Origin of the sequence: Georgenia sp. EYE_87, from assembly GCF_023148685.1 — a bacterium.
Taxonomy (GTDB): Bacteria; Actinomycetota; Actinomycetes; order Actinomycetales; family Actinomycetaceae; genus Georgenia.
The window spans coordinates 1-56,900 of the sequence record NZ_JAHXNL010000016.1 but is presented as its reverse complement, the minus strand read 5'-3'; the positions used below and the strand labels follow the sequence as shown (position 1 = coordinate 56,900).

The 56,900-nt window shown below is 74.2% G+C and carries 50 protein-coding genes (1 of these 50 running past the window's edge); 31 read left to right on the top strand and 19 right to left on the bottom strand.

What is annotated here, in order from left to right; translation table 11 throughout:
• Positions 1–744 carry the final stretch of a ribonuclease J gene (locus KZX45_RS17570; RefSeq protein ID WP_308221762.1) on the top strand. 942 nt of this gene lie to the left of the window's left edge, so only the last 744 of its 1,686 coding nucleotides appear in the window; its start codon lies beyond the left edge, outside the window; its stop codon occupies positions 742–744.
• Between the two features lie 324 nt (positions 745–1,068).
• On the top strand, positions 1,069–3,627 hold the full coding sequence (locus tag KZX45_RS17565; protein WP_248259054.1) for a DNA translocase FtsK: 2,559 nt from the start codon (positions 1,069–1,071) through the stop codon (positions 3,625–3,627).
• On the opposite strand, the gene KZX45_RS17560 is transcribed toward KZX45_RS17565, so the two are convergent.
• Positions 3,614–4,951 (bottom strand): CapA family protein, encoded by a 1,338-nt coding sequence (locus KZX45_RS17560; RefSeq protein ID WP_248259053.1) that lies wholly within the window; start codon positions 4,949–4,951, stop codon positions 3,614–3,616. The two genes, KZX45_RS17565 and KZX45_RS17560, sit on opposite strands and share 14 nt — an antisense overlap.
• Positions 4,952–5,063: 112 nt before the next feature.
• Here KZX45_RS17560 and pgsA point away from each other — a divergent pair, with 112 nt between their 5' ends.
• From pgsA to KZX45_RS17545, 3 genes are all read left to right on the top strand, one after another.
• Positions 5,064–5,699, top strand: coding sequence for a CDP-diacylglycerol--glycerol-3-phosphate 3-phosphatidyltransferase (gene pgsA / locus KZX45_RS17555; RefSeq protein ID WP_248259052.1), 636 nt, complete (start codon positions 5,064–5,066; stop codon positions 5,697–5,699).
• Positions 5,699–6,241, top strand: coding sequence for a CinA family protein (locus tag KZX45_RS17550; protein WP_248259051.1), 543 nt, complete (start codon positions 5,699–5,701; stop codon positions 6,239–6,241). Before pgsA ends, KZX45_RS17550 begins: the two co-directional genes overlap by 1 nt.
• Positions 6,242–6,402: 161 nt before the next feature.
• Complete coding sequence (locus KZX45_RS17545) at positions 6,403–6,708, top strand: helix-turn-helix domain-containing protein (RefSeq protein WP_248259050.1); 306 nt, start codon at positions 6,403–6,405, stop codon at positions 6,706–6,708.
• Positions 6,709–6,895: 187 nt separating this feature from the next.
• Here the strand turns inward: KZX45_RS17545 and KZX45_RS17540 are convergent, their stop codons facing one another.
• From KZX45_RS17540 to KZX45_RS17530, 3 genes are all read right to left on the bottom strand, one after another.
• Entirely contained in the window at positions 6,896–7,699 is an 804-nt protein-coding gene (locus tag KZX45_RS17540; RefSeq protein ID WP_248259049.1) for a DNA-formamidopyrimidine glycosylase family protein, read from the bottom strand.
• A 42-nt stretch (positions 7,700–7,741) separates the two neighbouring features.
• Complete coding sequence (gene aroD, locus KZX45_RS17535; RefSeq protein ID WP_248259048.1) at positions 7,742–8,542, bottom strand: type I 3-dehydroquinate dehydratase; 801 nt, start codon at positions 8,540–8,542, stop codon at positions 7,742–7,744.
• A gap of 64 nt (positions 8,543–8,606) precedes the next feature.
• Entirely contained in the window at positions 8,607–9,467 is an 861-nt protein-coding gene (locus KZX45_RS17530; RefSeq protein WP_248259047.1) for a LysR substrate-binding domain-containing protein, read from the bottom strand.
• Between the two features lie 114 nt (positions 9,468–9,581).
• On the opposite strand from KZX45_RS17530, the gene KZX45_RS17525 reads away from it, so the two are divergent.
• Both KZX45_RS17525 and KZX45_RS17520 read left to right on the top strand, forming a co-directional pair.
• Positions 9,582–9,965: a DUF5997 family protein gene (locus KZX45_RS17525; protein WP_248259046.1), complete on the top strand. Its 384-nt coding sequence runs from the start codon at positions 9,582–9,584 to the stop codon at positions 9,963–9,965.
• A gap of 61 nt (positions 9,966–10,026) precedes the next feature.
• Positions 10,027–10,863 (top strand): putative protein N(5)-glutamine methyltransferase, encoded by an 837-nt coding sequence (locus KZX45_RS17520; RefSeq protein WP_248259074.1) that lies wholly within the window; start codon positions 10,027–10,029, stop codon positions 10,861–10,863.
• A 111-nt stretch (positions 10,864–10,974) separates the two neighbouring features.
• On the opposite strand, the gene KZX45_RS17515 is transcribed toward KZX45_RS17520, so the two are convergent.
• Positions 10,975–15,891, bottom strand: a complete 4,917-nt coding sequence (locus KZX45_RS17515) for an ATP-dependent helicase (protein ID WP_248259045.1) — start codon at positions 15,889–15,891, stop codon at positions 10,975–10,977.
• A gap of 69 nt (positions 15,892–15,960) precedes the next feature.
• On the opposite strand from KZX45_RS17515, the gene KZX45_RS20405 reads away from it, so the two are divergent.
• From KZX45_RS20405 to KZX45_RS17500, 3 genes are all read left to right on the top strand, one after another.
• Positions 15,961–16,206 (top strand): DUF3046 domain-containing protein, encoded by a 246-nt coding sequence (locus tag KZX45_RS20405; protein ID WP_248259044.1) that lies wholly within the window; start codon positions 15,961–15,963, stop codon positions 16,204–16,206.
• Positions 16,207–16,530: 324 nt separating this feature from the next.
• Positions 16,531–17,595 carry a recombinase RecA gene (recA, locus tag KZX45_RS17505; RefSeq protein WP_248259043.1) on the top strand — a complete coding sequence of 355 codons (1,065 nt, stop codon included), beginning with the start codon at positions 16,531–16,533 and terminating at the stop codon, positions 17,593–17,595.
• 5 nt (positions 17,596–17,600) lie between these two features.
• Positions 17,601–18,203, top strand: a complete 603-nt coding sequence (locus KZX45_RS17500) for a regulatory protein RecX (RefSeq protein ID WP_248259042.1) — start codon at positions 17,601–17,603, stop codon at positions 18,201–18,203.
• A 48-nt stretch (positions 18,204–18,251) separates the two neighbouring features.
• On the opposite strand, the gene KZX45_RS17495 is transcribed toward KZX45_RS17500, so the two are convergent.
• From KZX45_RS17495 to KZX45_RS17470, 6 genes are all read right to left on the bottom strand, one after another.
• The gene (locus KZX45_RS17495) at positions 18,252–19,073 is read right to left on the bottom strand and encodes an ABC transporter permease (protein WP_248259041.1); all 822 of its coding nucleotides are present in this window, start codon (positions 19,071–19,073) and stop codon (positions 18,252–18,254) included.
• Positions 19,070–20,017, bottom strand: a complete 948-nt coding sequence (locus tag KZX45_RS17490) for an ATP-binding cassette domain-containing protein (RefSeq protein WP_248259040.1) — start codon at positions 20,015–20,017, stop codon at positions 19,070–19,072. Before KZX45_RS17490 ends, KZX45_RS17495 begins: the two co-directional genes overlap by 4 nt.
• The gene (locus KZX45_RS17485) at positions 20,014–20,871 is read right to left on the bottom strand and encodes an amino acid ABC transporter permease (RefSeq protein WP_248259039.1); all 858 of its coding nucleotides are present in this window, start codon (positions 20,869–20,871) and stop codon (positions 20,014–20,016) included. Before KZX45_RS17485 ends, KZX45_RS17490 begins: the two co-directional genes overlap by 4 nt.
• Positions 20,868–21,560, bottom strand: coding sequence for an amino acid ABC transporter permease (locus KZX45_RS17480; RefSeq protein ID WP_374112612.1), 693 nt, complete (start codon positions 21,558–21,560; stop codon positions 20,868–20,870). The genes KZX45_RS17485 and KZX45_RS17480 overlap by 4 nt, the downstream gene beginning before the upstream one ends.
• Positions 21,561–21,651: 91 nt before the next feature.
• Positions 21,652–22,521 (bottom strand): glutamate ABC transporter substrate-binding protein, encoded by an 870-nt coding sequence (locus tag KZX45_RS17475; RefSeq protein WP_248259038.1) that lies wholly within the window; start codon positions 22,519–22,521, stop codon positions 21,652–21,654.
• Between the two features lie 53 nt (positions 22,522–22,574).
• Complete coding sequence (locus tag KZX45_RS17470; protein WP_374112611.1) at positions 22,575–23,372, bottom strand: amino acid ABC transporter ATP-binding protein; 798 nt, start codon at positions 23,370–23,372, stop codon at positions 22,575–22,577.
• 109 nt (positions 23,373–23,481) lie between these two features.
• On the opposite strand from KZX45_RS17470, the gene miaB reads away from it, so the two are divergent.
• Entirely contained in the window at positions 23,482–25,038 is a 1,557-nt protein-coding gene (miaB, locus tag KZX45_RS17465; protein WP_248259037.1) for a tRNA (N6-isopentenyl adenosine(37)-C2)-methylthiotransferase MiaB, read from the top strand.
• A gap of 7 nt (positions 25,039–25,045) precedes the next feature.
• Here miaB and KZX45_RS17460 read toward each other — a convergent pair whose 3' ends face one another.
• On the bottom strand, positions 25,046–25,594 hold the full coding sequence (locus KZX45_RS17460) for a YbjN domain-containing protein (RefSeq protein ID WP_248259036.1): 549 nt from the start codon (positions 25,592–25,594) through the stop codon (positions 25,046–25,048).
• Positions 25,594–26,124 (bottom strand): YbjN domain-containing protein, encoded by a 531-nt coding sequence (locus KZX45_RS17455; RefSeq protein ID WP_248259035.1) that lies wholly within the window; start codon positions 26,122–26,124, stop codon positions 25,594–25,596. Before KZX45_RS17455 ends, KZX45_RS17460 begins: the two co-directional genes overlap by 1 nt.
• A gap of 94 nt (positions 26,125–26,218) precedes the next feature.
• On the opposite strand from KZX45_RS17455, the gene miaA reads away from it, so the two are divergent.
• Both miaA and dapF read left to right on the top strand, forming a co-directional pair.
• On the top strand, positions 26,219–27,154 hold the full coding sequence (gene miaA / locus KZX45_RS17450; RefSeq protein ID WP_308221761.1) for a tRNA (adenosine(37)-N6)-dimethylallyltransferase MiaA: 936 nt from the start codon (positions 26,219–26,221) through the stop codon (positions 27,152–27,154).
• Entirely contained in the window at positions 27,151–28,068 is a 918-nt protein-coding gene (gene dapF, locus KZX45_RS17445) for a diaminopimelate epimerase (protein WP_248259034.1), read from the top strand. Before miaA ends, dapF begins: the two co-directional genes overlap by 4 nt.
• A 7-nt stretch (positions 28,069–28,075) precedes the next feature.
• On the opposite strand, the gene KZX45_RS17440 is transcribed toward dapF, so the two are convergent.
• Positions 28,076–28,690: a methyltransferase gene (locus KZX45_RS17440; protein ID WP_248259033.1), complete on the bottom strand. Its 615-nt coding sequence runs from the start codon at positions 28,688–28,690 to the stop codon at positions 28,076–28,078.
• 183 nt (positions 28,691–28,873) lie between these two features.
• Here KZX45_RS17440 and hflX point away from each other — a divergent pair, with 183 nt between their 5' ends.
• Genes hflX through KZX45_RS17425 form a run of 3 tightly spaced genes read left to right on the top strand, consistent with a single transcriptional unit; the run spans position 28,874 to position 33,548 of the window.
• Positions 28,874–30,451, top strand: a complete 1,578-nt coding sequence (gene hflX / locus KZX45_RS17435) for a GTPase HflX (protein ID WP_248259032.1) — start codon at positions 28,874–28,876, stop codon at positions 30,449–30,451.
• Between the two features lies 1 nt (position 30,452).
• Complete coding sequence (locus KZX45_RS17430) at positions 30,453–32,486, top strand: ATP-dependent DNA helicase (protein ID WP_248259031.1); 2,034 nt, start codon at positions 30,453–30,455, stop codon at positions 32,484–32,486.
• A 51-nt stretch (positions 32,487–32,537) separates the two neighbouring features.
• The gene (locus KZX45_RS17425) at positions 32,538–33,548 is read left to right on the top strand and encodes an L-lactate dehydrogenase (RefSeq protein WP_248259030.1); all 1,011 of its coding nucleotides are present in this window, start codon (positions 32,538–32,540) and stop codon (positions 33,546–33,548) included.
• Between the two features lie 4 nt (positions 33,549–33,552).
• Here KZX45_RS17425 and lexA read toward each other — a convergent pair whose 3' ends face one another.
• Positions 33,553–34,242, bottom strand: a complete 690-nt coding sequence (gene lexA, locus KZX45_RS17420; protein ID WP_248259029.1) for a transcriptional repressor LexA — start codon at positions 34,240–34,242, stop codon at positions 33,553–33,555.
• 205 nt (positions 34,243–34,447) lie between these two features.
• Between lexA and KZX45_RS17415 the strand changes: the two genes are divergently transcribed.
• On the top strand, positions 34,448–34,939 hold the full coding sequence (locus tag KZX45_RS17415; protein ID WP_248259028.1) for a LysM peptidoglycan-binding domain-containing protein: 492 nt from the start codon (positions 34,448–34,450) through the stop codon (positions 34,937–34,939).
• A 234-nt stretch (positions 34,940–35,173) separates the two neighbouring features.
• Positions 35,174–35,830 (top strand): transcriptional regulator NrdR, encoded by a 657-nt coding sequence (gene nrdR / locus KZX45_RS17410; protein ID WP_248259027.1) that lies wholly within the window; start codon positions 35,174–35,176, stop codon positions 35,828–35,830.
• Positions 35,831–35,953: 123 nt separating this feature from the next.
• On the opposite strand, the gene mgrA is transcribed toward nrdR, so the two are convergent.
• From mgrA to KZX45_RS17395, 3 genes are all read right to left on the bottom strand, one after another.
• Positions 35,954–36,988 carry an L-glyceraldehyde 3-phosphate reductase gene (gene mgrA, locus KZX45_RS17405; protein ID WP_248259026.1) on the bottom strand — a complete coding sequence of 345 codons (1,035 nt, stop codon included), beginning with the start codon at positions 36,986–36,988 and terminating at the stop codon, positions 35,954–35,956.
• A 150-nt stretch (positions 36,989–37,138) separates the two neighbouring features.
• A complete protein-coding gene (gene serA / locus KZX45_RS17400) occupies positions 37,139–38,377 on the bottom strand; it encodes a phosphoglycerate dehydrogenase (RefSeq protein WP_248259025.1) in 1,239 nt (412 codons plus the stop codon).
• A 143-nt stretch (positions 38,378–38,520) separates the two neighbouring features.
• The gene (locus KZX45_RS17395) at positions 38,521–40,824 is read right to left on the bottom strand and encodes an AAA family ATPase (RefSeq protein WP_248259024.1); all 2,304 of its coding nucleotides are present in this window, start codon (positions 40,822–40,824) and stop codon (positions 38,521–38,523) included.
• Between the two features lie 231 nt (positions 40,825–41,055).
• Between KZX45_RS17395 and KZX45_RS17390 the strand changes: the two genes are divergently transcribed.
• From KZX45_RS17390 to KZX45_RS17380, 3 genes are all read left to right on the top strand, one after another.
• Positions 41,056–41,991, top strand: coding sequence for a proteasome assembly chaperone family protein (locus KZX45_RS17390; protein ID WP_248259023.1), 936 nt, complete (start codon positions 41,056–41,058; stop codon positions 41,989–41,991).
• 133 nt (positions 41,992–42,124) lie between these two features.
• Positions 42,125–43,513: a nitrate/nitrite transporter gene (locus KZX45_RS17385; RefSeq protein WP_248259022.1), complete on the top strand. Its 1,389-nt coding sequence runs from the start codon at positions 42,125–42,127 to the stop codon at positions 43,511–43,513.
• A 352-nt stretch (positions 43,514–43,865) separates the two neighbouring features.
• Positions 43,866–44,072 (top strand): cold-shock protein, encoded by a 207-nt coding sequence (locus tag KZX45_RS17380; RefSeq protein ID WP_248259021.1) that lies wholly within the window; start codon positions 43,866–43,868, stop codon positions 44,070–44,072.
• An 88-nt stretch (positions 44,073–44,160) separates the two neighbouring features.
• Here the strand turns inward: KZX45_RS17380 and KZX45_RS17375 are convergent, their stop codons facing one another.
• Complete coding sequence (locus KZX45_RS17375; RefSeq protein ID WP_248259020.1) at positions 44,161–45,027, bottom strand: fused MFS/spermidine synthase; 867 nt, start codon at positions 45,025–45,027, stop codon at positions 44,161–44,163.
• A gap of 47 nt (positions 45,028–45,074) precedes the next feature.
• On the opposite strand from KZX45_RS17375, the gene dinB reads away from it, so the two are divergent.
• The 10 genes from dinB (at position 45,075) to murD (ending at position 56,820) form a co-directional block, all read left to right on the top strand.
• Positions 45,075–46,328, top strand: coding sequence for a DNA polymerase IV (gene dinB / locus KZX45_RS17370; protein WP_248259019.1), 1,254 nt, complete (start codon positions 45,075–45,077; stop codon positions 46,326–46,328).
• Positions 46,329–46,374: 46 nt separating this feature from the next.
• Entirely contained in the window at positions 46,375–46,758 is a 384-nt protein-coding gene (locus KZX45_RS17365) for a DUF3040 domain-containing protein (protein ID WP_248259018.1), read from the top strand.
• A 652-nt stretch (positions 46,759–47,410) separates the two neighbouring features.
• A complete protein-coding gene (gene mraZ / locus KZX45_RS17360; RefSeq protein WP_248259017.1) occupies positions 47,411–47,842 on the top strand; it encodes a division/cell wall cluster transcriptional repressor MraZ in 432 nt (143 codons plus the stop codon).
• Positions 47,843–48,030: 188 nt separating this feature from the next.
• On the top strand, positions 48,031–49,047 hold the full coding sequence (gene rsmH / locus KZX45_RS17355; RefSeq protein WP_248259016.1) for a 16S rRNA (cytosine(1402)-N(4))-methyltransferase RsmH: 1,017 nt from the start codon (positions 48,031–48,033) through the stop codon (positions 49,045–49,047).
• Positions 49,044–49,430 (top strand): hypothetical protein, encoded by a 387-nt coding sequence (locus KZX45_RS17350; RefSeq protein WP_248259015.1) that lies wholly within the window; start codon positions 49,044–49,046, stop codon positions 49,428–49,430. Before rsmH ends, KZX45_RS17350 begins: the two co-directional genes overlap by 4 nt.
• Positions 49,427–51,205, top strand: coding sequence for a penicillin-binding protein 2 (locus KZX45_RS17345; protein WP_248259014.1), 1,779 nt, complete (start codon positions 49,427–49,429; stop codon positions 51,203–51,205). Before KZX45_RS17350 ends, KZX45_RS17345 begins: the two co-directional genes overlap by 4 nt.
• 44 nt (positions 51,206–51,249) lie before the next feature.
• The gene (locus KZX45_RS17340) at positions 51,250–52,824 is read left to right on the top strand and encodes a UDP-N-acetylmuramoyl-L-alanyl-D-glutamate--2,6-diaminopimelate ligase (protein WP_248259013.1); all 1,575 of its coding nucleotides are present in this window, start codon (positions 51,250–51,252) and stop codon (positions 52,822–52,824) included.
• Positions 52,824–54,251 (top strand): UDP-N-acetylmuramoyl-tripeptide--D-alanyl-D-alanine ligase, encoded by a 1,428-nt coding sequence (gene murF / locus KZX45_RS17335; RefSeq protein ID WP_248259012.1) that lies wholly within the window; start codon positions 52,824–52,826, stop codon positions 54,249–54,251. The genes KZX45_RS17340 and murF overlap by 1 nt, the downstream gene beginning before the upstream one ends.
• Positions 54,248–55,339, top strand: coding sequence for a phospho-N-acetylmuramoyl-pentapeptide-transferase (mraY, locus tag KZX45_RS17330; protein WP_248259011.1), 1,092 nt, complete (start codon positions 54,248–54,250; stop codon positions 55,337–55,339). Before murF ends, mraY begins: the two co-directional genes overlap by 4 nt.
• Positions 55,336–56,820, top strand: a complete 1,485-nt coding sequence (gene murD / locus KZX45_RS17325) for a UDP-N-acetylmuramoyl-L-alanine--D-glutamate ligase (RefSeq protein ID WP_248259010.1) — start codon at positions 55,336–55,338, stop codon at positions 56,818–56,820. Before mraY ends, murD begins: the two co-directional genes overlap by 4 nt.
• The last annotated feature ends 80 nt before the right edge of the window (positions 56,821–56,900 follow it).

The following is a 56,900-nucleotide window of genomic DNA, read 5'->3' as shown; positions in this document are numbered from 1 at the left end:
ATGGCCGCGCTGAGCCGCATCGCCAACCGCGACCACCGCGTCGCCGTCGGCCCCGGGGACACCGTGATCTTCGCGAGCTCGCTCATCCCGGGCAACGAGAACTCGGTGTTCCGCGTCATCAACGGACTCATGCGCCTCGGCGCCAAGGTGGTCCACCAGGGCAACGCCAAGGTGCACGTCTCCGGCCACGCCAGCGCCGGGGAGCTGCTCTACTGCTACAACATCGTGCGGCCGAAGAACGTCATGCCGGTCCACGGGGAGATCCGTCACCTCGTCGCCAACGGCGCCCTCGCCGTCCAGACCGGGGTGCCGGCCGAGCGCGTCGTGCTCGCCGAGGACGGCGTCGTCGTCGACCTCGTCGACGGCCGGGCGCGGATCGCCGGGGCCGTCCCGTGCGGGTACGTCTACGTCGACGGCTCCTCCGTCGGGGAGATCACCGACGCCGAGCTCAAGGACCGCCGCATCCTCGGCGAGGAGGGCTTCATCGCCATCTTCGCGGTGGTGGACACCGCGACCGGCAAGGTGCTCACGGGCCCGCACATCCAGGCCCGCGGGATGGCCGAGGACGACTCGGTGTTCGACGCGATCCTGCCGGACGTGACCAACGCGCTGAACGAGGTGGTCGGCCGCGGCAACGCGGACCCGCACCAGATGCAGCAGGCGATACGCCGCGTGGTCGGCCGGTGGGCGGCCAAGCGGCTGCGCCGCAGCCCGATGATCATCCCGACGGTCGTCGAGGCCTGACAGTGGCGGGCCCGCCGCGCAGCCCCGAGGCGTGGACGGGTCCGGCCGCCCGGCGGTCGCCCCGCGCCCGTCTGTGGCGCTTCTCGCTCCGCCGCGACCCGCCCGGGCGGCGCGGCGAGCGGGCCCGGGCCGGGTGCCCGGGCTAGTTTGGGCACCATCATGGCTACCCGTACCACTTCTCGCGGACGGTCGGCCTCGACAGCACGAGGGTCCAAGGCACGCGGCTCCCGGAGCGGCGAAGGAACCCGTGGTGGCGGGCGGTCGACTGCACAGTCACGCCCGAGGCGCAGGTCGCTCCCGGTGCGCGCGGCCCGAGGCCTCTGGATGGGAGGAGCGCACCTGGTGGGTGGCACCGCACGCAGCGTCGGATCCGGCGCCAAGGACCTCGACCCGGCCCTGCGCCGCGACGGGCTGGCGTTCCTGCTGCTCGGAGTCGCCATCGTCATCGCGCTCCGGGAGTGGTTCGGGCTCTCCGGCATTGCCGGGGACGTCATCCACCACGTCGCTGCCGGCGTCGTCGGCGTCCTGGGAGTCCTGCTCCCGCTGGTCCTCGTGGGCATGGCGGTACGGCTCATGCGTCACCCGGAGCGGTCCCAGGCCAACGCCCGCGTCTCCATCGGCCTGACGGGCGTCATCGCCGCCGTCTGCGGCCTGATCCACATCGGTCTCGACCTGCCGAGCCCCGCGGAGGACTTCGCCGCCGTCGAGAGCGCGGGCGGGCTGCTGGGCTGGCTCTTCGGCACCCCGTTGACGATCCTCCTCTCGGAGTGGGGGGCCGTCCCGATCCTCGTTCTGATCGGGCTGTTCGGGCTCCTCGTCGTGACGGCCACCCCGGTCGCCGCCGTCCCGGGGCGCCTGCGCAGCGCCGGGGCCTGGCTGCTCGGCCGCCAGCCCGAGGACGGCGAGGGCGCGGCCGCGACCGCGGAGATCGTCGCCGCGGACGGCACGCACCGCCCGCCCGCCCCGCGCCGTCGCCGGAAGAAGGCCGAGGCCGCCGAGAGCGTCGTCCCGGGGGAGTACGCCGCCGACGAGGCCTTCACCGCCGCGGCCGAGCTCGCTCCCGCGGAGGAGGGCGGCGCGACGGCGACGCCCGCCAAGGGCCGCCGCCGGCGGGGCGCGCCGGCGACGCCCGCCACCGCGGCCACCGCCGACTCCACGGAGCCGACCGCCGAGGAGAAGGCCGAGCTCACGGCCCCGCCCACGCAGGCTTTGCCGGCCCGCGCCGAGCAGCTCGAGCTCGCGCCGGACGTCATCTACACGCTGCCCGGCGACGAGATGCTCATCAAGGGCGCCCCGCACAAGGTGCGCTCCGCCGCCAACGACCGCGTCGTCGAGGCGCTGACGCAGGTCCTCACCGACTTCTCCGTCGACGCCAAGGTCACCGGCTTCTCCCGCGGCCCGACGGTGACCAGGTACGAGCTCGAGCTCGGGGCCGGCGTCAAGGTCGAGCGCATCACCGCCCTGAGCAAGAACATCGCCTACGCCGTCGCCAGCGCCGACGTGCGCATCCTCTCGCCCATCCCCGGCAAGTCCGCGATCGGCGTCGAGATCCCCAACGCCGACCGCGAGACCGTCGCCCTGGGCGACGTGCTGCGCTCCTCCGTCGCGCGTCGAACCGAGCACCCGCTGGTCGTCGGCGTCGGCAAGGACGTCGAGGGAGGCTACGTCGTCGCCAACCTCGCCAAGATGCCGCACCTGCTCGTCGCCGGCGCGACCGGCGCCGGCAAGTCCAGCTTCGTGAACTCGATGATCACGTCGATCATGATGCGCTCCACGCCGGAGGAGGTGCGGATGGTGCTGGTCGACCCCAAGCGGGTCGAGCTGACCATCTACGAGGGCATCCCGCACCTGATCACCCCGATCATCACCAGCCCGAAGAAGGCCGCCGAGGCCCTGGAGTGGGTGGTGCGGGAGATGGACGCCCGCTACGACGACCTCTCCGCCTTCGGCTACAAGCACATCGACGACTTCAACACCGCCGTGCGCAACGGCAAGGTGAGGCCGCCCGAGGGCTCGGAGCGCAAGATCGCGCCCTACCCGTACCTGCTGGTGATCGTCGACGAGCTCGCCGACCTGATGATGGTCGCGCCCCGCGACGTCGAGGCCTCGATCCAGCGCATCACGCAGCTCGCCCGGGCGGCCGGCATCCACCTGGTGCTGGCCACCCAGCGCCCGTCGGTCGACGTCGTCACGGGCCTGATCAAGGCCAACGTCCCCTCCCGCCTGGCGTTCGCGACCTCCTCGCTCGCCGACTCCCGGGTGGTCCTGGACCAGCCCGGCGCCGAGAAGCTCATCGGCCAGGGCGACGCGCTGTTCCTCCCGATGGGCTCGGCCAAGCCGATGCGCGTGCAGGGCGCCTGGGTCACGGAGTCGGAGATCCACGCGGTGGTCGACCACGTCAAGGCCCAGCTGCAGCCCACCTACCGTGAGGACGTCGTCGCCACCGTCGCGAAGAAGCAGGTGGACGAGGACATCGGGGACGACCTGGACCTGCTTCTGCAGGCCGCCGAGCTCGTCGTCACCACGCAGTTCGGGTCCACCTCGATGCTCCAGCGCAAGCTCCGGGTCGGCTTCGCCAAGGCCGGCCGGCTCATGGACCTGCTGGAGTCGCGCGAGATCGTCGGCCCCTCCGAGGGGTCGAAGGCCCGCGACGTCCTCGTCCAGCCTGACGACCTGCCCGCCACCCTGGCGATGCTGCGCGGGGAGGAGCCCGCCGAGGCGCCGTACGACCCCGCCGACGCCGCCGACGTGGTCCAGGTCGACGAGGCGCCGGTGGACCGCTACGCCGACGGCGTCGCGGGGCACCTGCCCGAGGCGGCGGCGGGCTACGACGACGAGGACAGCGACGACGGCGAGGACGCCTGGCAGCTCACGGGCCGCTGACACCCTGCCGCCCGCGCGGCACCACCTCCGGCTCCGGGCCGGTCGGTTCCGCCGCCTCGTTCCGCACACGGTCGGCGCCCATCACCTCGTGGACCCGGGCCGCGCGCGCGGCGATCGTGGCGTCGTCGAGGCCCAGGCCCGACGGGCCGGCGCCCGCGGCGAGGTCCAGCAGCGGGTAGATGCGGTGCCCCCCGTGCCGGTCCACCGTGACCGGGGCCCAGTCGAGACCGGTGACCCGGGCCGGCCCGTCGGCCGGGACCTCGACCGTCGCCGTCGTGATGAGGCCGGTGGCCGTCTCCATCGTGCAGCAGTCGTCGTCCTGGTTGGACAGGAAGTTCCCCATCGACCAGGCGACCCACATGCCCGCGCCGTCCGGGCCGCCGGGCAGGTGGTCGATCGGCTGCGGGACGTGGGAGTGGTTGCCCAGGACCAGGTCGATCTGGCCGCCGTCGGCCAGCGCGGTCGCGATCTCGACCTGCTCGCGTTTGGGGGAGTGGACGTACTCCACGCCCCAGTGGAGGTTGGCGACGACCACGTCCGCCCCGGCCTCCCGGGCCGCGCGGGCCTGGGCGGTGAGGGCGTCCGTGTCCGCCCTCGTCACCGACCACGGCGCGGTCGCCGGGGCGGGCGGGCCGTTGAGGAGAGTCGTGGCCGCCAGCTGCGCGACGACGATCTCGCGCCCGTCCCGGCGCAGGACGTAGAGCTGGGGCTGGGCCGCCTCGCCGGCGTCGCGGGCCGTCCCGACGTGGCCGAGGCCCGCGGCGTCCAGCATGTCGAGGGTGTGGTCCACGCCCGCCAGGCCCCGGTCCAGGGCGTGGTTGGTCGCCGTGGCGCACCCGTCCCAGCCCAGCTCCGCGAGCGCCGTCACGAGCTCACCGGGGGCGCCGAACGTCGGGTAGGCGCTGACCTCCTCGCCGGGCGGGGCGAGCGGCACCTCGAGGCTGCACAGCGCGAGGTCGGCCCCCGCGGTCCACTCCTCGACCCCGGCCATCAGCGGGACGAAGTCGTACCCGCCGCCGGGCAGCGCGGCGCTGCGGTTGACGCTGGCGTGGGGCAGCACGTCCCCGGCGGAGAGGATCGTGAAGGTGACGTCCTCGGCGGGGGGCGGCGACGGTTTGGGCGTCGGCGTCGGTGTCGGCGCCGGGGCCGGTGCCGGCTGCGCCGCCGGCGGGACCTCGGGCCCGCCGTCGAGGAGCGGGCGGGACCCGACACCCAGACCCACGGCCGCCGAGGCGAGGGCCACGCCGGTGAGCCCGAACGCGACCAGCTGCTCCCCGCGCCGACGGCGGTGCGCCTCGCGCTGGCGGCGTGACGCGGACCTCATGGGCGAAGCGTATTGCGCCGCCGGGCCCCCGCGGTCCACCGGTCCGGGACGTCGCGCCACGACCGGGGCTCCCGGGCAGCCGAAGGGCCCCGCGGGTCATAGGGTGGGGGTCGTGACGACCGACCCTGCGACGACGCCGGCCGGTGCCGGGCAGCCCGCCCCCGTACCGCTGTGGAACGTGGCCAACATCCTCACGATGGCCCGCATCCTCATGGTGCCCGTCTTCGTGTACCTCTTCCTCCAGAACACCTTCGAGACCAGGCTGTGGGCCACCGTCGTCTTCGCCCTGGCGGCGGCCACGGACAAGCTCGACGGCTCGCTCGCCCGCAGCCGCGGACTCGTGACGGACTTCGGCAAGATCACCGACCCCATCGCCGACAAGGCGCTGGTGATCTCCGCCCTCGTGCTGCTCTCCGCCGACGGTCTCCTGCCCTGGTGGGTGACGGTCGTGATCATCGTGCGCGAGCTCGGCATCACCGTGCTGCGCTTCTTCATGATCAGGCGTGCCGTGATGGCGGCCAGCAAGGGCGGCAAGCTCAAGACCACTCTGCAGATCGCGTTCATCCTGCTGCTCCTCGTGCCGTGGGACGGGATGTTCTCCAACGGCGTCGTGGACGCCATCGCGGTGGTCACCTGGATCGTCGTCCTCGTGGCCGTGGCGGTCACCGTGATCACGGGCATCGACTACGTCGTCCAGGCGGCCCGCATCTCTGCGGCCGCCGAGGACGACGACGCCGCGCGCACCTGATGCGGGTGGCGGCCGCGCCGGCGCGCGGGGCCGGCGTCGAGCGGGTCGTCGCCGCCCTCCGCGCGCACGGGGCCACGCTCGCCGTGGCCGAGTCGCTCACGGGTGGCGCCCTGACCGCCGCGCTCGTCACGGTCCCCGGGGTCTCGGCGGTGCTCCGCGGCGGCGTCGTCGCCTACGCGAGCGACCTCAAGCGTGACCTGCTCGGCGTCGACGCGGAACTGCTGGGCGCCGAGGGGCCCGTCCACCCCGAGGTGGCCCGGCAGATGGCGGTCGGCGCGGCGCGGCGGCTCGGGGCGACCCATGCCGTGGCGACCACCGGGGTGGCGGGCCCGGGGCCGGCTGACGGACGTGCCGCGGGGACGGTGCACGTCGCGGTGGCCGCGCCCGGTGCCGTCCGGGTCCGCTCGCTGCGCCTGGCGGGGGGACGAGCGGCCCTGCGGGCGGCGAGCGTCGACGCCGCCCTGGCGCTGCTCGCCGGCACCCTGGGGGACCCGCGCCCGCACCCGGAGGGCGGGGAACAACCCGGTCCGGCCCGGCGTTGATCCGATTGATGACCACAACCAGGTACACCTATCGGGGTGCGGAGCAGAAGCTGCGCCGCCCGCAAGGTCGTCCCGCCGCCCGATCGGGGCAGCGCCCTGCGCCCGGTGCAGGGTACGGTAGGACGACATCGCCCAGCCGGGCAGGGGAGGAGGGCAGCACGATGATCCTGCTTCGACGTGAGATCGGTGACGTGCTCCGTGACGCCCGTCAGCGCCAGGGCCGGACCCTGCGCGAGGTGTCGTCCGCCGCCCGAGTCTCGCTGGGTTATCTCAGCGAGGTGGAGCGCGGCCAGAAGGAGGCGTCCTCCGAGCTGCTCGCCTCGATCTGCGAGGCCCTGAACGTCCCGATGAGCTTCGTGCTGCGCGCCGTCTCCGAGCGCGTCGCCGTGGCCGAGGGCGTGCACGTGCCCGACACAGTGCCGGACGAGCTGCTGCGGCGGGAGAGCCTGCTCACGCCGGTCGCCTGACCGACAGCCTCTGGCGGCCCCCGGCTGCCGTCCGCGAGCCCCGGAGAGATCCGGGGCTCGCGGTCTGTCCGGGGCACGTGTGCCGGGCGCGCTGTCCGTCGGGCGCCCTGTCCGTCGGGCGCGCTTTGTCGGGCGCCCGCGTGTCGCCGGGCGCCGCGTTCGTCGCCCGGGCCGCGACGGGGTGCTCTCACGGAGCGCGCTGGCAGGACGGGCAGTAGAACACCCGTCGTGCCGTCGGTGCCGTGCCCACCTCCGCACGTGCGACCGGGGTCCCGCAGCGCGGGCAGGGGCGGCGGTCGCGCCCGAAGACGCTGCTGGGGCGGCGCGTGTCGCCGGTGGCGGTCGGCGTCCGCGCCTCCACGGAGCGCAGCATCAAGGCCCGGGAGGTCCGCACCAGGCCCTCCGCCACGTCGTCGCCCAGCTGCCCGGCCGGCGCCCACGGCCAAACCCGGAGCGCCCACAGGGTCTCCGTCATGTAGATGGTGCCCAGGCCCGCGACCACCGTCTGGTCCAGGAGGACCTCCCCGATCCCGCGCGCGCCCTGCGCCAGGATCCGGCCGCCGGCGGCGGGCACGTCGAGCTCGGGGGCGAGGACGTCCGGGCCGAGGTGACCGACGACCAGGTGCTCGTCGCGGGTGGGGACGAGGTCCATCAGCCCCAGGTCGAAGCCCAGGCAGGTCCATCCCGCGGTGGCCAGGACCGCCCGGACCTGGGGCGACCGGTCGGCCCGGCTGGTCCCGCGTGGGGCGAGGTCGGTGGTCCGCACGACGCGCCAGCGCCCCTCCATCCGCAGGTGCGTGTGCAGGGTGCGCCCGTCCGCCAGCCGGGTCAGGAGGTGCTTGCCGTGGGTGGCGTTGCCGACCACGGCCACCCCGGCGAGGTCGGTCCCGCCCAGGTTCGGCCACCGCAGCTCCCCGCGTACGAGCACCTGGCCCGCCAGCGCCGCGTCCAGGCGCCGGGCGACCCGCACCACGCTGTCGCCCTCAGGCACGTGCGGACTCCCGGGAGGTCGGTGCCGTCGCCGTGGGCCGGGTCATGCCGCACCGTCCGGCACGGCTGCCGCGCCGGCCCGCTCGAGAATCTCCAGCACCGTGCGGACGTCGTCGACGTCGAGCTGGCCGGGGGCCGAGGTCGTGCCGGACGCGGCGAAGGTCGCCGCGGAGCCGAAGACGTGCCCCGCGATCCGGGACACGGCACCCGACGGCCCCATTGCCATCGTGACGATCGGGATGCGCGCGTGCTCCTCGAACATCACCCGCGTGGCGGTGAGGAGGGTGAGAACGTCGGCCCGGTCGCGGGGCATGACGGCGATCTTGGCGACGTCGGCACCGAGATCCTGCATCGCGCACAGCCGGGCGACGATCTCCTCGGCGGGCGGCGTGGCCGTGAAGTCGTGGTTCGAGGCGATCACGGGCACAGCGTGGCGGTGGGCGACCTCGAGGACGGCGCCCGCGACGTCGCCGCGCCGGTACTCGACGTCGAGGAGGTCGACCGTGCCGGAGGCGGCCAGTGCGGTCAAGAGCTCGCCGTACGCGTCGGGGTCCAGGTCTGCGGACCCGCCCTCGGCGCTCGTGCGGCACGTGACGAGGAGCGGTGCGGGGGAGAGCAGCCGGCTCAGCTCGTGGGCCGTCTCGAGCACGGCCGGGATGTCCGTCAGGCTGCCGAAGTGGTCGACGCGCCACTCGACCACGTCGGCCCTGTTCCGGCCGAGTCCCGCGGCCTGCTCGCGCAGCTCGGCCGTGGTCCTCCCGAGAACGGGCACGATCACCGCTGGGGCGCCCCGGCCGATCGTGACGTCGCCGATCCGGACCGTCCGCACCGTCCTGCTGCTCACCGCTGACGCTCCTCGCCGCCGGGGTCCCGCGCCCGGCTCCTCCGGGCAGCGTAGACGCCCGGTCTCAGCGCGGGCGTCTCCGCGGCCTCCCGCCTCCGGCGCCACGGCCGCCGCCACCGGGGCCGTGCCCGCCACCGGCGCCCCGGCCACCACCTGCGCCCCGGCCACCACCTGCGCCCCGGCCACCGCGGGCGCGCGGCCCGTCCCCGCCGGTGCCTCGCTGCTGCGGTCCGCTCCCCTCCACCGGCGTGCTCGCCGACGGGCCGCGGGAGCTGCGCTCGGTGCGGCCGCGGACGATTCCGACGAAGACCTCGATCCGGGGGTCGTCGTCGTCAGTCCGCCACGCCAGCCCGATACGGGAGCCGGCGACGCCGGTCACCGGCCGGTGCACCACGTCCTTGCGGTGGTGCAGCCGGGCGACGGAGAGCGGCACGATCAGCACGCCCGACCCGGCCGCCGCGACGGCGACGGCCTCCGGCACCCTCATCGACGGCAGCGCGGGGCGCGGACGGTCGGTGGCCACCGCCTCCCACTCGGGAACCTCGCCGGGGTCCTGGAGGAGGTCCTCGTCGGCGAGGTCCGCGACGTCGACCTCCTCGAAGGCCGCGACCGGGTGCTCCTTGGCGGCCACGACCACGGGGATCTCCTCGTAGAGCGGGATGACGTGCAGCCCGGCCCGGTCGACGGGCAGCCGCACGAACGCCATCGAGCACTCGCCCCCGCGCAGCGCGGCGGCGGCGTCGTCCTCCTCGATCACCCGCGCGTCGATCGGGGAGTCAGACATGCGCGCGGCCCAGGTGCGCAGCCACTTGTCCGGTGTGACCCCAGGGACGAACCGGAGACGGAACGGCTCGCTCGCGCCGGGCCGCCGGTCGCCGTCGTCCGCCGGCGCGAGGCCCTTCTCGGCCCGCCGTTCCTCGCTCATCCGGCCATTCTGCCCCGCCCGTGGTCGAGTCAGGATCTTCGTGCACCGGCCCGCCCGGCCGCCGCGGCGCGGGGCTGTTCGGTCCGTGCGCCGTCGCCGCCTACGCTGGGGCGCATGAGCGCGCCGAAAGAGCAGACCATGAAGCCCCAGACCGCGGCACGCAAGCTCGGTGTGCTGCTGGAGGCCACACCCGAGGAGTTCCGCGGCCGGGACATCAGCCGCGACGAGCTCAACGAGCTCCAGAGCAACCCGCCCGCGTGGCTGACCGAGCTGCGACGCAACGGTCCGCACCCGCGGCAGGAGGTCGCTCGCCGGCTGCGGGTCTCCACCTCCGGGCTGGCTCGCGGGGGCGTCACCGAGCCGCTCACCACGGTGCAGATCAAGGCGCTGCTCGAGGAGATGCCCGCGTGGCTCGAGAGCGAGCGGGCGACGGCGGAGCGTGTGCGCGCCGAGGAAGCACGACTGCGCGGGCGCGCCGACGAGCAGCCGAGCGACTGACGGGCCTGCGGCACAGGCCCGGCGAGCAGCCGCGTCGACGAATCCTCCGGCCGTGACAGCCGTGCCACCGCCCGTGCGCCCCGGGCAGGCGACGACCCACGAGTCTGTCCGGGCGAGGCTCGTCCGGACGCTCCGGGCGGCCGGCTGCGTGTTCGCCGAGGACGAGGCGGTGCTGCTCCAGGCGGCGGCACGCACGCCGGCCGAGCTCGACGCGCTCCTCGCCCGCCGGGTCGACGGGGTCCCGCTCGAGCACGTGCTCGGCTGGGCGGAGTTCTGCGGGCTCCGCATCCTCCTCGACGACGGCGTCTTCGTCCCGCGCCGCCGCACCGAGCTCCTGGTGCGCGAGGGCGCGGCCCACCTGCGCCGGTCCCGTGCCGCCGGGCGGGCGGGGCGCCCCGTGGTCGTCGACCTCTGCTGCGGGTCCGGCGCGGTCGGCGCCGCGGTCGCGGCCCTGGCCGGGGACGTCGAGCTGCACGCCACGGACATCGACGCCGCGGCGGTCGCGTGCGCCCGGCGCAACGTCGCCGGCGCCGGCGGTGCGGTCCACCACGGTGACCTCTACGCGCCGCTCCCGCGGGGGCTCGCCGGCCGCGTGGACCTGCTGGTCGTCAACGCGCCCTACGTGCCCTCGGCCGCGATCGCCCTGATGGCGCCCGAGGCCCGGCTGCACGAGCCGCGGGCCGCGCTCGACGGCGGGGCCGACGGGCTGGACGTGCACCGGCGGGTCGCCGCCGGCGCGCTCACCTGGCTGGGCCCCGACGGCGTCCTCCTGATCGAGACCAGCGCGGCGCAGGCCCGGGCGACCGTCGAGGCGGTCGAACGCCACGGACTCTCCGCGGCAGTGGTGACGGACGACTCCCTCGGCGCCACCGCCGTCGTCGGGCGGGTGCGGCAGTAGGGCCGCCCCGCTCCACGCCTGGCCCGCAGCTCCACGCCCGACCCCCCCTCCACGCCCGACCCCCCGCTCCACGCCCGGCCGCCTCGCTCCACGCCCGAGCGACGGCGTCGTCTAGCGTCGTTGCGGACTCGTCACGGACGACCCGGGCTGCGCAGGCCGCAGCCGCAGCCCCCGCGGCGTCGGCCCGAACCCGCCCGCGCGCAGCGCGTCGACCAGCGGACCGCCCGCCTCGAGCGCGGGCAGGCCGTCGATCCGGTTCAGCGTCAACGGACCCAGGTCACCCGTGCCGGCCCGCTCGGCCAGCGCGGACGCGGCCAGACCGAGCACGGCGGCGTCCCCGCTGAACGACAGGAGGGTCCGGCCGCCCCGCTCCACGTAGAGCACGAGGTCGCCCTCCACCAGGACAACGACGGCGCCCGCCTTCCGGCCGGGCCGGTGCCCCTCGCCCGCCGAGGTGGCGGGCCAGGCGAGCGCCGCACCGTAGGGGTTCGCCGGGTCGGTCGCGGCCAGCAGGTGCACGCGCGGCGTGGACGACTGCCCGTACGGCGGGGTCTGCCCGTACGGCGACGACGGCGCGTCACGCGCCGCGGACCGGCGGGACGCGAGGTCCGCGGCGTCGGCCCGCAGGCGGTCCACCACCTCGGGCAGCGCGAACTGGGCGGCGCCGAGGCCCTCGACCAGGTACCCCCGCCGCACCTGCCCCGACTCCTCGAGGCGGCGGAGCACCTGGTAGGCCGCGCCGAACCCGCCCGGCAGGTCCTCGAGCCCCGCGGCACCGCGGACCAGCACCCCGTGCCGCTCGAGCAGCGCGGCCGTGAGCACGGCTGTCCGCGTGGTGCGCTCCTCGACCTGTTCGGCCGGCGACACCTGCGCGTCCCTCGGCAGGAGGGACCAGCGGCCGGCGGCGGCGGGCAGGTTCACGTTCGTCGCCGACCGCACGGCCCCCGCCAGCCCCGCCCGGGAGAGCGCGCCGCGTCGCAGGCCGGCGCCGGTGCGCACCGACCGCGGGCGTGCCGACGGCGCCCGCGCGGCGTGCGCCGGGCGCCCGCCGCCCAGGCGGGCGCGCACCGGGGCGAGCGTGTCGTTGGTGACCAGGCCCGCCCAGACGAGCTCCCAGAGGGCCTCGAGCACCTCGGGCGGCGGCACGCGCCGGGTGGGGCGCCCGGCGTCGTCGACCTCGTCCGGCGGCAGGAGCTCGCGGAAGAAGCGGCCGCCGCCGCCCGCGAGCACCTCGAGCAGGTGGCCGTGCACCGTCCCGCCGGCGTGGTCACCGACGGGCGGCGCGAGGTCCGTCACGGCGTCGGCGGGGAGCAGGGTGACCAAGCCGTCCACCCCGGGCAGGGCGCCGCCACCGGCCCAGACCACCTCGCCGGCGGCCGTGAGCTCGTCGAGCAGCCCTGGCCGGTAGTCCCTCACGCGGGCCGGCAGCACCAGCGACTCGAGCGCGGAGGCGGGCACGAGCGCGCCGGCGAGCTGGTCCACGACGGTGAGCACGCCGTCGGCGCCCCGCAGCTCCGGGCGCGAGCCCACGGGCGCGACGTGCTGCCAGCGGGGGGTGAACACCCCGAGCGTGCGGGGCGGGACGGGCTCGACCTCGCTGCGCAGATGGGACAGCGACCGCCGGCGGATCCGCCGCATCACCTCGGTGTCGCAGTACTCGACCGCGCCGTCGGCGGCCGGCGGTCCGGGGCTCAGCCGGCCCTGGACGAGCAGCCCGGTGCGCACCAGGTCGGCGAGCACGGCGTGCACCGCGCCCACGGCCAGCCCGAGGCGGTCGGCGACGGCGTGCGCGGTGAACGGGCCGTGGGTGCGGGCGTGCCGCCGGACGAGGTCACCGAGGGGGTCGGGCACCGGCTCGAGGACGGCCTCCGGCAGGCCGACCGGCAGCGCCGTGCCGAGGGCGTCGCGCAGCCGGGCGGCGTCCTCGAGCACCACCCACTGCTCCGTCCCGGCGACCCGGACGCTCAGCACGCGCCGGCTCGCCTCGAGCTCGTCGAGCCAGGCCGCGACCAGCTCGGGCGAGGTGCAGCGCTCGGCCAGCTCCGCCGTCGTCACCGGGCCCAGGCGCCGCACGAGGTCCACGAGCCCCTCGGCGTCCCTCGCGCGGGCCCCCTCGGTGCGCAGGCCGACCGCCGCCGCGACCTCCGCGAGCGCCTCGGGGTCGAGAAGGTCGGCGAGGTCCCCGAGGTCCGACCCGACCAGCTCGGCGAGCAGGGCCGGGTCGAGCGCGAGGGCGGCCGCGCGACGCTCGGCGAGCGGGGCGTCGTCGGCGTAGAGGAACTGGGCCACGTAGCCCATCAGCAGAGAGCGTGCGAACGGCGACGGTGAGGTCGTGGAGACCTCGACGATCCGGATGTCACGCCTGGCGATCTCCGTCATGAGCCCGGTCAGCGCGGGGACGTCGAAGTCGTCCTGGAGGCACTCGCGCACCGCCTCGAGCACCACGGGGAAGTCGGGGAACGCGGACGCGACGGCGAGGAGCTGGGCCGACCGCTGGCGCTGCTGCCAGAGCGGCTGCCGGCGGTCGGGCCGGCGCCGGGGCAGCAGCAGCGACCGAGCCGCCGCCTCCCGGAACCGAGCGGCGAAGTGCGCCGAGCCGGCCAGCGCCTCGACCACGAGACCGGACACCTCGGCGGGCTCGAGGAGCAGGACGGCCGGGTCCAGCGGCCCCGTACCCTCGCCGTCGGCACCTTCGACGTCCGGGAGCCGCAGGACGATCCCGTCGTCGCTCGGTGCGGCGTGCACGTCCATCCCCGTCAGCTCGCGGAGGCGGCCGGCGAGCACCAGCGCCCACGGGGCGTGCACGCGGGCGCCGAAGGGGGAGTGCAGGACCACCCGCCAGTCGCCCAGCTCGTCACGGAACCGCTCGAGGACGATGGTGCGGTCGTCCGGCAGGCGCCCCGTGGCCTCGCGCTGCTCGGCGAGGTAGGACGTGACGTTCTCCACCGCCCAGGTGTCGAGCCCCGCCGCACCGAGTCGCTCGGCCGCCGTCCCGTCGTCCAGGCCGGCGAGCAGCTCCCGGGTGGCCTGGCCCAGGGCCCGACCGAGCTCGGCGGGTCGGCCGGGGGAGTCGCCCTTCCAGAACGGCAGGCGGCCGGGCTGTCCGGGGGCTGGGCTGACGAGGACGCGGTCGGGGGTGATGTCCTCGATGCGCCAGGTGCTGGTGCCCAGTGTGAACGTGTCGCCGACCCGGGACTCGTAGACCATCTCCTCGTCGAGCTCGCCGACCCGTCGTCCTCCGCGCCCCCGGGCACCGGCGGTCACGCCGCCGGTGCCGCGGTCACCGTCGTCCGTGGTCGGCCCGCCGGCGAGGTAGACGCCGTACATGCCGCGGTCGGGGATGGTGCCGCCGGACGTCGTCGCCAGACGGAGGGCGCCGGGGCGGGCGCTCAGCACGCCGGACGTGCGGTCCCACACGATCCGCGGCCGGAGCTCGGCGAAGTCCTCGCTGGGGTAGCGCCCGGCGAGCATGTCGAGCACCGCCGTGAGCGAGCGCTCGCCGAGCGAGACGTACGGTGCGGAGCGGCGCACAAGGGTGGTGAGCTCCTCGACGCCGAGGTCCTCGACGGCGAGCATCGCCACGATCTGCTGGGCGAGGACATCGAGGGGGTTGGCCGGGACGTGCACCTCCTCGATGAGTCCCGCCTGCGCCCGGACGGAAGCCACCGCGGCCGGCATGAGATCCCCCCGGTGGGTCGGCAGGACGACGCCGTGGGAGACCGCGCCCACCTGGTGACCCGCGCGTCCGACGCGCTGCAGCGCCGACGCGACCGACGGCGGCGAGCCGACCTGGACGACCAGGTCCACCGCACCCATGTCGATGCCCAGCTCGAGGGAGGACGTGGAGACCACCGCGCGCAGCTGCCCGGACTTCAGGGCGGACTCGGTGCGGACGCGCTCCTCGCGGCTCATCGAGCCGTGGTGGGCGCGGGCCACGACGTCCTCGACCCCCAGCGCGGTGCCCGCCTGGCCGGGGACGGCGGCGGCCCACGTCCCGCCGGCCTCGTCGAGGACCGCGGCGCCGCCGACGCCCTCGTGCCTGGCCTGCCACTCCTCGTTGATCCGCGCGGTGAGCCGTTCGGCGGAACGGCGCGAGTTGGTGAAGACGATCGTCGAGCGGTGCTCGGTGACCAGGTCGACGATCCGCTCGGTAATGTGCGGCCACACGGAGGGCTGGCGAGGCTCGGGCAGGGCTCCCGAGGCGTCTCCCGACAGGTCGAGGTCCGCGCCCGCCGCGACGTCCCGGTCGGCGGCACGCAGTGGCGTCGCGGAGGGGTCCGAGAGGTCCTCGACCGGGACGACGACGTCGATCCGCAGCTCCTTGCTGCTCTCCGGCTGCACCACGCGCACGTGCCGGCCACCGTCGTCGAGCGTGCGGTGCCCGGCCAGGAACGTGGCGACCGTCGGCACGGGGCGCACGGTCGCCGACAGGCCGACGCGCTGGGCCGGGCGGGGCAGCAGGGCGTCCAGCCGCTCCAGGCTCAGAGCCAGGTGGGCGCCACGCTTGGTGCCCGCCACCGCGTGGACCTCGTCGACGATCACCGTACGGATCCCGCGCAGACCCTCCCGCGCGCCCGAGGTCAGCACCAGGTAGAGCGACTCCGGGGTGGTGATGAGGATGTCCGGCGGGTGGGTGGCGAACCGGCGACGCTCGTTGGCGGGGGTGTCGCCGGTGCGCACGCCGACGCGCACGTCGTTGACCGCGGCGCCGACGCGGGCGGCGGCCCGGGAGATGCCCACGAGCGGTGAGCGCAGGTTCCGCTCGACGTCGGCGGCCAGCGCCTTGAGGGGGGAGACGTAGAGCACCCGGCAGCGGTCGAGCGGCTCGGGCACCTCGCCGGTGAGCATCTGGTCGACGGCCCACAGGAACGCGGCGAGCGTCTTGCCGGACCCCGTGGGCGCGACGACGAGTGCATGCTCGCCGGAGGCGATGGCGTCCCACGCGCCGGTCTGCGCGGGAGTGGGCGCGGCGAAGGCACCCTCGAACCACGACCGGGTCGCCTCGGAGAAGGGCAGCACCCTCGACATTCTGCCGCCAGCCGCCGACATCCGCCCCGTGCGGGGCGGTCGGCGGCGGGACCGTGGCACCCTTGGCGGGTGAAGCACTCGGAGTTCTGGCAGGTGCTGGAGGAGACCTTCGGCCCGGGGTACGGCCGCTCGGTCGCCGAGGATCTCGTCCTGGGCACGGTCGGGGGGCGGACCGCCGTCGAGGCACTCGGGGACGGGGTCCCGCCCCGGCAGGTGTGGGACGCCGTCTGCGACGAGATGGACCTCGACGAGGCCACCCGCTGGCGGCACCGGATCGACCCCAAGGAACGTCCGCGGGGCCCGCGCCGGTCCTAGCGCGGCGGGGTGCGGCGCCGTCGTGGATGGATCGCCGCCACCGCGGTGCCGGGTCCTCGGCGATCTGCGCGGCGGTCCTACCAGGGCGGCGGCCCGGCCATCGGCGTGTCGGTGGCCGTCGAACACCCGTTCGTCGTACTGTCATCCTCAGGCGACGACGTCGGCACCTTTCCACAGCTGTGCGGGGGGCGTCGGACGGATGTCAGTGGTCGGGCATAGCGTCGCCTGCAGGTAGCCGTCCGGCGAGGGCGGGCCCTGCCAAGACCTGCCCTGACCGATCCGAGGGCCGCACACCTGCGGCCCGCCTGCCGAAAGGTGACTGACATGCCCGCTCCCGTAGCAGACCGCAGCAAGGCCCTGGAGGCCGCGCTCAGCCAGATCGACCGCCAGTTCGGCAAGGGGTCGGTCATGCGCCTGGGCGACGACACCCGCCCCAAGGTCCAGGTGATCCCCACCGGTTCCGTCGCGCTGGACGTCGCGCTCGGCATCGGAGGTCTCCCGCGCGGCCGCGTCGTCGAGATCTACGGCCCGGAGTCCTCCGGCAAGACGACCGTCGCGCTGCACGCCGTCGCGAGCGCCCAGCGGGCCGGCGGGATCGCGGCCTTCATCGACGCCGAGCACGCGCTCGACCCCGAGTACGCGAAGAAGCTCGGCGTGGACACGGACGCGCTGCTGGTCTCCCAGCCCGACACCGGCGAGCAGGCCCTGGAGATCATGGACATGCTGATCCGCTCCGGCGCCCTCGACATCGTCGTCATCGACTCCGTCGCCGCCCTGGTGCCCAAGGCGGAGATCGAGGGCGAGATGGGTGACTCGCACGTGGGTCTGCAGGCCCGTCTGATGTCCCAGGCCCTGCGCAAGATCACCGGTGCGCTCTCCGCCTCCGGCACGACCGCGATCTTCATCAACCAGCTGCGCGAGAAGATCGGCGTCTTCTTCGGCTCCCCGGAGACGACCACGGGCGGCAAGGCGCTGAAGTTCTACGCCTCGGTGCGTCTGGACGTGCGCCGGATCGAGACCCTCAAGGAGGCCGGCGACGCGGTCGGGAACCGGACCCGCGTCAAGGTCGTCAAGAACAAGATGGCCCCGCCGTTCAAGCAGGCCGAGTTCGACATCCTCTACGGCCAGGGCATCTCCCGCGAGGGCGGCCTGATCGACCTCGGCGTGGAGAACGGCATCGTGCGCAAGTCCGGTGCCTGGTTCACCTACGAGGGCGACCAGCTCGGCCAGGGCAAGGAGAAGGCTCGCCAGTTCCTCCGGGACAACCCCGAGCTGGCCGAGGAGATCGAGAAGAAGATCCTCACCAAGCTCGGCATCGGCGAGGCCGCGGCCGAGGCGGAGGCGGCCACCAAGGCGGCCGCCGTCGGCGAGGTCCCGGTCGACTTCTGAGCGGCATGACTCAGCCCGGAACCGGTCGGCGGCGCGGCGGGCGCCGTCGCGACGAGCTCGAGCCGCCGTCGACCGGTGCGCCTGCCGAGGACGCCGAGCCCGACGCCGAGGAGGTGGCGCGCACCATCGCGCTGCGCCAGCTCACGGCGGCGCCGCGCAGCCGCGCCCAGCTCGAGGAGGCGATGGCGCGGCGTGACGTGCCGGTGGACGTCGCGGCACGCGTCCTCGACAGGTTCACCGAGGTGGGTCTGGTCGACGACGCCGCCTACGCCGAGATGCTCGTGCGCACCCGGCACGCCGAGCGCGGGCTCGCCCGGCGTGCGCTGGCGCAGGAGCTTCGTCGCAAGGGCATCGAGCCCGAGGTCGCCGCCCTCGCCCTCGAGCAGGTGGACGAGAGCGACGAGCGGGCGGCGGCGCGGCGGCTCGTCGAGAAGAGGGCCAGGTCCACCCGCGGGCTCGACCCCCAGGTCCGCCGTCGTCGCCTCGCGGGCATGCTCGCCCGCAAGGGCTTCTCCGGCGGGGTGGCGATGCGTGCCATCGACGAGGTGCTCGCCGAGGAGGGCGTCGACCCGTCGGCCGGGCCTGGCGACTGGGACGCGCTGGACTAGTCGCTCGGTCTGCCGGGCCTGGTGACCGGGACGCGCCGGACGGGCCGCTCAGGTGATGTCGCGCCGCAGGGTGGTGAGGCGCCCGGCCAGCGCGAGGACCAACGCGTAGCCCAGCAGGACCAGGAGGCCGGCCCACGACGGCAGCAGCCCCGCGGCCATGCCCGAGTCGGCGTAGAACGAGCTGCCCGTGATCGCCTCGCCGGCGGCGCCCGGGAGGAACTTCGAGACCCCCTCCAGCAGCTCCACCCGCCCCAGCACGATCCGCAGGATCGGCTCGATGAACTGGGTGAAGGCCAGCAGCACCACCACGGCGGCGACCTGGTTGGTCAGCAGCGCACCGAACCCGACCCCGACCACGGTCCACACGGTCAGGGCGAGCACGGACAGGCCGGCGCTGCGCAGCACCGTGGGCTCGGTCAGGTACGACGGCTCGCCGAGCAGCGCCAGGACGGCCGCGCCGGGACCGACGGTGGAGAGCGTCCCGACGATGCCGAACAGCAGGCCCACCGCGACGCTGGAGAGCATCTTCGCGGCGAGGAAGACGTTGCGCCGCGGCTCGGCCAGCAGGCTCGGCGTGATCGTCTGGTGCCGGAACTCGCCCGTCATCGCGAGGGCACCGACGATGACGGGGAAGACGTAGCCGAGCGAGGTGGCGAGGGTGTAGACGGTGCTGGCGACCTGCTCCGGCGACATCGGCGGAGCAGGTTCCGACGCCGGCACCCCGGTGCCCATCGACCCCGGCGCGTCCACCAGCACGAACGCCATGATCCCGGCCAGGAACGCCATGTACGCGGCCATCGTCAGCAGCAGCACCCACCACAGCCGCGTCGTGACGAACTTGCGGTACTCGGTCCGCAGGGCGTCGATCATCGGCCACCCTCCCCGGGCGCTCCGCCGTCGGGCCGTTCCCCGACCAGCCGGAGGAACGTGTCCTCGAGCCCGACCTCCCGCGTGGCGAGCTCGTGGATCTCCAGGCCCGCGGCGAACGCCCGCGCGCCGATCTCCGCGGCGCTCACGCGCCGCAGCACCGCGACGCCCGGCGACCCGTTCTGCGCCACGCGGTCGGTCCAGCCCGCCGACGCGATCAGCTCGTCCAGGCGGGCGGCGTCGGGGGAGACCACGCGCACGCTGGGTTCCGACAGCGCCGCGAGCTCGGCCAGGGACGACTGGTGCACGAGGGTCCCGCGGGCGATGATCACCACGTCGTCGACGGTCTGCTGGACCTCCGAGAGCACGTGGCTGGAGACGAGCACCGTGCGACCCTCGCCGGCGAGGTGGCGCAGCAGCGCCCGGAGCCAGGCGATGCCCTCGGGGTCCAGCCCGTTGGCGGGCTCATCGAGGATCAGCACACCGGGGTCACCCAGCAGCGTGGTCGCCAGGCCGAGCCGCTGCCGCATGCCGAGCGAGAAGCCGCCGACGCGCCGATCGGCGACGGGGCCGAGGCCCACCAGTTCGAGGACCTCGCGGCACCGTGCGTCGTCGACACCCACCTGCGGGGCGTACACACGCAGGTGGTCGAGTGCGCTGCGGCCCGGATGGAAGCTGGCCGCCTCCAGCGCCGCCCCGACCGACCGCATCGGCCGGCTGAGCTCGCGGTACGACCGGCCGCCGACGGTCGCCGTGCCGGAGGTCGCCCGGACGAGCCCGAGCAGGATGCGGAGGGTGGTGGTCTTGCCCGCCCCGTTGGGGCCCAGGAAACCCGTCACGCGGCCCGGGCGGGCGGTGAAGGTCAGGTCGTCCACCGCCCGGACCGGCCCGAACGTCTTGGTGAGGTGGTCGACGGCCACCACCGCACCCTCGTGCGCGCCGCTCACTCTCCGGCGTCCGCGGTCGCGGGGCCGGCCGGGCGGGTCACACCCGCCGTGCGGGAGCTGAGGCGCCGGGCCACGCGCTCCGCCACCCAGGTGAGGGTGTAGTTGATGACGATGAATATCACCGCAGCGACGATCAGGGCTGGGATGTAGTTGGCGAAGGTGGACCCCACGAGCCGCGCCGACCGGAGCAGCTCGCTATAGGTGATGATGTAGCCGAGCGCGGTGTCCTTCAGGATCACGACGAGCTGGCTGATCATCGACGGCATCATCGCGATGAGCGCCTGCGGGACCTCGACGAGGCGCAGGCTCTTGGACGGCGTCAGGCCGATCGCCAGTCCGGCCTCCCGCTGCCCGCGCGGCAGGTTGGTCACTCCGGAGCGGACGAGCTCGGCGATGACCGAACCGTTGTACAGCGTGAGGCCGACGACGACGCCGTAGAACGGCGCGTCCCCTTCCCAGGGTCCAGGGACGTAGGAGAAGAGCCGCCAGAAGAAGATCATCATGATCAGCACCGGGACGGCACGGAAGAACTCCACCACGGTGCCGCTGAGGCCGCGCACGATGCGGGACTGGGACAGCCGGCCGAGGCCGAAGAGCAGCCCGAAGACGTTGGCGGCGACGATGGCGACCGCTGCGGCACGGAGCGTGTTCCACAGGCCGACGAGGAGGTAGTCCACCCACACCGACTCGGTGGCGAACGGGTTCCACTTGGCCGCGGCGAGCTGGCCCTTCCCGGCCAGCCCCCACAGCACCCACGCGAGGACCCCGAGGACGATGAGGGAGCCGAGGACGTTCACGGCGGCGATACGGCGGCGACCCCGGGGGCCCGGCGCGTCGAAGAGGACGGAGCTCATCGGACGACCCCCAGGCGGCGCGACAGGAACGTGGTCACCAGGCCGATCGGCAGGACGATGAGGACCCAGCCGATGGCGATGACGAGGAAGATCGCGACCATGAGGTCCGGTCGGAACTCGATCATGGTCGCCATGACGGAGGCGGCCTGGACGACGCCGGCGGCCTGGGCGACGGTCGTGTTCTTGGCGAGCGCGATGAGCGTGTTGCCCAGCGGGGCGATCGCCCCGCGGATCGCCTGGGGCAGGATGATCATCCGCATCGACTGCCCGAAGCCCAGGCCGATCGCTCGCGCGGCCTCGGCCTGGCCCACCGGGACGGTGTTGACCCCGGAGCGCAGCGACTCGCAGACGAACGCCGCCGTGTAGACGGACAGGCCGAGGACCGCCAGGCGGAAGCTGTTGGCGGTGATGTCGACCCGCCCGGCCTCGTTGCTCGCCAGGATGACTCCGAGCTGGCCCCACAGGCCGAGCGAGCACGCGAGGATGATCAGCGTGAGCGGGGTGTTGCGCACGAGATTGACGTACATCGTGCCCGCCCAGCGAAGGCTCGGTGCGGGGGAGACCCGCATGACGGCGAGCACCGTGCCGATGATGAACGAGAAGACCGCCGACCAGAACGTCAGCTGGATGTTGACCCAGAACGCTCCGAGAATGTTGAACTCGCCGAGGAGCTCGGCCATGTCGGCCAGGTAGCCACCCACTCAGGTCTCCTTCCGCCGCTCGGGCGCGGCCGGACGCGCGGTGCCCGGGGCCGTCGGCCCCGGGCACCTGACGATGCACTCAGGCGCAGGGCTCGGGCTCGGGCGGGTTGAGCTCCTCGTTCCACTGGAAGTTGTCGCCCACGTTCCTGGCGATCAGCTCCTCCCAGGTGCCGTCCTCGATCATCTCCGTGATGGCGGCGTTGACGTCCTCGCAGACGTCGTTCTCCTTGGGCAGGCCGACGCCGTAGTTCTCCTCGGAGAACGGGTTGCCGACCACCTTGAACTGGCCCTCGTACTCCGCCTGGGCGGCGTACCCCGCGAGGATGACGTCGTCCGTCGTCACCGCGTCCACGTTGCCCGCGGCGAGCAGCTCCACGCACTCGGAGTACGTCTGCGCCGGGTAGAGCTCGACACCCTCGGAGTGCTCGTCGCGGATGCGCTCGGCCGAGGTCGAGCCCTCCACCGAGCAGAGCACCTTGCCGTTGAGGGCCTCGGGGCCCGTGATGTCGGTGTTGTCGGCGGCCACGAGGAGGTCCTGGCCGGCCACGAAGTACGGCCCGGCGAAGGCGACCCGCTCCTTGCGCTCGTCGGTGATCGAGTAGGTCGCGAAGATCATGTCGACCTGCCCGTTCTCGAGCAACGTCTCGCGCTGGGCGGAGACGGACTCGACGAACTCGATGTCCTCCTCGGCGTAGCCGAGCTTCTCGGCTACGTACTTGGCGACGTCGACGTCGAACCCGGTGTACTCCGACCCCTCCTGGAGGCCGAGGCCCGGCTGATCGATCTTGACGCCGATGGTGATGCTCTCACCGCCGCCCCCGCCGGCAGCGGTGCCGCCGTCGCCGGCGGGCTCGTCCGTCTCGCCCGGCTCGCCGCCCGAGCAGGCAGTCAGGGCCATCGCGGCCGCCAGGGTCACGGCGGCGAATCCGGCCTTGCGTGTGGCTCGCATGTCGTCTCCTTCGGGTTCGTCCCCCACCCGGGGGATCGGTCTGGTGGTGCGCATCAGTGGCTGAGCAGCTTGGAGAGGAAGTCCTGGGCCCGCATGGACCGGGGGTTGGTGAAGAACTGCTCCGGCGAGTTCTCCTCGACGATCTGGCCGGCGTCCATGAAGATCACGCGGTCGGCCGCCTTGCGGGCGAAGCCCATCTCGTGGGTGACGACGATCATCGTCATGCCGTCGCGCGCGAGCGCGGTCATGACGTCGAGGACCTCGGTGATCATCTCGGGGTCCAGCGCCGAGGTGGGCTCGTCGAAGAGCATCACCTTGGGCTGCATGGCGAGCGCCCGGGCGATCGCGACACGCTGCTGCTGGCCGCCGGAGAGCTGCGCGGGGTACTTGGCGGCCTGGTTCGCCACCCCCACCCGTTCCAGCAGCGCCATCGCGCGCTGCTTCGCCTCCGACGGTTTGACGCCCTTGGCCCGGATCGGGCCCAGGGTGACGTTGTCGAGGATCGACTTGTGGGCGAAGAGGTTGAAGGACTGGAACACCATGCCGACGTCGGCCCTCAGCTGCGCCAGCGCCTTGCCCTCCTCGGGCAGCTGCTGGCCGTCGATCTCGATGGTGCCGCGGTCGATCGGCTCGAGCCGGTTGATCGCGCGGCACAGGGTCGACTTGCCGGACCCGGACGGCCCGATGACCACGACCACCTCGCCGCGGGTGACCGTGAGGTTGATGTCTTTCAGGACGTGCAGCTCGCCGAAGTGCTTGTTCACGTCGGTCAGCACGACCAGCGGCTCGCCCCGGGCAGCCCCCGGACCTCCCGCCGGCGGTGTGAGGGAGGTCTCGTTCGGTTCCGTCATGGAGGTCAACCTAACGTGCCGACGGGCCCGCAGAGGCCTGCGCCGGTAACAGAGTGGAAACGAACGGCCGTGAACCGGCATCTTCCGGCCCGCCTACACTTTGTCCACCATGTCTTTCACCACCGCCGCTCCCGTGCAGCAGGCCGACCGGCGCACCTATCTGGTGCGCACCCTCGGTTGCCAGATGAACGTCCACGACTCCGAGCGGCTCGCCGGCATGCTGGAGGAGCGCGGCTACGTCCCCGTCGCCGACGTCCCGGAGGCTGCCGCCCGCGCGACCGAGGCGGGCGACGGAGGGGCCGACGTCGTCATCATCAACACCTGCTCCGTGCGCGAGAACGCGGCCACCCGTCTGTTCGGCAACCTCGGCCAGCTGGCCTCGGTGAAGCGGACCCGGCCCGGGATGCAGATCGCGGTGGGCGGGTGCCTCGCGCAGCAGATGCGCGAGGGCATCGTCGACAAGGCGCCGTGGGTCGACGTCGTCCTGGGCACCCACAACCTCGACGTGCTCCCCGCGCTCCTGGACCGCGCCCGGCACAACGCCGAGGCGCAGGTGGAGATCGAGGAGTCCCTCAAGGTCTTCCCGTCCACCCTGCCGACCCGTCGGGAGTCCGCCTACGCGGCGTTCGTCTCCATCTCCGTGGGGTGCAACAACACCTGCACGTTCTGCATCGTCCCCCACCTGCGCGGCAAGGAGCGCGACCGCCGCCCGGGCGACGTGCTGGCCGAGGTCGAGGCCGTCGTCGCCCAGGGCGCCGTCGAGGTGACCCTGCTGGGCCAGAACGTCAACAGCTACGGCGTCGGCTTCGGTGACCGCGGCGCCTTCGCCAAGCTGCTGCGTGCCTGCGGTCGCGTCGAGGGGCTCGAGCGGGTCCGCTTCACGTCCCCGCACCCGGCGGCCTTCACGGACGACGTCATCGAGGCCATGGCGCAGACGCCGAACGTCATGCCGAGCCTGCACATGCCCCTGCAGTCCGGCTCCGACACCGTGCTGCGCGCCATGCGCCGCTCCTACCGGCAGGCCAAGTTCCTTGGCATCATCGACCGGGTGCGCACCGCCATCCCCGACGCCGCCATCACCACCGACATCATCGTCGGGTTCCCGGGGGAGACCGAGGAGGACTTCCAGGCCACCCTCGACGTCGTCGAGGCGTCCCGGTTCTCGTCCGCCTTCACCTTCCAGTACTCCCCGCGGCCGGGCACTCCCGCGGCCGACCTCCCGCAGGTGCCGGCGGAGGTCGTCACGGAGCGTTACCAGCGGCTCGCGGCGCTTCAGCAGCGCATCTCCACCGAGGAGAACGAGGCGCAGGTGGGCCGCACGGTCGAGGTCCTGGTCGCCGAGGGCGAGGGCCGCAAGGACGGCGCCACGCACCGGGTGACCGGCCGCGCCGCCGACAACCGCCTGGTGCACGTCGCGCTGCCGGTCGGCCTGCCCGACGCGGATCGCCCCCGCCCGGGCGACATGCTCACCGTCGAGGTCACCCACGGCGCCCCGCACCACCTCGTGGCCGACTCCGCGCTCACGGGCGGGACCTACGCGATGCGGCGCACGCGGGCCGGCGACGCGTGGGCGCGCCGTGCGGGCCTGGCCGAGGACGACCACCCGCACGGCGAGCCGGCGCCCGCCGGCCCGGTCACGCTGGGGATGCCGGCGATCCGCCGCTGAGTCGCGCTCAGAGCTCCGGCGACGGTTCGTGCGGCGGGGGCATCGAGCCACCGAGCGCCTGGAAGAACTGCACGCCCGCCGAGAGCCCCGCCTCGACGAGCTCGACGAGCTGGCTGTCGGTCGAGCCCCCGCCGACGTCGGCGAGGATCTCGGTGCGCACGGTCGTCCCCGACTCGTCCGTGAAGGTGAAGACGGTCGGCCAGATCTTGTCGCGGTTCCAGTCGTTGACGGCCTGGGCGACGGCGCTGCGCATCTCGTCGGGCACCTCCCGGCCCCAGGTGCCCAGCACGCTGAGGTAGTCCTGCGACGCGCCCGTCAGGCGCAGCTGGAACGGGTAGCCGTCCCACAGCCCGGTGAGCGAGGCGTCGGGCTCCACCCGCACGTGGTAGCCGCGGGCCACCACCACGTCCCGCAGTCGCCCGGGCGTGACCGGCTCGGTGGTCTCGGCGCGCCGGCGCAGCAGGGCCGGCGGGCGGGCCGTCGTGTCGGGCCGCGCGCCGCGCGGCGCGGTCCGGGGCGCCGGCGCGGGCCGGCGGCGACGGCGCAGCCAGCTCATCACGACGACCCCGGGGCGCGGGCGGCGGGGTCCGGGTACAGCGCCTCGAGGTCCCGCATGACCCGCATGCCCTGGCCCACGCCCCGTTCGATCAGGCGGGCGAGCTGGTTGTCGCTGACCCCCGAGGCCAGCGGGGTCGAGGACTCGGCGACCACGGAGAGCAGCCCGTCGTCGAGTACCCGCACGTAGCACTTCGGACCCACGAACTCCCGGTTCCAGGAGTCCAGCAGCGTCAGCACCTCGGGCAGGCGTTCGATGGCGAGGCGGCGGTGCCAGGAGCCGCGCACCTGGAGCACGGACTCGTCCTTGCCCAGGAGGTAGACATGAAAGACGGCCTGCGCCCACATGGCGCCGAGGTCGCCGGCGGCGTCCCGGAACAGCGGGTACCCCAGCTCGGTCAGGGTGTCCGCCACCCGCGTCCGGGTCAGCGGCAGCACCACGTCACGGGCGGCCCGCGCCCCGGCCACGCCGTCCGCCCGCACGGGGCCGGGCGGCGTCCGTCCGTCGTCGAACGTGCCGGCCGGTGCCATGTATCGAGACTAACCGGGCAAGGTGCCCGCCGTCGCTAGCAGCGCCGCCGCCGGTGCGGGGCCGGCCGCCGTCGGGAACGGTAGGTTGGCGGACGTGCAGGTCAGCGGAGCGCGGGAGCCGGAGGTGCTGGCCGTCGTCGGTATGACCGCCACCGGCAAGTCGGCCCTCGCGCTGGACCTCGCCGAGGCGCTGGGCGGTCCGGACGCCGTGGAGATCGTGAACGCGGACGCGATGCAGCTCTACCGCGGCATGGACGTCGGGACCGCGAAGCTGCCGCCGGCGGAGCGGCGCGGCATCGTCCACCACCAGCTCGACGTCCTCGACGTCACCGAGGAGGCGAGAGTCGCCGCCTACCAGGAGGCCGCGCGCGCCGACATCGCCGCCGTCCGGGGCCGGGGGAGGCTCCCCGTCCTCGTCGGCGGCTCCGGGCTGTACCTGCGGGCCGTGCTCGACCACCTCGAGTTCCCCGGCACCGATCCCGCCGTGCGCGCCGAGCTCGAGGAACGGGCGGAGCGCCTGGGCACCCGGCCGCTGCACGACGAGCTCGCGGCCAGAGACCCGGAGGCCGCCGCCCGGATCGACCCGCGGAACACCCGTCGCGTCGTGCGGGCGCTGGAGGTCATCGCCGTCACGGGCCGCCCCTTCTCCGCGAGCCTGCCGGAGCACGTCTACGCCCTGCCCGCCGCCCAGCTCGCGATCGCCGTCCCCCGCCCCGAGCTCGATGCCCGGATCGCCGCGCGCACGGAGCAGATGATGGCGGAGGGGCTGCTGGAGGAGACGGAGCGGCTGCTGGACCAGGGCCTCGCCGAGGGGGTCACCGCACGCCGCGCCGTCGGCTACGCGCAGGCCGCCGACGTCCTCGCCGGAAGGATGAGCGCGGAGGAGGCCGTGAGCGCGATCACGATCGCCACCCGCCAGCTCGCCCGGCGCCAGGAGAAGTGGTTCCGCCGGGATCCCCGCATCCACTGGCTGCCGACGGCGGACGCGGCCGACCTGCGCGACGCCGCGCTGCGTACCCTGCACCCATGACCCCCAGCTTCGGAGTGCTCGCGGGCCGCGCCCTGACCACCGGACACGGCACGGAGAACGACTTCGTGCTCGTGCCAGACCTCGACGGCGAGCTCGGCCTCGGTGCGGCGGAGGTCGCCGCGGTGTGCGACCGGCACGCCGGTGTCGGGGCGGACGGGCTCATCCGGGTGGTGCGCTCGCGCGCCCTGCCCGAGGGGGCCGCCGTCCTGGCCGAGGAGCCCGCCGCCGAGTGGTTCATGGACTACCGCAACGCTGACGGCTCGCTGGCCGAGATGTGCGGCAACGGCGTGCGAGTCTTCGCGCACTACCTGCGCGTGTCCGGTCTCGCCGACCTCGCCGACGGCGCCAGCATCGTCGTCGGCACGCGCGGCGGGCCGCGCCGGATCACCCGCGAGGGCGACCTGTACACGGTCGACATGGGCGTGTGGACCATGCCCGGCGGGCCGCAGGCCGAGGCGGAGGGCTACGACGTCGTCGTCGACGTGCCCGGGCTGGAGGGCCCCAGGGCCGGGCTGCGCGTCACGGTGCCGAACCCGCACACCGTCGTCGCCCTCCCGGACGAGGCCTCCCTGGCCGCCGCGCAGCTCACGCTGGCTCCCACCTACGACCCGGTGCCGCCCGAGGGCACCAACCTCGAGCTGGTCGTCCCGCTCGGCGAGGACGACGCCGCCGGCACCCCCGTCGGGACAATCCGGATGCGGGTCCTCGAGCGCGGGGTCGGGGAGACTCGGTCCTGCGGCACCGGCACGTGCGCGGCCGCGCTCGCGGTGCGGGCCTGGGGCGGCGCGGGCGCCCCGGACGTGTGGCGCGTGCTCGTGCCGGGCGGTGAGGTCACGGTCCGTGTCGCGGGCGACCGGGTGTGGCTGACCGGCCCGGCGGTGCTGACGGCCGACGTCGTCCTGCGCGAGGACTGACTCCGGCTCAGCCGCGCGGGCGCACGGTGAGCACCCGGAAACCCTTCGCGCTCGCGGTCCGCACGACGTCGGTGCCAAGCTCCTCCGCGAGCCAGCGGTGCAGCGAGTCCGCGCCCAGGTTCCGCTGCACGACCAGCTGCGCGCGCCCGTCGGGACGCAGGCGCCCCAGCCACTCCCGGAGCAGCTCGTGGAGAGGGCCCTTGCCGATCCGGATCGGCGGGTTGGACCAGATCTCGTCGATCCCCTCGGGCAGCAGGGCCGGCACCTCCTCGGGGGGCAGCACCGTGACGTTGTCGAGACCCAGGGCCCGGGCGTTGCGGGCGGTGAGGTCGCGGGCACGCGCGTTGACGTCGACGGCGACCACCCGTGCCCCGGGGGAGGCCTGGGCCATGGCGATGGTCAGCGGGCCCCACCCGCACCCGACGTCCACCAGGGTGCCGGCGGCCGGCGGGTCCTCGACCGCGTCGAGCAGTACGCGGGTGCCGAGGTCCAGCCGGTCGCCGGAGAAGACTCCTGCGGCGACCTGGACGGTGACCTCGCGCCCGCGCAGCCGCACGGTCAGGGGGCGGAGCTCGCCCGGGGAGGCCGGCTCGGCGGAGAAGTAGTGGTCGGGCACGCTCACCGCGGAAACGCTACCGGCTCGGCCGGCACGCCTGCGCCGTCCACCGGCCAGCCAGCGTCCGCCGGCGTGCGCCCGTCGCACCGCCGTCCACCGGCCCGCCGGCGCGCGTGCGCCCACGGTGGAAAGGGATGGCTCGGCCCGGCACGCCGTGGGATCCTTGTGGGGTACCGACGGAAGGACACCATGACCCGCACCGACCACCACCTCCCGACCGCTGCGGAGCGGGAGCCGGGCTCCGGCGACCAGCAGGCGGCTGAGGACGTGGTCGCGCGTATCCTCGCCCGCGCCGGCTCGCTGCGCTCCACCGAGGGGACCGCCCTGCAGGCCGAGGACACGGCGGAGGCCGGGTCCGACCACGACGGCGACCAGCTCGAGCGCGAGGAGCGAGCCGCGCTGCGCAGGGTCGCCGGCCTGTCCACCGAGCTCGAGGACGTCACCGAGGTCGAGTACCGGCAGCTGCGACTGGAGCGGGTCGTGCTCGTCGGGCTCTGGTCGACCGGCACCGCCGAGATGGCGGAGGTCTCGCTGCGCGAGCTCGCGGCCCTCGCGGAGACCGCCGGCTCGGAGGTTCTCGACGGTCTGCTGCAGCGACGGGTCACACCGGACCCCGGCACCTACCTCGGCTCGGGCAAGGCCGCCGAGCTCGCCGAGCTCGTGCGCTCGGTGGGTGCGGACACGGTCATCGTCGACGGCGACCTCACTCCCTCCCAGCGCCGCAGCCTCGAGGACATCGTCCAGGTCAAGGTGATCGACCGCACCGCGCTGATCCTCGACATCTTCGCCCAGCACGCGAAGTCCCGGGAGGGCAAGGCGCAGGTCGAGCTCGCCCAGCTCGAGTACCTCCTCCCGCGCCTGCGCGGCTGGGGCGAGTCCATGTCCCGGCAGGCCGGTGGGCGCGTCGCAGGCGGTGAGGGCATCGGCTCCCGCGGTCCAGGTGAGACGAAGATCGAGCTCGACCGGCGGCGCATCCGCACCCGCATGGCCCGGCTGCGCCGGCAGATCAAGGAGATGGCGCCGGCCCGGGAGACCAAGCGCGGCTCCCGCCGTCACCACCAGATCCCCTCGGTCGCGATCGCCGGCTACACCAACGCCGGCAAGTCCTCGCTGCTCAACCGCCTCACCGGCGCCGGCGTGCTGGTCCAGAACGCGCTGTTCGCCACCCTGGACCCGACGGTCCGGCGCGCCACGACCCCGGACGGCCGCGTCTACACCCTCACCGACACCGTCGGGTTCGTCCGTTCCCTGCCGACCGAGCTCGTCGAGGCCTTCCGCTCCACCTTGGAGGAGGTGGCGGAGGCCGACCTGCTGCTGCACGTGGTGGACGCCGCGCACCCCGACCCCGAGGGCCAGGTGCGCGCCGTGCGCGCCGTCGTCGCGGACATCCCCGGCGGCTCCGACGTGCCCGAGCTCATCGTGCTGAACAAGGCGGACCTCGCCGCCCCGGAGGACCTCGCCGCGCTGCGCACCCGGTACCCCGGCTCCGTCGTGGTCTCCGCCCGCACGGGCGAGGGGGTCGACGAGCTCGCCGCCCGCATCGCCGAGCTGCTGCCGAGGCCCACCGAGGAGATCGACGTCGTGGTGCCCTACTCGCGCGGCGACCTCGTCTCCCGCGCGCACACCGACGGGGAGATCAAGGCAGAGCAGTACGTCGCCGGCGGTACCCGCCTGCACGCGCTCGTCGCCCCGGACCTGGCCGCCGACCTCAGGGCCGTCGCCGTGGCCGACGGCGGGGAGGCGCCCGCCGCCCGCTCGGCGTCCTGACGTGGCCGCCCCCGACACCGACGCCCTGCTCGCCGACGCGGTCGCCGCCCTCGGCGGCACCCCCCGGGAGGGGCAGCAGCGCATGGCCCGGGCGGTGGCGGAGGCCCTGGCGGAGGAGCGGCACCTGCTCGTCCAGGCCGGCACCGGCACCGGCAAGTCGCTCGCCTACCTCGTCCCCACGCTCGCCCACGCGGTCACGACCGGCCGGAAGGCCGTGGTCTCGACGGCGACCCTCGCGCTCCAGCGCCAGGTGCTGGTGCACGACGCGCCCCGCGTCGCGGACGTCGTCGCCGCGCGGACCGGTGCGCGGCCCGACGTCGCCCTGCTCAAGGGCTGGCACAACTACCTGTGCAAGCACAAGGTGGCCGGCGGTTACCCGGTGGACGAGGAGCCCGGCCTGTTCTCGGTGTCCGCGGCCACCGGCGTCGACCCCGCGGCTCCTCCGCCACCCGCCGACGGCGCCGATCCCGGTCCCGCCGCCGCCGGGCGCTCCACCCTCTCCGAGCAGGTCCTCCGGCTACGTGAGTGGGCGGAGGAGACTCCGACCGGCGACCGGGACGACCTCGTCCCGGGCGTGAGCGAACGCGCGTGGCGGCAGGTCTCGGTCACGAAGATGGAGTGCCTCGGTGGAAGGTGCCCCATGCTCGCCGAGTGCTTCCCCGAGGCGGCCCGGCAGGCGGCCCGGGACGCGGACGTCGTCGTGACGAACCACGCGATGCTCGGCATCGCGGCGTCGGGCTCCCCGAACGTCCTGCCCGAGCACGACGTGCTGGTGGTCGACGAGGCGCACGAGCTGGCCGACCGCGTCACGGCGCAGGCCACGGGCGAGCTCAGCGCCGGCGTGGTCGAGCGGACCGCACGGCTCGCGCGCCGGCACGCCGGGGTGAACCTCGACACGCTCGACGCCGCCGCGGCCGCCCTGCGGGCGCGGCTCGAGGTCGTGCCCGACGGGCGTCTGTCGCAGGGCCTGCCCGCCGAGCTGCGCGACGCCGTCGTCCTCGTCGAGTCAGGCGCGCGCGAGGCGGTCACCGCGATGAAGCCCGACGCCGGGGCCCAGGCGGAGGAGGCCGGGGCGCGGGCGATGGCACGCTCCGCGATGGTGGTGCTCCACGAGGTCGCGGAGCGGCTGCTCGGCGACGGCGTCGCCCAGCGCCGGGACGTGCTGTGGTGCGAGCGCCCGCGCGGCGGGCTCGAGCAGCCCCGGCTGCGACTCGCGCCCCTCGACGTCGCCGGCTCCGTCGCGACCAACCTGCTCGCCGGCCGGGCCGCCGTGCTCACCTCGGCGACCCTCACCCTCGGCGGCACCTTCGACGCGATGGCCCGATCCCTCGGCCTGACGCTGGACGGGGACACCCCGTGGCAGGGCCTCGACGTCGGCTCGCCGTTCGACTACCCCCGCCAGGGCATCCTCTACATCGCGCGTCACCTGCCGCAGCCGGGCCGGGACGGCACGTCCGAGCAGGCCCTCACCGAGCTCGTCGAGCTGGTGCGGGCGGCCGGCGGGGCGACGCTCGGACTCTTCTCCTCCCGGCGGGCGGCAGAGGCAGCCGCCGAACGACTTCGCGAGGAGCTGGACACCCCCGTGCTGTGCCAGGGCGACGACCAGCTGCCCACGCTCGTGCGGGACTTCGCCGCCGACGAGGGCACCAGCCTCATGGGCACGCTCTCGCTGTGGCAGGGCGTCGACGTGCCCGGGCCCACGTGCCGCCTGGTGGTGATCGACCGGATCCCGTTCCCGCGGCCCGACGACCCGGTGAGGTCGGCGCGGTCCGAGGTGGTGGCGGCCTCGGGAGGCAACGGGTTCATGACGGTCGCAGCCACGCACGCCGCCCTCCTCCTGGCGCAGGGCGCCGGGCGTCTGGTGCGCACCACGGCCGACCGCGGGGTGGTCGCGGTCCTCGACCCGCGCCTCGCCACGGCGCGGTACGGCACCTTCCTGACGCGGTCGATGCCGCCGCTGTGGCGGACCCACGACGGTGAGGTCACGCGTGCGGCGCTGCGCCGCCTCGCTGCCGGGGCGCCCGCTCTCGCCTAGGGTGTTGCCGCAGGGACCGGCACGAAACCCGACCGACGCTGGGAGATGAGCATGAGCGAGCAGGCCGACGTGGGCGGACGCAGCGAGCTGCTGGGCGAGGCGCGGCCGGGAGACCGGCGCCCGAGCAAGGTCGCGATCGTCGGTGCCGGAGCGGTCGGGTCCACCCTCGCCTACGCCTGCCTGCTGCGCGGCGCCGCCCGCGAGGTGGTGCTCTACGACGTGAACCGCGAGAAGGTCAAGGCCGAGGCGCTGGACATCGCCCACGGCATCGCCTTCACCCCCATGGGGACGGTCGCCGGCTCCGACGACATCGCCATCTGCGCCGACGCCGACATCGTCGTCGTCACGGCAGGCGCCAAGCAGAAGCCCGGCCAGTCCCGGCTCGACCTCGCCGGCGCGACCATCGGCATCATGCGCGACCTGCTCCCGCGGGTGACCGCAGTCGCGCCGAACGCGACCTACATCATGGTCGCCAACCCCGTCGACGTGGTCACGTACGCGGGTCTGAAGATCTCCGGCCTGCCCGAGAACCGGCTCTTCGGCTCCGGCACGGTCCTCGACACGTCCCGCCTCCGCTACCTCGTGGCCCGGGAGTGCGGGGTCGCGGTGCAGAACGTCCACGCCTACATCGCCGGCGAGCACGGCGACTCCGAGATCCCGCTGTGGAGCTCGGCCATGGTGGGTGCGGTGCCGCTGCTGCAGTGGGGCTTCACCGCGGACGGCCGCCTGCTCGACGAGGCCGTCCGGGCGAAGATCGCCGAGGAGGTCGTCACCTCGGCCTACCGGATCATCGAGGGCAAGGGCGCGACGAACTACGCAGTCGGCCTCGCCGTCGTCCGGATCATCGAGGCGGTGCTGCGCGACGAGCAGCGCGTGCTCTCCGTGTCCTCCCTGCTCGACGACTACCTTGAGATCTCCGACGTGTGCCTGTCGGTGCCCAGCATCGTGGGCAAGGACGGCGTGGGACGGCGCCTCGTGCCGGTCGTGACCCCGCACGAGCGCGACGGACTGCGCCGCAGCGCCGAGTCCGTGCGCGCGGTGATCCGCGAGTTCGGTCTCTGACCCCTCAGAGGCTCCGCAGCACGGTCACCACGCGGCCGAGGATCTGCGACTCGTCGCCGGGGATGGGTGAGAAGGCGGGGTTCTGAGGCAGCAGCCACACGTGGCCGTCCTTGCGCTGGAAGGTCTTCACGGTCGCCTCGCCGTCGATCATGGCGGCCACCACCTCCCCGTTCTCCGCCACCGGCTGGCGACGCACGACGACCCAGTCGCCGTCGCAGATCGCTGCATCGATCATGGACTCGCCCACGACCTTGAGGAGGAACAGCTCGCCGTCGCCGACCAGCTGACGGGGGAGCGGGAAGACGTCCTCGACACTCTGCTCGGCCAGGATCGGCCCGCCGGCCGCGATACGCCCGACGACGGGCACGTACGTGGGCGCGCCGGACCGGAGGCCCTCGCCGTCGACCGACCCGATCGGGCCTGAGACGGACGGGACGCCGCGGGCGGTCAGCTCGAGGGCACGGGGCCGGTTCGGGTCGCGCCGCACGTAGCCCTTCCGCTCGAGCACACCCAGCTGGTGCTTGACGGAGGACGGGCTGGTCAGGCCGACCGCCTCGCCGATCTCCCGCATGCTCGGCGGGTAGCCGTGCGCCGCGACCGCGTCCCGGATCGTGTCGAGGATCATGCGCTGGCGGTCCGTCAGCTCCTCTGCGGTCGCTTGCTCGGGCTGCTCGGTCTTCTTCTCGACGCTCACGGCGGCGGTCCTTCCTGGCTCGGCACCCGGCGGCGGTCTGGGTGGAACCGCCGATGTCAGTGGTCGGTGATGGGCTTTCCGACGTCAGCCTAGAAGGCCTGGCGCCCGATATCAAACAATTGTTCGACGGTGTGTCGACATCGGGCGGGGAGGCGGCTAGTCTGCGTACAGACGTTCTACGAACAGCAGTTCGAGGGAGAAGATGATGAGCGCACTCGTCGCACAGCCCGTATGGCCAGCGCCGGCCCGCCCGGCACGTCGCCGGGGTGACGCCCGGCCCGTGGGGCGGGGCACTCTCCAGCTCGTCGGCCCCGGCTTCGTGCCACCCGCGGTGCAGCCGGCGGTCGAGCCTGGGGTGCCTGCGCGCGTCGTCTCCCGCCCGGCGCAGGCCGGCGCGGCCGGCCTACGGCTGACGGCCCGCGGCCGCCGGCTCCTGACGGTGCTCGCGCTGGTCGCGGCGACCGGCGCCTCCGTCGCGCTGGGGGCCCTGGTGGGCACGGCGGCCAACCCGTCGTCATCGTCGGCGACGACGACGACGGTGACCGTGGCTCCTGGCCAGACCCTGTGGTCCCTGGCGAGCGCCGCAGCGGCACCCGGGGAGGACCCGCGCGACGTTCTCGAGCAGATCGCCGACATCAACGGCCTGGCCTCGGCCGACCTGGCCGTCGGCCAGGAGCTGCTGGTGCCCGTGGACTGACTGCGCGGACTCCCCGCGGCGTGCTGACGGTGGGTCTGGGCGGTTGGCCGCACGACAAATGCGCGGGCGGGAGGCCGCACGGCGAGCCAGCGACGGGCAGCGGGGGTCTGGTTGCGCCGGGGGCGGGCCCGGTCCTACGGTGCCTCAGGCGCCCGTGCCGCCGGTCGGTGCGGTCCTCGCAGCGGGGCAGCCCACGTCCGCGCGCGTGGGGCGGGCGCAGGGAGGAGCTCCACCGTGCACTGTCCGTTCTGCCGTCACGCCGACACGCGGGTGATCGACTCGCGCACGGCCGAGGACGGCTCGGCCATCCGTCGGCGTCGGCAGTGCCCCTCGTGCGGGCGACGTTTCAGCACGGTGGAGACGTCGAGCCTCACGGTGGTCAAGCGGTCGGGCGCGAGCGAGCCGTTCAGCCGGGACAAGGTGGTCGCCGGCGTGCGCAAGGCCTGCCAGGGGCGCCCCGTCTCGGACGACGACCTGGCTCTGCTCGCCCAGCAGGTGGAGGAGTCGCTACGGGCCGCCGGGGCCGCGCAGATCGACGCCCACGAGATCGGCCTGGCGATTCTCGGGCCGCTGCGCCAGCTCGACGAGGTCGCCTACCTGCGGTTCGCGAGCGTGTACTCCTCGTTCAGCAGCCTCGAGGACTTCGAGGACGCGATCGCGATCCTGCGGGCCGAGCGCGCGGAGCGCTCGGCCGCGGGGTCCGGCGCGAGAGCCGGGCAGGGCGACGAGGAGCAGGGCGATGAGGACCACGGTGCCGGGGAGCGGGCCGGCCGTGAGCCGGCCGACGAGCAGGCCGCCGCCGCGCAGGCCACGGACGGTTCGGCGCCCACCGCGGACGGGTTCGTCAGCCTGGGGCCCGCCGGCACCGGCCGGGAGGCCCCGGCACGCTGACAGCCGTCGGCACCTGCTGAGGGCGTCGGCCCGCTGACAGCCGTCGGCACCGGCCGGGGGACACGGGTCCGCTGACAGCCCCGGTGGGGGCGGCGGGGAAGCCGCCCCCGACCGACGGCTGGGCTACAGGTTGGACGAGCGCGGCGCCCAGATGTTGATGCCGGCGTCGACCGCGTGACCGTCGATCCGGGCGAGCTCGTCCTCGCTGAACGCGAGGTTGTCGAGCGCCTGCACCGAGCTCTCGAGCTGCGCCACGCTGGAGGCGCCGACCAGCGCCGTGGTGACGCGGGGGTCGCGCAGCACCCACGCGATGGCCATCTGAGCAAGGGTCTGACCGCGCTCCGCGGCGATGTCGTTGAGTGCACGCACGTGCGTGAGCGTGGACTCCTCGAGGAACTCGCGACGCAGCGAGCCGCCGCGGGAGGCCCGCGATCCCTCCGGGATGCCGTCGAGGTACTTGTCCGTGAGCATCCCCTGGGCCAACGGCGAGAACACGACGGCTCCCATGCCGGCGTCGCCGAGGACGTCGAGGAGGCTCGGGTCGCCCTCCTCGACCCACCGGTTCAGCAGAGAGTACGAGGGCTGGTGGACGAGGATGTCCAGGCCGATCTCGGCGGCGATCTCGAGCGCCTCGCGGGTGCGCTCGGCCGAGTAGGAGGAGATGCCCGCGTAGAGGGCGCGCCCGGAGTCCACCGCCGTCTTCAGCGCGCCCATCGTCTCGCGCAGCGGCGTGGTCGCGTCGAAGCGGTGCGAGTAGAAGAGGTCTACGTAGTCCAGGCCCATCCGCTCCAACGAGGCGTCGAGAGAGGCGAGCAGGTACTTGCGTGAGCCGCCGTTCCCGTAGGGGCCCGGCCACATGTCGTACCCGGCCTTGGTGGAGATGACCAGCTCGTCGCGCAGGCCCGCCAGGTCCTCAGCGAGCATGCGCCCGAAGTGCTTCTCCGCCGAGCCCGGGGGCGGCCCGTAGTTGTTCGCCAGGTCGATGTGGGTGATGCCCAGGTCGACGGCGCGCAGCACGATCTCACGCTGGGTGGCGTAGGGGTTCTCCTCGCCGAAGTTCTGCCAGAGCCCGAGGGCGATCGCGGGCAGGTCGAGGCCGCTGCGGCCGCAGCGGCGGTAGGTCATGGAGTCGTAGCGCTCGGGCGCGGGGGTGAACATGCCTCCGACGGTACTGCCCGCGCGGCCGGGGCCGCCGACACGCCCGTCCGGGCCGCGGCGCCCGGGCCGCGAGGCGGGCGCCCCAGCCGCCGGGCAGGCGCCCGGGCCGCGAGGCGGGCGGCCCGAGCCGCGAGGCGGGCGCCGGGGCCGTCAGGCTTCGCCGTCGTACGTGTCCTCGTAGCCCGGCCGGACCATGACGCGCAGCCGCAGCGTGTCCTCCATCTGCCGGACCGCCTCGATCGCCTCGCGCGGCAGCTCGGAGCCGATGTCCGTGACCACGTACCCGATCTCGCCGAGCGTGCCGAGGATCTGCCCCTCGATGTTCGCCCCGTGCTCGGCGAACGTCTGGTTCACCAGCGCCAGGACGCCGGGCGTGTTGCGGTGCACGAACGCCACGCGGTAGCGGGCGGCGTCGGAGGGCTGGAGCGTGAGGCGGGGGAGGTTCACCGACAGGTCGGTGGAGCCGGCGCGCACGTACTTGCTCAGCTTGTTGGCCACGAAGTGCCCGATGTTCTCCTGTGCCTCCTGGGTCGACCCGCCGACGTGCGGGGTCAGGATCACGTTCGGCAGCCCGCGCAGCTCGGAGTCGAAGGGGTCGCCGTTCCGGCGGGGCTCGGTGGGGAAGACGTCGACGGCGGCGCCGGAGATGGAGCCGTCGAGGATCTTCTCGCGCAGCACGGAGTAGTCGACGAGGAAGCCGCGCGAGAGGTTGAGGAACGACGCGCCGTGCTTCATCTGCTCGAACTGCTCGCGGCCGAACATGCCGGCGTTGCCCGCCCGGCCGTCCACGTGGAGGGTGACGACGTCGGACACGGCGAGCATCTCGGCGAGCGAGCCCATGCGGTGGGCGTTGCCGAGCGCGAGCTTCTCCGCGGTGTCGTAGAACACCACGCGCATGCCGAGGGCCTCGGCGACCACGGAGAGCTGGGTGCCGATGTTGCCGTACCCGACGATGCCCAGGGTGCGCCCGCGGACCTCGTGCGAACCCGAGGCCGTCTTGTCCCAGACGCCGCCGTGCAGGGCCTTGTCGCGAACGGTCAGCCGGCGGGTCAGCGCGATGATCTCGGCCACCGCGAGCTCGACCACGGAGCGGGTGTTGGAGAACGGGGCGTTGAACACCGCGATGCCGCGCCGGGCGGCCGCGCGCAGGTCGATCTGGTTCGTGCCGATGCAGAACGCGCCGATCGCCGTCAGGCCGGGGTGGGCCGCGAGGACCCGCTCGGTCACGTGCGTGGTGGAGCGGATGCCGAGGAGGTCGACGCCCTCGAGGGCCTCGATCAGCTCGTCCTCCTCCATCGCGCCGGGGTGCCGGACCACCTCGAACCCGGCGTCGGCCAGGATCGGGTCGGCGTCGGGGTGCGGGTTCTCGAGAAGCAGTGCGCGGGCCACCGCCCCATGGTCCGCCTGTCTCGCCATGCGGAGCAAGCCGGTCCATCAGGTGGGCGGGTGGCGTTGCTCACCTGCGCCCGACCCGCGGGCCCGGTCCGCCCGCGGCCCTGTCCGCCCGCGGGTGCGCGGCCGGCGGCGGCGCCTCAGGCGCCGGTCGCGAAGCCCGGCGGCAGGTCGGCCGAGTGCACGACGTGCAATCGGCGGGTGGGGCGGGTCATCGCCACGTACAGGTCGCCCGTACCGCCCTCGAGGATGGCTGCGGGCTCGGCGAGCACCACGACGTCGTACTCCAGTCCTTTCGCCTCGACCGGGTCGACGACGGCCACGCGTGCCCCGAGCGGGTCGCCGTGGCCGGAGGTGAGCGCCTCCCGCAGGTCGTCCTCGACGAGGAGGGCCGTGCCCAGCGAGCGCTCGGCGCCCGGGGGCACGATGAGGGCGACACGCCCGGCCCCCCGCCCGGCCCCGGCGTCGAGGGCGCGGAGCTCGTCGCGGAGCACCGCGGCCGTGACCACCGCCAGCTCACCCGGCCCGGCCCGGGTGGTCGCCAGGGAGTCGGGCAGGTCGCGGGCGGCGCGCACGGGGTAGGCGGGCTCGGCGTCGAGTGCCGTCATCACCGCGGTGGCGGTGTCCATCACCGTGGCGGGCGTGCGGTAGCTGACGGTGAGCACGGCCTCGCGGACGTGCTCGCTGCCGGCGACGCCGAGCACCTCCTCCCAGGACCGGGCGGGACGGTGCCCGCTGCGCTGGGCGAGGTCGCCGACGACCGTCATAGATCGGGACGGGCAACGGCGGAGCAGCGCGCGCCAGGCCATGGGGGAGAGCTCCTGCGCCTCGTCGACCACGACGTGCCCGTAGGTCCAGGCCCGGTCGCCGGCGGCGCGCTCCGCCGTCGTCAGCCGCGGGCCCGTGGCCGCGAAGCGCTCGGCGAGCATCTCGGCGCTGACCATCCCCATGCCCAGCCCCTGCGAGGTGATGGCCTCCTGCGCGTAGCGCACCTCCTCCGCCGCCTGGAGCCGGGCCTCGGCGGCCGCTCGGGCCGACTCCGCCTGCTCGTGCGGGCCGAGCAGCTCGGCGAGCTCGTCCAGCAGCGGCACGTCCGCCACCGTCCACGGCGAGCCCTTCTCACGGCGCAGCAGCTCACGGTCGCGCGGGGAGAGCCCGCGGGCATGGGGAGCGAGCAGCTCGGGACGCGCGTAGAGCCGCTCCAGAAGGCCGTGCGCGGTGGTGGGCATCCAGCACAGGTTCACGGCGCGACGCACGTCCCGGGCCGTGCGGACGTCCTCGCGCAGCCACGCCCGATCCTCGGGGTCGTCCCCGTCGTTGCCCCGGGCGGCCGCGTACTCCCGCACGAGCGTGTCGAGGATCGTCAGGGCGAAGGTCTCCCGGGCCTGGTTGTGCGGCAGGCCGCTGCGGCGCGCGCGGGCCATGGCGGTGCGCACGTCCTCCGGGCGCAGGTGCAGGGTCACGCCCTCGACGTCGAGCTCCTGCACCTCGTCCGGGACGCGCTGGAGCGCGCGGACGGCGCGGGCCAGGACGTGGGCCATGGCGGTGCGGCCCTTGACCTCGGCGACCTCGGCCGGCTCCGGCGCGGTCGCCGTGGTCCCCGGCAGCAGCTCGGCCATGGTGGTCGCGACGACGTCCGTCTCACCGAGGGATGGGAGGACCTGCTCGATGTAGCGGAGGAACACGCGCGAGGGCCCCACGAGCAGCACCCCCGAGCGTTCGAGGCGCTCGCGGTGGGCGTAGAGGAGGTAGGCGGCCCGGTGCAGCGCCACCGCGGTCTTGCCGGTGCCCGGCCCGCCCTGGACCACCAGGACGCCGTCGAGCGGGGACCGGATCACGGCGTCCTGCTCGGCCTGGATGGTGGCGACGATGTCGCTCATCCGGCCCTCCCGGGCGGCGGACATCGCGGCGAAGAGCGCTCCCTCGCCGGTGAGGCCGTCGGCCACGTCCTCGTCGAGGTGCGCGTGGTCCAGCAGCTCGTCCTCCACCCCCACCACCGTGCGGGCGCGGGTCATGAGGTGGCGACGGCGCACGACGTCGCCCGGGTGGGCGGCGGTCGCCTGGTAGAACGGCCGCGCGCTCGGTGCGCGCCAGTCGATCAGCAGCTGGTCGTGCTCGGCGTCCGACATCCCGATGCGTCCGACGTAGCGCGGGTCCCGCGCACCGCGCAGGTCGAGGCGGCCGAAGACGAGCCTGTTCTCCACGTGGTCGAGGCGCGCGACGGTGTCCTCGTAGTGCGCCGCGAACGCGTCGCGCTCGGAGCGGTTCTGCGGCGAGCCTGACGGCCCGCCCCGTCTTACCTCCGCCAGCCGCTGGCGGTACGCGGCGCGCAGCTCGTCGAGCCTGGCGTACACGACGTCCAGGTACCTCTGCTCCTCGGCGACGGCCGCCCGAACGGTCGCGGCCGGCACGGCCTGCTCAGGCGTGGTGGCCTCTCGTGGCACGCAAGCTCCTTGTGGTCTGCGGTGTGTGACGCCGGCACGGGGGTGTGACAGCGGCACACGGCCATCCATTATCGGCCACGAAGCCGTGTGCCGCAGGCGGTCCGCCAGCTGGGACCGCGCCTTTCGGACCGCTACCGCCCGGACGGAGGGGTGCGTGGAATGATGCGGACGCCCCCGACGTTAGGAATGGCAGAGACTGACCGAAGTGACGAAGAGGAGAGGAGCGCCGACATGCGCGATCCCCAGGAGCTGTACTCCGTGAGCCCGGAGGCGTTCGACAACGGGCCCGTGCCGGTGCTCGTCCACGCCCTGCGCGGGGCGCTCGACGCCGGGCACGCCGGTGAGATGGTGGCCCGTCACCTGCTCGACTCCCTGCCTGCCGAGCGCGTGGTCACCTTCGACTCGGACGCCCTCATCGACTACCGCTCGCGTCGGCCCGCCATGACGTTCGAGGACTGGAGCTACACCGACTACGACGAGCCGGTGATCGCCCTGGACCGTCTGCGCGACGACGAGGGCACCGAGCTGCTGCTCCTGCACGGCCCTGAGCCGGATCTGCAGTGGGACCGCTTCACGGCCGCAGTCATCGACCTCGTCGACGCACTCGGTGTGCAGCGCACCATCGGCCTGCAGGGCATCCCGATGGCTGTCCCGCACACCCGCCCGATCAGCGTCACCGCGCACGCCACCAGGGACGGCCTCGTCGACCCGCAGCGCCACCTCATGGGTCGCGTGCAGGTCCCGGGGAGCGTCGCCGGGCTCCTCGAGCTGCGGCTCGGGCGCACCGGGCACGACGCCCTCGGCTTCGCGGCGAACGTCCCGCACTATCTCGCGCAGTCCGAGTACCCGCAGGCCGCCGCGGAGCTCGTCCGGCAGGTCGCCGCGAGCACCGGGCTCGCCCTGCCCGTGGGTGAGCTCGAGGCGGCCGCGGCCGAGACCGCCCGCCTGATCGAGGCGCAGGTCTCCGCCTCCGCGGAGGTCGGCGCCGTCGTCCACGCGCTCGAGCAGCAGTACGACGCCTTCATGGAGGCGGCCGCGCAGCCGACGCACAAGACGCTGCTGGCCGAGCCGGACTCCATCCCGACGGCGGACCAGATCGGCGCCGAGCTCGAGGCCTTCCTGGCCGAGCAGCAGGGCGACGACGGCGGGCGGCCGGAGCAGGCCTGACCTACCCCGGCCGCGGTGCGTGAGCAGACTCTTGGCCCGCTGCGCGTGAGCAGACCCGTCGCCCGCCGCCTGTGAGCAGACTCATCGCCCGCGGCCGGCTCCCTGGCCGCGGGCGACGAGTCCGCCTGGGACAATGGCAGCCGTGTCCCCGTTCCAGGCCCCCGCCCCCTCGCGCGTGGCTGCCACGGTCTGGGGGGCCGGTCTGGCGGCGTACATCGTCGCCACCACCGGTCGTACCTCCCTGGGTGTCGCCGGGCTGCAGGCCGTGGAGCGCTTCGACATCTCGGCGTCGGTGCTCTCCCTCTTCGTCGTCGTCCAGCTCGGGGTCTACGCCGCGGCGCAGGTCCCGGTCGGGATCGTCCTGGACCGGGTCGGCAGCCGGAAGGTCATCTTCACCGGTGCCCTGATCCTCGCCGCCGGTCAGCTCATGCTCGGGCTCGTCGACACCCTCCCGCTCGCCCTCGTGGCGCGGGTGCTGGTGGGGGTCGGCGACGCGACAGCCTTCGTCTCCGTGCTCCGTCTGGTCCCGGCGTGGTTCCCGAGCCAGCGTGTCCCGCTGCTCACCCAGATGACCGGCATCATCGGGCAGACCGGTCAGATCATCTCCGCCGTCCCGTTCCTGGCGCTGCTGCTGGGAGCCGGATGGACGACGGCCTTCGTCTCGTTGGCGGCTCTGGGGGTCTTCGTGGCGGTGCTCGTCCTCGCCGTCGTGCGGGACCACCCGGCTAGGCCCACGCGCCCGGCCCGCCGGTCCGAGTCGGTGCAGCCGGTGGGCACCGGCGCCGAGGTGCCTGCCGCGCCGGTGGCCGCCGAGCCCACCCGCGTGCCGATCTCCGCCGTGCTCCGTGAGCCGGGCACCTGGCTGGGTTTCTTCACCCACTTCGTGTGCCTGTTCCCCACGAACACCTTCCTGCTGCTCTGGGGCGTCCCCTTCCTCACCGCCGGGCAGGGGGTGAGCACCGCCGGCGCGAGCTCGCTGCTCACGCTCGCCGCGCTCGCGGGCGTGGTCACCGGTCCGGTCACCGGCTACCTCCAGGGCCGGCACCCGCTCCGTCGCTCCTGGCTGGTGCTCGGGGCCGTCGTCGCGACGATGGTGGTGTGGGCGTCGGTGCTGGTCCCGGCCACCCCGCGCCCGGTGTGGCAGCTGGCGCTCCTCGTGATCGTCCTGACCGTCTCGGCCACGGCGTCGAACATCGGCTTCGACTTCGCCCGCTCCTTCGTCCCCGCGGCCCGGCTGGGGACCGCGACCGGCCTGGTCAACGTCGGCGGGTTCGTGGCGTCGCTCGTCTCGATCTTCCTCGTCGGGTGGGTGCTCGACGTCGTCCGCCCGGACGGGGCCTACACCCTCGGCGACTTCCGGCTCGCCATGTCCTCCCAGGCGCTCCTGTGGGCGGTCGGCCTCGCTGGGCTGCTCGTCTGCCGGCGGGCCACCCGGCGCCGGATGGCCGAGGAGGGCGTCGTCGTGCCGCCGGTGCGCGAGGTGCTGGCGCGCCTGCGACGGCAGCGGGGCCCCAAGGGCTGACCGCGCACCGGGTCTCCGGCCGCGGCAGCGGGGCCCCGAGGGCTGACCGGCGCACCGACCCCCCGGCCGCGGCAGGACGGCGCCGGGTCCCTGGTTCTGACCGCCGGGTCGCAGGTTCTGGTCATGGGCCGGAATCCGTCCGCAGATCCCTGGTCCGTCGACGTGAGTTCTGCCATGCTGTGGCCGTTGCAACGGCGTTTCCCTGACGTGCGGTCCGGGGCGGGTCACGGCCAGCCCCACGGGCACCGTTCCGCTTCGCGGGCCGGTTCCCGGGCAAGGAAGTGGGACGAGGTGCGGCGAGAACGGGCTCGGCACAGGGCTGGCCCACGACGTCCCGGAAGGACACAGCAAGATGGCACAGGGAACCGTGAAGTGGTTCAACTCCGAGAAGGGCTACGGCTTCATCGAGCAGGACGGTGGCAACGCCCCCGACGTGTTCGTGCACTACTCGGCGATCCAGTCCGACGGCTACCGCTCCCTCGAGGACGCCCAGCGCGTCGAGTTCGAGATCACCCAGGGCCCCAAGGGCCCCCAGGCCGAGAACGTCCGCGCTCTCTGACCTTCCGGCCGCTCACGCCGGCCGGCCCCGCACGGGCCCGCCCCCGCGCTGCGCGCGGGGGCGGGCCCGTCGCTCTTGCTCGGGTCGCTCAGCGCGCCGGCGGGGCAGCGTCGGGCACCGGTTCGTCCCGCACCGGCGGAACGGTGCCGCGAAAGCCGTCGAGCTCCGCACCGTGGAGGAGCCGGACCGGCAGCGGCAGCCGGCGCAGCCCGCGCTCGACGTCCGTGACGGGCAGCGGCTCGTCCGACGCCGCGAGCACCAGGTTGCCGTAGCGCCGGCCGCGCAGGATGCCCGGGTCGGCCACCAGCTGGACGTCGGCGAAGACCTCCTGCAGCGTCGCGACCTCCGCGCGTGCCTTGTACAGCGGCGGACGGTCGGTCAGGTTGACCAGGTACAGCCCGCCGGGCACGAGCGCACGGCGGACCTCGGCCGCCGCCTCCAGCGTGCGCACGTGACGCGGGACCTCGGCGTGTGCGAAGACGTCCCGCACGACCACCTCCCACGACCCCGGCCGCTGCGCGGCCGTCACCGCGCGGGCGTCACCCGTCCGGATGCGCAGCCGAGGTGCCCGCGGCAGGTCGAACCACTGGCGCACGAGGGTGGCGAGCACGTCGTCGAGCTCGACGGCGAGCTGCGTGGACCCCGGACGGCGGGCTTCGAGGGCCCGCGGAAACGCGCAGCCGGCGCCGCCGAGGTGGAGAGCACGGACCGGTCCGTCGGGACGTGACGCGTCGAGGAGCACCGCCATCTGCTGCATGTACTCGAACTCGAGGTACGCGGGATCCTCGAGGTCGAGGTGCGAGCTCTCCGTGCTGCCGAGCAGCAGCGTCACCCGGTTGGGGGCGCCGGGGTCCCGTCGCAGGCTCGCCGTGCCCAGCGAGGTCTGCACCGGCCCGGTGGGAAGGTCGTGCACCTTCGGCGCTGCGGCGGCGGGACGGCGACGGCGGTCTGGCACCCGGCCACGTTAGCCTGGGCCCCGGTCCGGCGAGAGGAGGGGCACGGGTGAGCAGAGCGCCGCGCAGCGCCGCCGCACGCCGGTCCTGGGGCGAGGACGACACGGGCTGCACGATCCTCCACGTCGACATGGACGCCTTCTTCGTCTCCGTCGAGATCCTCGACCGCCCCGAGCTGCGGGGGCTGCCGGTCATCGTCGGTGGGGAGCACCGAGGTGTGGTCGCCGCCGCCAGCTACGAGGCTCGGGCCTTCGGCGTTCACTCGGCGATGCCCGCGACGCGCGCCAAGGTGCTGTGCCCGCAGGCCGTCGTGCTCCCCGGCCGGCACGCGCGTTATGCCGAGGTCTCCCGCAAGGTCATGTCCGTCCTGGCCGAGGTGACGCCGGTCATGGAGCAGGTCAGCATCGACGAGGCCTTTCTCGACGTCACCGGCGCCGTCCGGCGGATGGGCTCTCCCGTCGAGATCGCCCGCTGGGTGCGTGCGGAGGTCCACCGACGCTCGGGCGTGCCGGCCTCCGTCGGTGTCGCGTCCAGCAAGCATGTCGCGAAGCTGGCGTCGACCCACGCCAAGCCGGACGGGTTGCTGCTCGTGCCGGCCGACGCCACGGTGCCGTTCCTGCACTCCCTGCCTGTCGGGGCGCTGTGGGGCGTGGGGGAGAAGACGCAGGAGATGCTCGGGCGGCACGGTATCGACACGGTCGCCGGGCTGGCCGCCACGCCCCTCACCGCGCTCCACCGGATGCTGGGCGTGGCCGCCGGCCAGCGCCTGCACGAGCTCGCGTGGGGCGTGGACACCCGCCGGGTCGAACCGACGCGGGCCGAGAAGTCGGTCGGCACGGAGACGACCTTCGCGGAGGACATCGCCGACCGGGCTCAGCTGGAGCGCGTGCTCCTGCGTCAGAGCCACGAGTGCGCGGCCCGGCTGCGTGCCGACGGCATGGTGACGTGGACCGTGGCCATCAAGGTCCGTCACGCCGACTTCACCACGTTGACGCGCTCCCGGACGCTCGCGGTCCCGACCGACCTCGCGCACGACATCCACGCGGCCGCTCGCGACCTCCTCGCCGGCGTCGAGATCCCGCGCGCGGGCGTCCGCCTGCTCGGGGTCCGTGCCGAGCGGCTCTCCGCGGCCGCCACCACGGGCGTGCAGTCGGCGCTCGACGACGACCCGCAGCAGGCGCTAGCCGAGCGCGCGATGGACGGAGTCCGGGCCCGGTTCGGCTCGCAGATCCTCCGGCCGGCATCACTGCTGGGCAACAATCGGCACTCCGCTTTCAAGAGCGGGTCGGGGGACCTATCCTGATCCTTACACCGTCGGTGCGACGGGACGTGGCGAGACTGGAGGTCCGATGCCTCTCTCCGAATACGAGCAGCGCATGCTTCAGCAGATGGAGCAGCAGCTGCGCTCTGATGACCCTCGGCTCGCCAACACGCTCGCCGACCGGCCTCGGCCGAACGTGCGTCGGCTGAGCCTGGGCATCCTGCTCTTCCTGGTGGGCCTGGGCGGCCTGATCGGTGGTGTCGCCACCGGGTACATCTGGCTCGGGGTGCTCGGCTTCGTTGCCATGCTCGGCGGCGTCCTGCTCGCCATCACGGGGCCGCGCGGTGGCGCGTCCCGCGGGGGTGGCCGTGGTGGGATCCGTCGACCGGGCGGCAAGGTGCCGCCCTCCGGCGGGTTCATGCAGCGTCAGGAAGACAGGTGGAACCGGCGTAACGAGGAGCGCGGGCGCTGACGCCCACGTCTCTCGCCAAACGCTGAAGCAGCCCGGCGCCGATCGGCGACGGGCTGTGTGCTTTCCTGGGCGACGCCCGAGCCTGCCCGTCCGGCGGCACGACCCGGTCGGGCGACGGAGGCCCATCAGCGTGCGGACGTGGAGCGCCTCGTCGCCGGAGACGTACCGGTAGTCGATGTCGACCGGTGATCGGCACCGTGAGCGTCGGGCTCCCACTCCGCTCCACCGCGACGTCCCCACTCCGCTCCACCGCGACGTCCCCACTCCGCTCCACCGCGACGTCCCCACTCCGCTCCACCGCGACGTCCCCACTCCGCTCCACGAGCGATTCCCACCTGGCTCTCGTGCACGTGAGGGGCGCCCCGCCGAGCGGCCACCCGATGCCGCGAATCGGCGCTGTCCCGCCGTTCTCGGGTCACCCGATGCCAGGAGGCGTCGCAGAGCGGCGGGCGCTCGCACGCCGGCGGCCCAGCTCGGCGGGCTCCGAAGGGGCGCTACGACGAAATTTCCCTCCACCTCGCTCCACCCGCGCTGATCTGCGGGTTCAGCGGGATACCCGGCCATATTTCGTGCGTAGAACGCTGCGCAGGGGAGGGAAGTGGAGTAATGTGGGGCCTACTGGTGGCGAGCGGAGAAGGAGGGGGGTGCAGATGTGTTCCTGGGCACCCACGCGCCTCGTCTCGACGACAAGGGCCGACTCATCCTCCCCGCGAAGTTCCGCGACCAGCTGGCGGCAGGCATCGTCCTCACCCGCGGTCAGGAACGGTGCCTCTACGCCTTCCCCATGCGGGAGTTCGAAGAGATGCACACGAAGCTCCGCCAGGCCCCCGTCACCAGCAAGCAGGCCCGCGACTACCTGCGCGTCTTCCTCTCCGGCGCTGCCGACGAGGTCCCGGACAAGCAGGGCCGCATCACTGTCCCCCCGGCGCTGCGCCAGTACGCCGGGCTCACGAAGGACCTGGCAGTGATCGGCGCGGGCACGCGCATCGAGATCTGGGACGCGACGGCCTGGGAGACCTACCTGGCCGAGCAGGAGCAGGCGTTCGCCGAGACCGCGGAGGAGGTGGTCCCCGGACTCTTCTGACGCACCACCCGTTCCGTTCTCACCCCCGACGTGGCCCCGTGCCCCCCGCACGACGAGGTCTCTCACCGCGACTCTGACGCACTTCCCCGGCGCCAGAGCAGGCGGAGGGAGTCCTGGTCGGGCGGTGGAGGGCCCCCGACCAGCAACCACCAGCAGTGCACAAGACCCGAACGGACCAGGAGCCCCGCATGAGCCAGGCGGACGCGAACGCGTTGCACGTCCCCGTGCTCGTGGGCCGCTGCCTCGACCTGCTGGCCCCGGCCGTCGACGCGCCGGGCGCGGTCATGATCGACGCCACGCTCGGCATGGGCGGGCACACCGAGGCGGCGCTGCGCCGGTTCCCCGACCTCCACGTGGTCGGGATCGACCGCGACCCCAGGGCGCTGGAGCTGGCCGGGGCTCGTCTCGCCCCCTTCGCCGGCCGCTTCACCCCCGTCCGTACCACCTACGACCACATCGACGACGTCGCGGCCGAGCACGGGCGCGATGGCCACGTGCAGGGCGTGCTGATGGACCTGGGGGTCTCGTCCCTCCAGCTCGACGACGCCACCCGGGGCTTCTCCTACGCCCAGGATGCCCCGCTCGACATGCGCATGGACCAGTCGAGCGGCGTCTCCGCCGCCGAGCTGCTCGCCACCGCCGACGAGGCCGAGCTGCGGCGGATCCTTCGTGTGTACGGCGAGGAGAAGTTCGCCGGACGGATCGCCGCGGCCATCGTCCGTCGCCGCGCCACGGCTCCGCTCGAGCGCACCGGCGAGCTCGTGGAGATCGTCCGCGAGAACATCCCCCAGGCCGCCCGCCGGACCGGCGGGAACCCGGCCAAGCGCACGTTCCAGGCGCTGCGCATCGCCGTCAACGGCGAGCTCGAGGTCCTGGAGCGGGCCCTGCCCCGTGCGATCGAGGCGCTCGCGGTGGACGGCCGGATCGTCGTCGAGTCCTACCACTCCCTCGAGGACCGCGCCGTCAAGACCGTCCTGGCCCGCGGGGCCCGGAGCTCCGCCCCGCCGGACCTCCCGGTGGAGCCGGAGACCCACCGTCCGTACCTCGAGCTGCTGACCCGAGGGGCGGAGGAGGCGGACGACGACGAGCGCGCGCGCAACCCCCGCGCCGCCTCCGTCCGGCTTCGCGCCGCCCGACGAATCCGCCCGACCCCCGACCACCTGCTCCCACCCCCCGACCGGAGCACCAGGAGGAATGCCGCATGAGCGCTGCACCCGCACGCGCGACCAGAGCGACCGCGCCCCGAGTCTCGTGGCGGCCTCGCCTCGAGGTGGTGCCGAGCCCGGCCCCCGCGCGCAGCGTCGTCCCCTTCATCGTGCTGTGCGTCGGCATCCTCGCCGCGGCGCTGCTCGGGGTCCTCCTGCTCAACACCCAGATGGCCGCCACCGCGTACGAGATCCACGACAAGCAGATCGCCCTCAACCGCCTCGACGAGGGCGAGGCGTCGCTGCGCGCCCAGGTGGAGGAGGCGGGCTCGCCCGCCGCCCTCCAGACCCGGGCAACGGAGCTGGGCATGGTCCCGGCCGAGGACATCCGCTTCGTGCTCCTGTCCGAGGGCAGCATCCTGGGGGCGGAGGCCGAGGGATGAGCGCACGGACCGTTGCGGAGCGCGGCCAGCGGGCACGCCGGCAGGCCATCCTCGTCCTCGTCCTGACGGTCCTGCTGGTCTTCGGCGGACGGCTCGTCTACGTCCAGGCGTTCCAGGGGCCCGAGCTCGCGGAGCAGGCGCGCGAGGACCGCACCCGCACGTCGGCGATCCGCGCCCCCCGCGGCGACATCGTCGACAGCGACGGCGAGATCCTCGCCACCTCCGTGGAGCGGTACAACATCGGCGTCAACCAGCTGCTCGTGCGCAACTACGAGCTCGAGGACGAGAAGACCGGCGAGGTTGTCTCCACGGGCGCGGCCGCGGCCGCGGAGGTGCTCGCCCCGCTGCTCGGACGCGACAAGGCCGAGCTCGGCGCCCAGATGGTGGGGGAGTCGACGTTCGTCTACCTCGCCAAGGGCCTCACGCCGGAGCAGTGGCGCGAGATCGACGCCCTGAACATCCCCGGCATCGAGCCGGAGGAGACCACGCAGCGCATCTACCCGAACGGCTCCACCGCGGGGAACGTCATCGGCTACGTCGGCCGCGACCGTGAAGGTCTGGCCGGACTCGAGCTCACCATGAACGAGGTCCTCACCGGCAAGGACGGCTCGCTCACCGTCGAGATCGGCGGCACCGGCCAGGTCATCCCTACCGGCCACCGCGAGGAGGTGCCTGCCGTCCAGGGGCACACCGTGCACACGACCATCGACCGCGACCTGCAGCACGTCGCCCAGGCCAGCATCGACGGCGCCGTGGAGAAGTTCGGCGCCGCGTGGGGGGCCGTCGTCGTCGAGGAGATCGGCACCGGCCGCATCCTCGCCCTGGCCGACTCGAACACCGTGGACCCCGGGAACTACCAGGACTGGGCGCCGGAGGACCGCGGCTCACGCGCCGTCTCCAGCCCCTACGAGCCCGGCTCGACCGGCAAGCTCCCCACGTTCGCCCTCGGCCTCGAGAAGGGCGTCATCGACACAGACACGCCCTTCACGGTGCCGGACACCCTCACCATGCCGAACGGTCAGACCTTCCGGGACAACAGCCCGCACGAGACCCTCCACCTCACCACGACCGGCGCGCTGCAGATGTCCTCCAACACGGCGACCGTGCAGGTCGGCGACATGGTCGACGACCGCGAACGCTTCAACCTCCTGCGCGGCTTCGGGTTCGGGGAGAAGACCGGCATCGAGCTGCCCGGCGAGGCCTCCGGCGTGGTCCGCGACCCCGACACCTGGGACGGGCGCACCCGCTACACCACGATGTTCGGCCAGGGCATGTCCGTCACGCTCCTGCAGAACACGTCGATGGCCGCGACCCTCGGCAACGGCGGGGTCCGCGTCGACCCGCGTGTCGTCGACGGCACCACCGACGGGGACGGCACCTTCACGCCGCAGGAGGTCGACGAGGGCGAGCAGATCCTCTCCGAGGAGACCGCCGACAAGATGCTGGCGATGATGGAGACCGTCGTCCAGAAGGGCGGCACGGGCCCGCAGGGCGCCGTGCCCGGCTACCGGGTGGCTGCCAAGACCGGCACCGCACAGATCCTCGATGACGCCGGTGGCATCAGCAACCGGCTCGGCTCGTTCGTGGGCGTGGCGCCCGCCGAGAACCCCCGCGTCGCCGTCGGCGTCGTCGTCTACCGCGGTGCCGGCACCTCCTACGGCGGCACCGTCGCGGCCCCGACCTTCCGCGAGGTCATGGGCTTCGCGCTGCGGGACATGGGCGTGCCGCCCTCGACGGAGCCCACCCCGAACCTGCCGCTCGAGCCGGAGCAGTGAGCGCTGCGAATGGACGCGGCGGCGAGAGGGACAACAATGGGGCGGTGACTTTCGCCGTACCGACCGCTCCATCCGCCGCGCCCGGACCTCACCGGCTCGGCGACCTCGCCGCCACCTTCGGGCTCGCCGTCGCGGACGGGAGCGGCCCCGACTGGGCCGACGTCGGCATCCGTGGGGTGCGCGCGGACAACCGGGAGATCGTCGGGGGCGAGCTGTTCGCGGCCCATGCGGGCGGGCGCGTCCACGGTGCCCGCTTCGCCGGCGCCGCGGTCGCCGCGGGTGCCGCCGCGGTCCTCACCGACCCGGCGGGCGAGAGCCTCCTCGCCGACGGCGACCCGCTCGGCGTGCCGGTCCTGGTCGCCCCGGACGTCCCGGCGCTGCTCGGCGAGCTGGCCGCGACCGTCTACGGCCTGCCGGCCGAGGCGCTCGGCTCGTTCGCCGTCACCGGCACCAACGGCAAGACGACGACCGTCTTCATGGTCGACCACGCGCTGCGCGCGCTCGGGCGGCGCACGGGCCTCATCGGCACCGTGGAGGTCCGCGTGGGCGAGCGGGCCGTCCCGGCCACCCTGACGACGCCGCAGCCCGCCGACCTGCAGGCCCTCCTCGCGCAGATGGTCGCCGAGGACGTCGACGACCTCGTCATGGAGGTCTCCTCGCACGCCCTGGCCCTGCGCCGCGTGGACCCGGTGGTCTTCGACGTCGCCGGCTTCACCAACCTCACCCAGGACCACCTGGACTTCCACGGCAGCCTCGAGGAGTACTTCGAGGCCAAGGCGGGCCTGTTCACCCCGGCCCGCTCGCGCCGCGGCGTGGTGGTCGTCGACGACGAGTGGGGCCGGCGGCTGGCCGAGCGCTCCGCCGCCGCCCGCCCGGGCGCCGTCGTCACCCTCTCGGCCACCGGTGACGGTCAGGCCGACTGGCGGGTCCGCGACGTCGTGGCGGACGCCTCCGGCACGGCCTTCACGCTCACCCACCGGGACGGCCGGACCCTGCGCACCCGCACCTCCCTGCCTGGCGGGTTCAACCTCGCCAACGCCGCCCTGGCCGCCGCGATGGTGCTGGAGAGCGGGGTCGGCGCCGCCGAGCTCGAGCGCGCCCTCGCCGCCGCCGGCGGGCTGAGCCCCCAGGTGCCGGGCCGGATGGAGCAGCTGGCCGAGCGTCCGCGGGTGATCGTGGACTTCGCGCACAACCCCGGTGCGCTCGCCCAGGCCCTCGCCGCCCTGCGCCCGACGACGACGGGCCGGCTGGTCCTCGTGTTCGGCGCCACGGGCTCGCGCGACCGCACGAAGCGCCCGGAGATGGCCCGCCTGGCCGTCGAGGGGGCGGACGTGGTCGTGGTCACGGACGACGACCCGCACGACGAGCCGCCCGAGCAGATCAGGGCCGAGGTGCTCGCCGCCGCCCGGGCCCGTGTGCCCGACACCACCGTGGTCGAGATTGCCAGCAGGGCGGAGGCCATCCGTACGGTGGTCCTCGAGGCCGGCGAGGACGACACGGTGCTCGTGGCCGGCCGAGGGCACGAGACCGTCCAGGAGATCGCCGGCGTGGACCACCACCTGGACGACCGTGAAGAGGTGCGCGCCGCTCTGGCGCTGCGCGCCGGAGGACTGAACTGATGATCACGATGACGCTCGCGCAGGTCGCCGCCGTCACGGGCGGCGAGCTCACGGGGGAGGGACGCACGCCCGTGACCGGCGAGGTCGTCACCGACTCCCGCGCGGTCGGGCCCGGCACGCTCTTCGCCGCCTTCGACGGCGAGCACGCCGACGGCCACGACTTCGTCGCCGCGGCACTGGACGCCGGGGCCGCCGGGGCGCTCGTCACCCGCGCCGTCCCCGGGACCGACCCGGGGCGGACCGTCCTCGTCGACGACGTCGCCGCCGCCCTGGGCCGCCTCGCCCGGCACGTGCTCGCGGAGCTGCGGGCTCGGCGCACCGCCGAGGACCCGCTGCGCGTGGTCGCCGTGACCGGCTCGGTCGGCAAGACCACCACGAAGGACCTCCTCGCGAGCCTGCTCGCGCCGCTCGGGGAGCACATCGCCCCGCCCGGCTCGTTCAACAACGAGATCGGCCTGCCGCTGACCGTGCTGCGCGCGACCGCCACCACGCGGACCCTCGTGCTCGAGATGGGCGCCGACCACGTCGGCAACCTCGAGTACCTCACCTCCGTCGCGCCGCCCGACGTCGCGGTGGTCCTCGCCGTGGGCCGCGCCCACCTGGGCGAGTTCGGCGGCATCGAGAACGTGGCCCGCGCCAAGTCCGAGCTCGTGGCCGGCCTGGCCCCCGGCGGCACCGCCGTCCTCAACGCCGACGACGCCCGCGTCACCGCCATGGCCTCCCTCGCCCCGGGCCGCGTCCTCACCTTCGGCCGGTCCGCCGGCGCCGACGTCCGGGCGGAGGACGTGCGCCTCGACGACGCCGGACGGGCCGCCTTCCGCCTCCACGCCCCGCAGGGGTCGGCCGACGTCCGGCTCGCCCTGGTGGGCGAGCACCACGTGACCAACGCCCTCGCCGCGGCGGCCGTCGCCCTCGACCTCGGCGTCGCGCCGGAGACCGTCGTGGGCGTCCTCGCCGGCGCCGGTGCCGCGAGCCCGCACCGGATGGACGTGCGCGACCGCGCGGACGGCGTGCGCGTCGTCGACGACTCCTACAACGCCAACCCCGACTCGGTGCGGGCCGGCCTGCGCGCCCTCGTGGGGCTCGCCGCCGGGCGGCGCAGCGTCGCCGTGCTCGGCGAGATGCTCGAGCTGGGGGAGTACTCCGCCGCCGAGCACCGTGCCGTGGGGGCGGACGCGGCGGGCCTCGGCGTGGACCTCGTCGTCGCCGTCGGGGAGGGGACCGCCCCGCTGGCCGAGGGCGCCCGTGAGGCGGACGGCGACGCGACCGCCGTCCTCCACGTCCCCGACGTCGAGGCCGCCCGCACCGTCCTGGGCGAGCGGCTGCGGCCCGGCGACGTCGTCCTGCTCAAGGGGTCGAACGGCTCCGGCATCTGGCGGCTGGCCGACGCGCTGCTCGAGGGCACCACCGGGAGGGCCGCCTCATGATGTCCGTGCTGATCGCCGGGGCCGTCGCGCTCGTCGTGGCCATGGCCGGCACGCCCCTGTTCATCCGGCTCCTCGTGGCGAAGAACTACGGCCAGTTCATCCGGCAGGATGGCCCGACCGCCCACTTCACCAAGCGCGGCACGCCCACCATGGGCGGCGTCGTCATCATCGGCGCGACGCTGCTGGGGTACACGATCTCCAACATGGTCAGCGGCCGGCTGCCCAACGCCTCCGGCCTGCTGCTGCTCTTCCTCATGGTCGGCATGGGCCTGATCGGCTTCCTCGACGACTACATCAAGATCTCCCGGCAGCGATCCCTCGGCCTCGACGAGCGCAGCAAGCTCATCGGCCAGGCCGTCATCGGCATCACCTTCGCCGTGCTCGCCCTGCAGTTCGAGAACGAGAACTACCGCACCCCCGCCTCCACCCAGATCTCCTTCATCCGGGACACCGGCATCGACCTCGCGTGGGCCGGGGCAGGCCTCGGGCTGGTGCTGTTCGTGCTGTGGGCGAACTTCCTGATCACCGCCTGGAGCAACGCCGTCAACCTCACCGACGGCCTCGACGGGCTCGCCACCGGCGCGTCGATGTTCGTCTTCGGCGCCTACACGGTGATCACCATCTGGCAGTCCAACCAGTCGTGCCAGTACCTCGCCGAGCCGGGACCCGGCTGCTACGAGGTCCGCGACCCCCGCGACCTGGCCATCGTCACGGCCGCCATCGTCGGCGCGTGCTTCGGCTTCCTGTGGTGGAACACCTCGCCGGCGCAGATCTTCATGGGCGACACCGGGTCCCTCGCCCTCGGTGGCGCTCTGGCCGGCCTGTCGATCCTCACGCGCACCGAGTTCCTCGCGGTCATCCTCGGCGGCCTGTTCGTCATCATCGTCATGAGCGACGTCATCCAGATCGGCTTCTTCAAGATGACTGGCAAGCGCGTGTTCCGCATGGCCCCGCTGCACCACCACTTCGAGCTCAAGGGCTGGGGCGAGGTCACCATCGTGGTGCGCTTCTGGATCATCGCCGCCCTGTGCGTGGCGCTGGGCCTGGGGCTGTTCTACGCCGAGTGGGTCTCGGTGGCGCCGGCATGACCGGCCGCCCGCCCGCGCAGGACCTCGACGGCGCCCGCGTCGCGGTCGTCGGTCTCGGGGCCTCCGGCCGTGCGGCCCTCGAGGTCCTCGGCACCACCGGGGCGACGCTGTGGGGCCACGACGCGGCCGAGTCCGCGCTCGACGCTGCCCGCGAGAGCGGCGAGGTGCCGGCGGACACGACGCTGTCCGCGGCGCCCGACCCGGTGGACCTCGCCGAGCGGGTGCTGGCCGCCCGCCCCGACGTCGTCGTCGTCTCGCCCGGCATCCCCGCCGTCTCTCCGCTGCACGTGCGCGCGACCGCGGCGGGCGTGCCCGTGTGGAGCGAGGTCGAGCTCGCGTGGCGCCTGCAGGCCCGCCGCCCCGACGGGACCCGCGCGCCGTGGCTGACGCTGACCGGCACCAACGGCAAGACCACGACCGTCTCGATGCTCGCCTCGATCCTGACCGCCGCCGGGGAGAACGCCCCCGCGGTCGGCAACGTCGGCACGCCGATCGTGCGGGTGGCCGCCGCGGGCGGGGCGGACGTCCTCGCGGTGGAGCTGTCGAGCTTCCAGCTGCACTCCACCCACACCGTCAGCCCGCAGGCCAGCGCCTGCCTGAACCTCGCCCCCGACCACATCGACTGGCACGGCTCCTACGAGGCCTACCGGGCGGACAAGGCCCGGGTGTACGAGCGCACCCAGGTGGCGTGCGTGTACAACGAGGCCGACCCGGTCACGCGCGCGATGGTCGAGGAGGCGGACGTCGTCGAGGGGGCGCGCGCCGTCGGCACGACGCTGCGCACCCCGGCCGTAGGCCAGCTGGGCCTGGTGGAGGAGTTCCTCGTCGACCGGGCGTTCATCGCCGAGCGGCACCACGCGGCCGCCGAGCTCGCGACCCGCTCCGACCTCGCCCATCTCGCCCCCGGCGGCGCCGACGTGCCGGACCACGTGCTCGCGAACGCCCTCGCGGCCGCCGCGCTCGCCCGCGCGCACGGCGTTGCGCCGGAGCACGTGCGCCAGGGGCTGCGTGACTACGCCCCCGGCGCCCACCGGATCGAGCTCGTGGCCACCGTCGACGGCGTCGCCTACGTCGACGACTCCAAGGCCACCAACGCGCACGCCGCCGCGGCGTCGCTCGGCGCCCTGCCGGCCGGGACCGTCGTGTGGATCGCGGGCGGGCTCGCCAAGGGCGCCAGCTTCGACGACCTCGTCGCCGCCCACCGGGACCGGCTGCGCGCCGCCGTCCTCATCGGGGTCGACCGGGAACCGCTGCGGGGGGCGCTGGCACGACACGCGGCCGACGTCCCGGTGATCGAGGTCGACGCTGGCGAGGATGGGGACGTGATGACGCGGGCGGTCGCGGAGGCGGCGCGGCTCGCCCGGCCGGGCGACACCGTGCTGATGGCCCCGGCGTGCGCCTCGATGGACCAGTTCCGCAACTACGCCGAGCGCGGCGAGGCCTTCGCCCGCGCGGCACGAGAGCTTCGGGGGAGCAGATGACCACGCTCGACGGCGTCCGGCGCCCCCGTCCGGCCCGCCCGGCGCGCGGCGCGCGCCCGGCCCGCCCGGCCGCGCAGCCG

Bases quoted from the DNA above. Each gene is read 5' to 3' on its own strand.
- KZX45_RS17565 (WP_248259054.1), top strand. From the start codon at position 1,069: ATGGGAGGAGCGCACCTGGTGGGTGGCACCGCACGCAGCGTCGGATCC.
- KZX45_RS17560 (WP_248259053.1), bottom strand. From the start codon at position 4,951: ATGAGGTCCGCGTCACGCCGCCAGCGCGAGGCGCACCGCCGTCGGCGC.
- KZX45_RS17550 (WP_248259051.1), top strand. From the start codon at position 5,699: ATGCGGGTGGCGGCCGCGCCGGCGCGCGGGGCCGGCGTCGAGCGGGTC.
- KZX45_RS17545 (WP_248259050.1), top strand. From the start codon at position 6,403: ATGATCCTGCTTCGACGTGAGATCGGTGACGTGCTCCGTGACGCCCGT.
- KZX45_RS17530 (WP_248259047.1), bottom strand. From the start codon at position 9,467: ATGAGCGAGGAACGGCGGGCCGAGAAGGGCCTCGCGCCGGCGGACGAC.
- KZX45_RS17525 (WP_248259046.1), top strand. From the start codon at position 9,582: ATGAGCGCGCCGAAAGAGCAGACCATGAAGCCCCAGACCGCGGCACGC.
- KZX45_RS17515 (WP_248259045.1), bottom strand. From the start codon at position 15,891: ATGTCGAGGGTGCTGCCCTTCTCCGAGGCGACCCGGTCGTGGTTCGAG.
- recA (WP_248259043.1), top strand. From the start codon at position 16,531: ATGCCCGCTCCCGTAGCAGACCGCAGCAAGGCCCTGGAGGCCGCGCTC.
- KZX45_RS17500 (WP_248259042.1), top strand. From the start codon at position 17,601: ATGACTCAGCCCGGAACCGGTCGGCGGCGCGGCGGGCGCCGTCGCGAC.
- KZX45_RS17495 (WP_248259041.1), bottom strand. From the start codon at position 19,073: ATGATCGACGCCCTGCGGACCGAGTACCGCAAGTTCGTCACGACGCGG.
- KZX45_RS17485 (WP_248259039.1), bottom strand. From the start codon at position 20,871: ATGAGCTCCGTCCTCTTCGACGCGCCGGGCCCCCGGGGTCGCCGCCGT.
- KZX45_RS17475 (WP_248259038.1), bottom strand. From the start codon at position 22,521: ATGCGAGCCACACGCAAGGCCGGATTCGCCGCCGTGACCCTGGCGGCC.
- KZX45_RS17470 (WP_374112611.1), bottom strand. From the start codon at position 23,372: ATGACGGAACCGAACGAGACCTCCCTCACACCGCCGGCGGGAGGTCCG.
- miaB (WP_248259037.1), top strand. From the start codon at position 23,482: ATGTCTTTCACCACCGCCGCTCCCGTGCAGCAGGCCGACCGGCGCACC.
- KZX45_RS17460 (WP_248259036.1), bottom strand. From the start codon at position 25,594: ATGAGCTGGCTGCGCCGTCGCCGCCGGCCCGCGCCGGCGCCCCGGACC.
- KZX45_RS17455 (WP_248259035.1), bottom strand. From the start codon at position 26,124: ATGGCACCGGCCGGCACGTTCGACGACGGACGGACGCCGCCCGGCCCC.
- dapF (WP_248259034.1), top strand. From the start codon at position 27,151: ATGACCCCCAGCTTCGGAGTGCTCGCGGGCCGCGCCCTGACCACCGGA.
- hflX (WP_248259032.1), top strand. From the start codon at position 28,874: ATGACCCGCACCGACCACCACCTCCCGACCGCTGCGGAGCGGGAGCCG.
- KZX45_RS17425 (WP_248259030.1), top strand. From the start codon at position 32,538: ATGAGCGAGCAGGCCGACGTGGGCGGACGCAGCGAGCTGCTGGGCGAG.
- KZX45_RS17415 (WP_248259028.1), top strand. From the start codon at position 34,448: ATGAGCGCACTCGTCGCACAGCCCGTATGGCCAGCGCCGGCCCGCCCG.
- mgrA (WP_248259026.1), bottom strand. From the start codon at position 36,988: ATGTTCACCCCCGCGCCCGAGCGCTACGACTCCATGACCTACCGCCGC.
- KZX45_RS17390 (WP_248259023.1), top strand. From the start codon at position 41,056: ATGCGCGATCCCCAGGAGCTGTACTCCGTGAGCCCGGAGGCGTTCGAC.
- KZX45_RS17385 (WP_248259022.1), top strand. From the start codon at position 42,125: ATGGCAGCCGTGTCCCCGTTCCAGGCCCCCGCCCCCTCGCGCGTGGCT.
- KZX45_RS17380 (WP_248259021.1), top strand. From the start codon at position 43,866: ATGGCACAGGGAACCGTGAAGTGGTTCAACTCCGAGAAGGGCTACGGC.
- KZX45_RS17365 (WP_248259018.1), top strand. From the start codon at position 46,375: ATGCCTCTCTCCGAATACGAGCAGCGCATGCTTCAGCAGATGGAGCAG.
- rsmH (WP_248259016.1), top strand. From the start codon at position 48,031: ATGAGCCAGGCGGACGCGAACGCGTTGCACGTCCCCGTGCTCGTGGGC.
- KZX45_RS17350 (WP_248259015.1), top strand. From the start codon at position 49,044: ATGAGCGCTGCACCCGCACGCGCGACCAGAGCGACCGCGCCCCGAGTC.
- KZX45_RS17345 (WP_248259014.1), top strand. From the start codon at position 49,427: ATGAGCGCACGGACCGTTGCGGAGCGCGGCCAGCGGGCACGCCGGCAG.
- murF (WP_248259012.1), top strand. From the start codon at position 52,824: ATGATCACGATGACGCTCGCGCAGGTCGCCGCCGTCACGGGCGGCGAG.
- mraY (WP_248259011.1), top strand. From the start codon at position 54,248: ATGATGTCCGTGCTGATCGCCGGGGCCGTCGCGCTCGTCGTGGCCATG.
- murD (WP_248259010.1), top strand. From the start codon at position 55,336: ATGACCGGCCGCCCGCCCGCGCAGGACCTCGACGGCGCCCGCGTCGCG.